This window comes from Nonomuraea sp. NPDC049378 (assembly GCF_055586745.1).
In genome coordinates this window covers 1-55278 of sequence record NZ_JBVJHP010000031.1, presented here as the reverse complement: position 1 = coordinate 55278, position 55278 = coordinate 1, and the positions used below count along the sequence as shown (strand labels likewise).

At 68.6% G+C, this 55278-nt stretch carries 56 protein-coding genes and 1 pseudogene (1 of these 57 only partly in view); 29 read left to right on the top strand and 28 right to left on the bottom strand.

Going from position 1 to position 55278, the window contains the following annotated elements:
- The 3 genes and pseudogenes from ACZ6SA_RS43995 to ACZ6SA_RS43985 all read left to right on the top strand — a co-directional run.
- Positions 1–177, top strand: partial view of a polymorphic toxin-type HINT domain-containing protein gene (locus ACZ6SA_RS43995; RefSeq protein WP_465835074.1) — the 3' end only. 6582 nt of this gene lie to the left of the window's left edge; only the last 177 of its 6759 coding nucleotides appear in the window; the start codon falls outside the window, past its left edge; it ends in the stop codon at positions 175–177.
- Positions 178–201: 24 nt separating this feature from the next.
- The gene (locus tag ACZ6SA_RS43990) at positions 202–519 is read left to right on the top strand and encodes a hypothetical protein (RefSeq protein WP_347649998.1); all 318 of its coding nucleotides are present in this window, start codon (positions 202–204) and stop codon (positions 517–519) included.
- Between the two features lie 582 nt (positions 520–1101).
- A pseudogene (locus tag ACZ6SA_RS43985) lies at positions 1102–1312 on the top strand (IS701 family transposase); the annotation flags it as partial.
- Positions 1313–1682: 370 nt separating this feature from the next.
- Here ACZ6SA_RS43985 and ACZ6SA_RS43980 read toward each other — a convergent pair.
- Positions 1683–1964, bottom strand: a complete 282-nt coding sequence (locus ACZ6SA_RS43980; protein WP_347649999.1) for a hypothetical protein — start codon at positions 1962–1964, stop codon at positions 1683–1685.
- Positions 1965–2425: 461 nt separating this feature from the next.
- Here ACZ6SA_RS43980 and ACZ6SA_RS43975 point away from each other — a divergent pair, with 461 nt between their 5' ends.
- The 6 genes from ACZ6SA_RS43975 to ACZ6SA_RS43950 all read left to right on the top strand — a co-directional run bounded on the left by ACZ6SA_RS43975 (position 2426) and on the right by ACZ6SA_RS43950 (position 9046).
- Positions 2426–3025, top strand: a complete 600-nt coding sequence (locus tag ACZ6SA_RS43975) for a TetR/AcrR family transcriptional regulator (RefSeq protein WP_465835056.1) — start codon at positions 2426–2428, stop codon at positions 3023–3025.
- Between the two features lie 1094 nt (positions 3026–4119).
- Positions 4120–5322 (top strand): MFS transporter, encoded by a 1203-nt coding sequence (locus ACZ6SA_RS43970; RefSeq protein ID WP_443156960.1) that lies wholly within the window; start codon positions 4120–4122, stop codon positions 5320–5322.
- Between the two features lie 289 nt (positions 5323–5611).
- Positions 5612–5902 (top strand): TetR/AcrR family transcriptional regulator, encoded by a 291-nt coding sequence (locus ACZ6SA_RS43965; RefSeq protein WP_465835054.1) that lies wholly within the window; start codon positions 5612–5614, stop codon positions 5900–5902.
- 32 nt (positions 5903–5934) lie between these two features.
- Positions 5935–7572 carry an FAD-dependent monooxygenase gene (locus ACZ6SA_RS43960; protein WP_465835052.1) on the top strand — a complete coding sequence of 546 codons (1638 nt, stop codon included), beginning with the start codon at positions 5935–5937 and terminating at the stop codon, positions 7570–7572.
- Positions 7573–7821: 249 nt separating this feature from the next.
- Positions 7822–8295, top strand: a complete 474-nt coding sequence (locus tag ACZ6SA_RS43955; RefSeq protein WP_347650002.1) for a methyltransferase family protein — start codon at positions 7822–7824, stop codon at positions 8293–8295.
- Between the two features lie 289 nt (positions 8296–8584).
- Positions 8585–9046 (top strand): ester cyclase, encoded by a 462-nt coding sequence (locus tag ACZ6SA_RS43950; protein ID WP_443156956.1) that lies wholly within the window; start codon positions 8585–8587, stop codon positions 9044–9046.
- Positions 9047–9143: 97 nt separating this feature from the next.
- Here the strand turns inward: ACZ6SA_RS43950 and ACZ6SA_RS43945 are convergent, their stop codons facing one another.
- Positions 9144–9932, bottom strand: a complete 789-nt coding sequence (locus ACZ6SA_RS43945) for an SDR family oxidoreductase (protein ID WP_465835049.1) — start codon at positions 9930–9932, stop codon at positions 9144–9146.
- A 297-nt stretch (positions 9933–10229) separates the two neighbouring features.
- On the opposite strand from ACZ6SA_RS43945, the gene ACZ6SA_RS43940 reads away from it, so the two are divergent.
- Complete coding sequence (locus ACZ6SA_RS43940) at positions 10230–10886, top strand: carboxymuconolactone decarboxylase family protein (protein WP_347650005.1); 657 nt, start codon at positions 10230–10232, stop codon at positions 10884–10886.
- On the opposite strand, the gene ACZ6SA_RS43935 is transcribed toward ACZ6SA_RS43940, so the two are convergent.
- Positions 10828–11325, bottom strand: a complete 498-nt coding sequence (locus ACZ6SA_RS43935) for a hypothetical protein (protein WP_347650006.1) — start codon at positions 11323–11325, stop codon at positions 10828–10830. The genes ACZ6SA_RS43940 and ACZ6SA_RS43935 overlap by 59 nt on opposite strands.
- Positions 11326–11430: 105 nt before the next feature.
- Between ACZ6SA_RS43935 and ACZ6SA_RS43930 the strand changes: the two genes are divergently transcribed.
- A complete protein-coding gene (locus ACZ6SA_RS43930) occupies positions 11431–12024 on the top strand; it encodes a TetR/AcrR family transcriptional regulator (RefSeq protein WP_465835047.1) in 594 nt (197 codons plus the stop codon).
- 398 nt (positions 12025–12422) lie between these two features.
- Here ACZ6SA_RS43930 and ACZ6SA_RS43925 read toward each other — a convergent pair whose 3' ends face one another.
- From ACZ6SA_RS43925 to ACZ6SA_RS43905, 5 genes are read right to left on the bottom strand one after another with little or no spacing between them, the layout of a single operon-like run.
- Positions 12423–13007 (bottom strand): TetR/AcrR family transcriptional regulator, encoded by a 585-nt coding sequence (locus ACZ6SA_RS43925; protein WP_347650008.1) that lies wholly within the window; start codon positions 13005–13007, stop codon positions 12423–12425.
- Entirely contained in the window at positions 12991–14376 is a 1386-nt protein-coding gene (locus ACZ6SA_RS43920) for a phenylacetate--CoA ligase family protein (RefSeq protein WP_347650009.1), read from the bottom strand. The genes ACZ6SA_RS43925 and ACZ6SA_RS43920 overlap by 17 nt, the downstream gene beginning before the upstream one ends.
- 7 nt (positions 14377–14383) lie before the next feature.
- Entirely contained in the window at positions 14384–14596 is a 213-nt protein-coding gene (locus ACZ6SA_RS43915) for a carboxymuconolactone decarboxylase family protein (protein ID WP_465835044.1), read from the bottom strand.
- On the bottom strand, positions 14593–14748 hold the full coding sequence (locus tag ACZ6SA_RS43910; RefSeq protein ID WP_465835042.1) for a hypothetical protein: 156 nt from the start codon (positions 14746–14748) through the stop codon (positions 14593–14595). The genes ACZ6SA_RS43915 and ACZ6SA_RS43910 overlap by 4 nt, the downstream gene beginning before the upstream one ends.
- Positions 14745–15587 carry an NAD(P)H-binding protein gene (locus tag ACZ6SA_RS43905; RefSeq protein ID WP_347650011.1) on the bottom strand — a complete coding sequence of 281 codons (843 nt, stop codon included), beginning with the start codon at positions 15585–15587 and terminating at the stop codon, positions 14745–14747. The genes ACZ6SA_RS43910 and ACZ6SA_RS43905 overlap by 4 nt, the downstream gene beginning before the upstream one ends.
- A gap of 358 nt (positions 15588–15945) precedes the next feature.
- On the opposite strand from ACZ6SA_RS43905, the gene ACZ6SA_RS43900 reads away from it, so the two are divergent.
- The gene (locus ACZ6SA_RS43900; protein WP_347650012.1) at positions 15946–16089 is read left to right on the top strand and encodes a hypothetical protein; all 144 of its coding nucleotides are present in this window, start codon (positions 15946–15948) and stop codon (positions 16087–16089) included.
- A 108-nt stretch (positions 16090–16197) separates the two neighbouring features.
- Here ACZ6SA_RS43900 and ACZ6SA_RS43895 read toward each other — a convergent pair whose 3' ends face one another.
- From ACZ6SA_RS43895 to ACZ6SA_RS43885, 3 genes are read right to left on the bottom strand one after another with little or no spacing between them, the layout of a single operon-like run.
- The gene (locus tag ACZ6SA_RS43895) at positions 16198–16353 is read right to left on the bottom strand and encodes a hypothetical protein (protein WP_347650013.1); all 156 of its coding nucleotides are present in this window, start codon (positions 16351–16353) and stop codon (positions 16198–16200) included.
- Positions 16354–16391: 38 nt separating this feature from the next.
- A complete protein-coding gene (locus ACZ6SA_RS43890; protein WP_347650014.1) occupies positions 16392–17063 on the bottom strand; it encodes a winged helix-turn-helix transcriptional regulator in 672 nt (223 codons plus the stop codon).
- A 16-nt stretch (positions 17064–17079) separates the two neighbouring features.
- The gene (locus ACZ6SA_RS43885; protein ID WP_347650015.1) at positions 17080–17769 is read right to left on the bottom strand and encodes an alpha/beta hydrolase; all 690 of its coding nucleotides are present in this window, start codon (positions 17767–17769) and stop codon (positions 17080–17082) included.
- Between the two features lie 172 nt (positions 17770–17941).
- On the opposite strand from ACZ6SA_RS43885, the gene ACZ6SA_RS43880 reads away from it, so the two are divergent.
- Positions 17942–18406, top strand: coding sequence for an ester cyclase (locus ACZ6SA_RS43880; RefSeq protein ID WP_347650016.1), 465 nt, complete (start codon positions 17942–17944; stop codon positions 18404–18406).
- Here ACZ6SA_RS43880 and ACZ6SA_RS43875 read toward each other — a convergent pair.
- Entirely contained in the window at positions 18380–21121 is a 2742-nt protein-coding gene (locus ACZ6SA_RS43875; protein ID WP_465835038.1) for an AAA family ATPase, read from the bottom strand. The two genes, ACZ6SA_RS43880 and ACZ6SA_RS43875, sit on opposite strands and share 27 nt — an antisense overlap.
- A 669-nt stretch (positions 21122–21790) precedes the next feature.
- Between ACZ6SA_RS43875 and ACZ6SA_RS43870 the strand changes: the two genes are divergently transcribed.
- Both ACZ6SA_RS43870 and ACZ6SA_RS43865 read left to right on the top strand, forming a co-directional pair.
- Complete coding sequence (locus ACZ6SA_RS43870) at positions 21791–22960, top strand: FAD-dependent oxidoreductase (protein WP_347650018.1); 1170 nt, start codon at positions 21791–21793, stop codon at positions 22958–22960.
- A 527-nt stretch (positions 22961–23487) separates the two neighbouring features.
- Positions 23488–25593, top strand: coding sequence for a molybdopterin-dependent oxidoreductase (locus ACZ6SA_RS43865; RefSeq protein ID WP_347650019.1), 2106 nt, complete (start codon positions 23488–23490; stop codon positions 25591–25593).
- Positions 25594–25751: 158 nt separating this feature from the next.
- On the opposite strand, the gene ACZ6SA_RS43860 is transcribed toward ACZ6SA_RS43865, so the two are convergent.
- Positions 25752–26348, bottom strand: a complete 597-nt coding sequence (locus ACZ6SA_RS43860) for a hypothetical protein (protein ID WP_347650020.1) — start codon at positions 26346–26348, stop codon at positions 25752–25754.
- A 1722-nt stretch (positions 26349–28070) separates the two neighbouring features.
- Between ACZ6SA_RS43860 and ACZ6SA_RS43855 the strand changes: the two genes are divergently transcribed.
- The 3 genes from ACZ6SA_RS43855 (at position 28071) to ACZ6SA_RS43845 (ending at position 30825) form a co-directional block, all read left to right on the top strand.
- The gene (locus tag ACZ6SA_RS43855) at positions 28071–29603 is read left to right on the top strand and encodes an MFS transporter (RefSeq protein WP_347650022.1); all 1533 of its coding nucleotides are present in this window, start codon (positions 28071–28073) and stop codon (positions 29601–29603) included.
- A 28-nt stretch (positions 29604–29631) separates the two neighbouring features.
- Positions 29632–30213: a TetR/AcrR family transcriptional regulator gene (locus ACZ6SA_RS43850; RefSeq protein WP_347650023.1), complete on the top strand. Its 582-nt coding sequence runs from the start codon at positions 29632–29634 to the stop codon at positions 30211–30213.
- Positions 30214–30366: 153 nt separating this feature from the next.
- A complete protein-coding gene (locus tag ACZ6SA_RS43845; protein WP_347650024.1) occupies positions 30367–30825 on the top strand; it encodes a MarR family winged helix-turn-helix transcriptional regulator in 459 nt (152 codons plus the stop codon).
- 86 nt (positions 30826–30911) lie between these two features.
- Here the strand turns inward: ACZ6SA_RS43845 and ACZ6SA_RS43840 are convergent, their stop codons facing one another.
- The 7 genes from ACZ6SA_RS43840 to ACZ6SA_RS43810 form a co-directional block, all read right to left on the bottom strand.
- Positions 30912–31427 carry an NUDIX hydrolase gene (locus ACZ6SA_RS43840; RefSeq protein ID WP_347650025.1) on the bottom strand — a complete coding sequence of 172 codons (516 nt, stop codon included), beginning with the start codon at positions 31425–31427 and terminating at the stop codon, positions 30912–30914.
- Complete coding sequence (locus ACZ6SA_RS43835) at positions 31427–31933, bottom strand: RidA family protein (protein ID WP_347650026.1); 507 nt, start codon at positions 31931–31933, stop codon at positions 31427–31429. The genes ACZ6SA_RS43840 and ACZ6SA_RS43835 overlap by 1 nt, the downstream gene beginning before the upstream one ends.
- A complete protein-coding gene (locus ACZ6SA_RS43830) occupies positions 31927–33069 on the bottom strand; it encodes a trans-sulfuration enzyme family protein (protein WP_465835033.1) in 1143 nt (380 codons plus the stop codon). Before ACZ6SA_RS43830 ends, ACZ6SA_RS43835 begins: the two co-directional genes overlap by 7 nt.
- Positions 33070–33351: 282 nt before the next feature.
- Entirely contained in the window at positions 33352–34182 is an 831-nt protein-coding gene (locus ACZ6SA_RS43825; protein ID WP_347650028.1) for a sensor histidine kinase, read from the bottom strand.
- Positions 34183–34219: 37 nt separating this feature from the next.
- Complete coding sequence (locus ACZ6SA_RS43820; RefSeq protein WP_347650029.1) at positions 34220–34645, bottom strand: ATP-binding protein; 426 nt, start codon at positions 34643–34645, stop codon at positions 34220–34222.
- Positions 34646–35017: 372 nt separating this feature from the next.
- Entirely contained in the window at positions 35018–35563 is a 546-nt protein-coding gene (locus ACZ6SA_RS43815) for an Lrp/AsnC family transcriptional regulator (RefSeq protein ID WP_347650030.1), read from the bottom strand.
- Positions 35564–35654: 91 nt separating this feature from the next.
- Entirely contained in the window at positions 35655–36236 is a 582-nt protein-coding gene (locus ACZ6SA_RS43810) for a helix-turn-helix domain-containing protein (protein ID WP_347650054.1), read from the bottom strand.
- Between the two features lie 73 nt (positions 36237–36309).
- Here ACZ6SA_RS43810 and ACZ6SA_RS43805 point away from each other — a divergent pair, with 73 nt between their 5' ends.
- The 5 genes from ACZ6SA_RS43805 (at position 36310) to ACZ6SA_RS43785 (ending at position 41122) form a co-directional block, all read left to right on the top strand.
- On the top strand, positions 36310–37524 hold the full coding sequence (locus ACZ6SA_RS43805; RefSeq protein ID WP_347650031.1) for a trans-sulfuration enzyme family protein: 1215 nt from the start codon (positions 36310–36312) through the stop codon (positions 37522–37524).
- 217 nt (positions 37525–37741) lie between these two features.
- The gene (locus ACZ6SA_RS43800; protein WP_347650032.1) at positions 37742–38926 is read left to right on the top strand and encodes an MFS transporter; all 1185 of its coding nucleotides are present in this window, start codon (positions 37742–37744) and stop codon (positions 38924–38926) included.
- A 3-nt stretch (positions 38927–38929) separates the two neighbouring features.
- Entirely contained in the window at positions 38930–39334 is a 405-nt protein-coding gene (locus ACZ6SA_RS43795; RefSeq protein ID WP_347650033.1) for a RidA family protein, read from the top strand.
- Positions 39335–39479: 145 nt separating this feature from the next.
- Positions 39480–39959, top strand: a complete 480-nt coding sequence (locus ACZ6SA_RS43790; protein ID WP_347650055.1) for an RrF2 family transcriptional regulator — start codon at positions 39480–39482, stop codon at positions 39957–39959.
- Between the two features lie 209 nt (positions 39960–40168).
- Positions 40169–41122 carry a GlxA family transcriptional regulator gene (locus ACZ6SA_RS43785; protein ID WP_465835029.1) on the top strand — a complete coding sequence of 318 codons (954 nt, stop codon included), beginning with the start codon at positions 40169–40171 and terminating at the stop codon, positions 41120–41122.
- 155 nt (positions 41123–41277) lie between these two features.
- On the opposite strand, the gene ACZ6SA_RS43780 is transcribed toward ACZ6SA_RS43785, so the two are convergent.
- Positions 41278–41895, bottom strand: coding sequence for a hypothetical protein (locus tag ACZ6SA_RS43780; RefSeq protein ID WP_465835027.1), 618 nt, complete (start codon positions 41893–41895; stop codon positions 41278–41280).
- Here ACZ6SA_RS43780 and ACZ6SA_RS43775 point away from each other — a divergent pair.
- Positions 41878–42306 carry a hypothetical protein gene (locus tag ACZ6SA_RS43775; RefSeq protein WP_465835025.1) on the top strand — a complete coding sequence of 143 codons (429 nt, stop codon included), beginning with the start codon at positions 41878–41880 and terminating at the stop codon, positions 42304–42306. The genes ACZ6SA_RS43780 and ACZ6SA_RS43775 overlap by 18 nt on opposite strands.
- Positions 42307–42423: 117 nt before the next feature.
- On the opposite strand, the gene ACZ6SA_RS43770 is transcribed toward ACZ6SA_RS43775, so the two are convergent.
- The 4 genes from ACZ6SA_RS43770 to ACZ6SA_RS43755 form a co-directional block, all read right to left on the bottom strand.
- Entirely contained in the window at positions 42424–45264 is a 2841-nt protein-coding gene (locus tag ACZ6SA_RS43770) for an AfsR/SARP family transcriptional regulator (protein WP_465835023.1), read from the bottom strand.
- 95 nt (positions 45265–45359) lie between these two features.
- Complete coding sequence (locus ACZ6SA_RS43765) at positions 45360–45875, bottom strand: GNAT family N-acetyltransferase (RefSeq protein ID WP_465835021.1); 516 nt, start codon at positions 45873–45875, stop codon at positions 45360–45362.
- 497 nt (positions 45876–46372) lie between these two features.
- Entirely contained in the window at positions 46373–47821 is a 1449-nt protein-coding gene (locus ACZ6SA_RS43760) for a DHA2 family efflux MFS transporter permease subunit (protein WP_347650039.1), read from the bottom strand.
- Entirely contained in the window at positions 47818–48399 is a 582-nt protein-coding gene (locus ACZ6SA_RS43755) for an NADPH-dependent FMN reductase (protein WP_347650040.1), read from the bottom strand. Before ACZ6SA_RS43755 ends, ACZ6SA_RS43760 begins: the two co-directional genes overlap by 4 nt.
- A 68-nt stretch (positions 48400–48467) precedes the next feature.
- Between ACZ6SA_RS43755 and ACZ6SA_RS43750 the strand changes: the two genes are divergently transcribed.
- Positions 48468–49073 carry a TetR/AcrR family transcriptional regulator gene (locus ACZ6SA_RS43750; protein WP_347650041.1) on the top strand — a complete coding sequence of 202 codons (606 nt, stop codon included), beginning with the start codon at positions 48468–48470 and terminating at the stop codon, positions 49071–49073.
- A 260-nt stretch (positions 49074–49333) separates the two neighbouring features.
- Here ACZ6SA_RS43750 and ACZ6SA_RS43745 read toward each other — a convergent pair whose 3' ends face one another.
- The 3 genes from ACZ6SA_RS43745 to ACZ6SA_RS43735 all read right to left on the bottom strand — a co-directional run bounded on the left by ACZ6SA_RS43745 (position 49334) and on the right by ACZ6SA_RS43735 (position 51337).
- Positions 49334–50122: an NAD(P)H-binding protein gene (locus tag ACZ6SA_RS43745; protein WP_347650042.1), complete on the bottom strand. Its 789-nt coding sequence runs from the start codon at positions 50120–50122 to the stop codon at positions 49334–49336.
- Between the two features lie 66 nt (positions 50123–50188).
- On the bottom strand, positions 50189–50560 hold the full coding sequence (locus ACZ6SA_RS43740) for a hypothetical protein (RefSeq protein ID WP_347650043.1): 372 nt from the start codon (positions 50558–50560) through the stop codon (positions 50189–50191).
- 9 nt (positions 50561–50569) lie between these two features.
- Entirely contained in the window at positions 50570–51337 is a 768-nt protein-coding gene (locus ACZ6SA_RS43735) for an SDR family oxidoreductase (RefSeq protein WP_347650044.1), read from the bottom strand.
- Positions 51338–51438: 101 nt separating this feature from the next.
- Between ACZ6SA_RS43735 and ACZ6SA_RS43730 the strand changes: the two genes are divergently transcribed.
- The 4 genes from ACZ6SA_RS43730 to ACZ6SA_RS43715 all read left to right on the top strand — a co-directional run bounded on the left by ACZ6SA_RS43730 (position 51439) and on the right by ACZ6SA_RS43715 (position 54876).
- The gene (locus ACZ6SA_RS43730) at positions 51439–52275 is read left to right on the top strand and encodes a helix-turn-helix transcriptional regulator (protein ID WP_465835017.1); all 837 of its coding nucleotides are present in this window, start codon (positions 51439–51441) and stop codon (positions 52273–52275) included.
- Positions 52276–52481: 206 nt separating this feature from the next.
- A complete protein-coding gene (locus ACZ6SA_RS43725) occupies positions 52482–52607 on the top strand; it encodes a hypothetical protein (protein ID WP_347650046.1) in 126 nt (41 codons plus the stop codon).
- Between the two features lie 250 nt (positions 52608–52857).
- The gene (locus ACZ6SA_RS43720) at positions 52858–53199 is read left to right on the top strand and encodes a hypothetical protein (RefSeq protein ID WP_465835015.1); all 342 of its coding nucleotides are present in this window, start codon (positions 52858–52860) and stop codon (positions 53197–53199) included.
- A gap of 402 nt (positions 53200–53601) precedes the next feature.
- On the top strand, positions 53602–54876 hold the full coding sequence (locus tag ACZ6SA_RS43715) for an MFS transporter (RefSeq protein WP_465835013.1): 1275 nt from the start codon (positions 53602–53604) through the stop codon (positions 54874–54876).
- The last annotated feature ends 402 nt before the right edge of the window (positions 54877–55278 follow it).

The window sequence follows — 55278 nt, the reverse complement described above, 5'->3', positions numbered from 1 at the left end:
CATGCCGATGCCAAGGCATGGCTTGAATCAAATCCCGCCAGAGCGAGAATGAATTCGCGACTGGTAGAGCTGGCCGATGGAACGAGGGCGGCCAAGTATACGAGCCCGAACGGAGGTCCAGGAGGAATCGTCCAGAATGGCAAGCTGGTCAGCTTCTGGTATGATGCTAATCATTAGGAAGGGTTCGGGAAGATGGACTTCATGGATTCCTACAGCCTGTGGAAACAGCTCATGCGCCCCCCAAAGGGAGTGGATGAAGAAACCATAGACCTTAGAACCGACCTGCTGGTATCAGATGAGTATCTGTTGTCGGTGGCAAATCTGGTGGACCACGGAACCTTTGCTCCCCCAATGGTCGACGTATTGTCCTATCTGGACAAGATCATGCTCCATGCAGAGAGAATGATCGCGACGGGTGGTCGCGAGGTTCGGGAATCCGCACGCAACTTGCATGCATATGCAGCGCTTTCCCGACAGTTGTACCAGCAATATCTTGAAGTCGGCTCTCAGGAGAAATGACGATCCCTTGTAGTGGTATTCAGTCACTGCTGAGGACTGAGGCGGCCCCACGGACTTTCCCGTGGGGCCGCCTGCACGTACGGACCCTCGGTGTCGTACTCTGCCATGTTGTCGACGCCGAATCTCGGGTCCGCCTGACAGATTCGGCGGCGGATGAGGTGGTTTATCTTGGGTCCATTCGAGATTGGTCATCTTCGTCAGTCGCAGACGATTCTGGCCGCTCGCCGAGCAGGACCACTCCTGGTGAGACAGCGGCCCATACCGGCGATGGCGGCCCAGCGGATGATCGCTTCGGCGACCTTTGGGTCCTGTTCGCAGTCGCGGGCCGGACGGCGACAAGCGGTCAGCCAGACAAGTGTCTCTTCCACCGCCCAACGTCGCGCGATGACGCTGAACCCTCGCTGATCAGCGGGCTTACGGACGAACTCCCACGTGGTGCGCAGGGTGTCGCGGACTCAGTTCACCAGCCGACCGGGGAGCCTCTGATCGGCAAACACGTGCCGGATTGGAGTGGTCGGGTACGCCGACAGCAGCGCGGTCTTGGCACCGTCGCGGCCCTGCCAGTTCGCAGCGGAGGACTGCCAGCCGGGCGTACCGTGGGTCACGGCCGATGAGGCATACGGCATGGAGTTCACGTTCCGGCACTTCCTAGAAGCGCCACCTCAGCTATGTGGTCGCGGTGCCCAAGCACCAGTGGATCGGAAAGGGGTGGGGCGGGCAGATCCATGCCAGCACCGCGACCGCCCAGGCCCCGCCTGAGGCATGGAAGCGCCGCTCGGCCGGTAACGGCGCCGCCCACGCGGTCTTTGAGGGCCAGGCCGCCGAGCTTGGCCAGGTGTCGGCGGAGCGAGTCGGCGAATCGCTTTGGGTGTAGCTCTTCCTCAGTGGTGCGACACGAAGTCGCGCATATCGAGTGAACTCGCAGATTGGAGGCCGGATATGCCGGGTGCGTAGTCCCTGATCAGTGTTCGAGATCGGTCCCCGCCCCGACGTGCGTCCACGGGTCCTGCTCGCTGGGGGTGCGAAGCTCGGGGGAGACGCCCAAGGGCCCCTGGAAGAGGCGGCAAGCGGCGTAGTCGTGGCGGTCCGGGCACAGTGGTTTGAACCCGTCCGGGTTTGATGGACAGCAGGAGCCCCCATCAATGCCGGACGGGTTCACATCTCTACACGCGGGCGACCTTGGCGATCGCCACCTCCCCGGTCACGGTGCCCAGCTCCTCGACCTGAAAGTCGGCCAGCGCCTGGCGGATGCGCTCCGCGCCCGCACCGGCACGGCGAGCGTGCTCCTCGGTCTCGAACAGCGTGACGGTGACCACCGTCCCATCGTCGGCGGCGATGGCGTAGTAGGCGGCGATGCCCTCGGGCACCCTCACTTCCGCCGAACCGTCCTCGCCCGAAAGCTGGCTGGCGAACTGGGTCTCGACCCGGTGCATCAGGTCCTCCATGGTGCCGGCACCCCTGCTGTACCTGCGAATCAAGGCATTCACGAAATAAGTCCCCATCTATTGACCTACAAGTCCTCGTACGAGGATATACCAACCGCGGCTGGAAAGTCATCAACAGGAGACATGCGCGCGACGGCCAGGTGCCACGGGCACGATGTTCCGATGACGTACCCACGAAGTCCGAGGACCGGTTGCCCGATAGATGTGCGCTTCGCACGACAATGCAGGGAGCGCGACGTCTGTCAATGGCCAGGTGTGTGTCGCCGATGCGCCCAGGCCGTCTGGGGCACCTCGGAAGACGAGGTTGGGGACGGGCGAGGCCGATAGCGTTGTCCAGACGCGCCGCCGAGCCGTACGGCGATCAGCTCGGCTGCCAGCTCCCGTCATTCGCGATGAAGTCCTTATTGGGGGACTTTTTGGTCACAGCGAGGGGATATACGATAGATCTCGAGGAGGAGACCATGCGTAAGACGGGACGCCGCCCCGGGACATCGACCACCAGGCAGGAGATCGTGGCCGCCGCTGCCGGCTCGTTCAGCTCCAGCGGCTACGACGGCACAAGCGTACGGCAGGTCGCCGCCGACGCCGGCGTCGACCCCGCACTGGTACGCAGGTTCTTCGGCGGCAAGGACCAGCTGTTCAGCGCGGTCGTCGCGGAGGTGTTCCAGCCGGACCGCACGATCGTCATGCTGCTTGACGGTCCGCGCTCCAGCCTGGGGCGCCGGCTGCTCGGCTACGCCTTCGACCTGCTGGGGGACGTCGACTCCCCCGGCCCGCTGCTCGGCGTCATCCGCTCGGCCGCCACCAACGAGCACGCCGCCTCCCAGGTCAGGGACTTCCTGGCCGCCGACCTGCTCGTCAAGCTCATCCGGGCCCTGGGCATGGACCACCCCGACCTGCGCGCGACGCTCACGGCCAGCCAGCTCGTCGGGCTGGCGATCACCCGGTACGCCGTACGAGCCGAGGCACTGGTCACCGCTGATCCCGACGAGCTCGCCGATTGGGTCGCGCCGACGTTGCAGCGCTATCTCACCGGGCGAGCGCCCAGGCCCTCAGCCTGAAGCTACTGGCACCGCGCCATGAGTACCCGGGGCAGCGTCCCAGCCAGCGCGACACTTCGGCGAAACTGAAAGAACATGCCGGTTAGCCACGTGCCGGGGTTCGCTTCCTGCGCATCTGGCCTGGTCATGCCGGCCGCCACGACGGTGCGGAGGCGCGGGCCAGCCGACGGCACATCACGTCGGTCATCGCCCAGTGCACCCGTGATTCGGGAGCTGGGCGGCACAGCCGCGCCAGCCCTGGGCCATGGCGGTCGCGGAGCGCTGCCGTGCCCTGCTCGCCAAAGGACGGCGACGCCGAGGCGCACTACGCGCGTGCGGTAACACTGCACCGGCACGGTGGCCGCCCCTTCGAGCGAGCCAGGACCCCTAACCGCGCGTGCACCAGTCGCGGAGGCGCGCGGTAACGGCGTCGGCGGGGAGCCGGAGCGCCCTTGGTGGGGCGCCAGCGGCGCTTCCACGGTCGCCGTGAGCATCCCGACACGCGCCGGATCCATCATGTGACGGATCATGTTTGCAGAAACGACGCCGCGATCCCACGCGTTCAAGAGGAGGCGCCTTCCGCCGTGTCAGCATTCCTCCTCACATCAGATACTGAACTCCCAGCCATGACCGGTCAGCCGGCAGATGTGGCATGTCAGACCGGCCGACCAACCCTGGCCATGTCAAGGTGCTTCCGCCTGCCGCGCGGGCACGGCAGATCGTGACGCGTTCGTCGTTTCTCCATGGCCCCGAACCTTTGTCACCGCACGTGATCAGCCGCGGAGCGGAGCGACCCCCTGGTGCCGCCGCTGGGCCACTCACTCATCGAGGTTGACGCCGCACGACCTCATGCTCACCCGGCTGGCGCTCGTCGCCCATCTGGTGCCGCACGCAGGTCATGCGACAGATTCGCCGCACAAGCACCTCCCATAACTTCCTGCGAGGCAGTCAACATGGAAGGAGGTGCCCCATGGGTAAGGCCAACGGTTGGGACTGACCATCGTCTGATGCACTCACCTGACCAGGGGACTGAAAATCGACCTGGTGAGCACGGCGACCCTGGCGACCCGTTGTCAGGCGCGCTCACCAGGTTTCCTCATCTCCGGGGCACTCTCTTGGTCACATATCGAGACCTGTTCCGGGTGCGGGAGTTCTGCTTCCTGTACACCGGGCTGGTCCTTTCCTATATTGGCGACAAATTCGCTGCCATCGCGGTCGCCGTACTCGTCTTCGACCGTACGGGGTCCGCATTCATGTCAGGGCTCGCGCACGCGTCGGCCTTCCTGCCCGCGCTGGTGGCGGGTCCCCTGCTCGGCCCGCTGGCCGACCGTCTGCCCCGGCGCACGCTGCTCATCGCCTGCGACGTGCTACGGACCGCGACGACCGCGGGACTACTCCTCCCCGGTTTGCCGGTAGGGGCGCTGATCGTGCTGCTCTACGCGGGCAACATTCTCACCGCGCCGTTCACCGCCGCCAGGTCGGCGTTGTTTCCCGAAGTGCTCGACGGGGAGGCGTCGATCACCGCGAACGGACTTAACCGGGTCACCTACCAGCTCTGCGAGATGGCCGCGTTCGCCGCGGGCGGGCTCGCCGTACTCGCCATCCGGCCGGAGGGCGCGCTGGCCGTGAACGCGGCCACCTTCGCGGCGTGCGCCTGCCTCACCGCGATCGGCGTACGGAGGCGACCGCGGGCACTCCCGCCCCGATCCAACGCCGGGATCATGACGGGTGTGCGGTTCCTCCTCACGGACCCGTGGCTGCGCAACTGCCTGCTGCTGGTGTGGCTGGTGTCGATGTGCGCGCACGCGCCGGAGGCGATCATCTACCCTTATGCTGCTTCTCTCGGTGGTGGACCGTCCCTGGCGGGCCTGATCCTCGCCACCATGGCCGCAGGTTTCACACTGGGGACTGTAATGCTCACCCGGTGGCTGTCCCCGGCAGCCCGGGACCGGCTCATAGTGCCGTTCGCTGTGGTGGCGGGGGCGGCCCTGATGCCACTCGCGGCCGAGCCCTCGCTGCCGCTGGTGCTTGGACTGTTGTTCGTCGCAGGGCTCGGCTGCGGGTATTCGGCCCCACTCAACGCGCTGTTCGTGCAGCGGGTTCCGGCCGAGCTGCGCGGCCGGACCATGAGCGTGGCGATCGCCGGGATCACCGGCGGTCAGGGAGCCGGTTTCCTACTGGTCGGCCTCGCCGCCGGCGCCGGGTTGGACCCGGGGATCACCTTCGCTCTCTGCGGGCTCCTGGCCGCGCTGGCCGCGCTGGCCGCCGGCCTGCCATGGCGACGTTCGCACGCCCGCGGTACCGCCCCCGCCCAGTGACTCGCCGCACCGGATCGCCCCATCGCCCGGCGTAACGTCAGGGATGATGACGGGGACCGCCGTGGAGCCGGAGGACCGTGGCGAGGTCGTCGAAGAGGCCGTGTCGAGCACGAGGCGGAGGGTCGCAACAGCGGCAACAGCAGTAACAGCCGTGTGAGGTGCTGGCCGGTCACTTCCTGTCACGATGGGAGGGACGAGGCGATCATGCTGCTGCTCCGTTCGGCCGCCACGAACCCGGCAGCCACCGCGCATATAAGGGCCATCTTCGAGTCGCAGATCGCCGCTCTCGTTGCGCGAGCCCTCCCTTTGTGACCTCGCCGAGGCGTCCTGGCGTGCCGGTCTGGTGCGCACACAACTGCTCGGCGTGGCCTTCGTCCGCTACGTCGTGGAGCTCGCCCCCGTCGTCTGCGTGGCCGCCGGTTGCCTGATCCGCGACATCACCCGGTCCTGCGGTACTACCTCACCGGCGAGCTCGGCGTCGAGGCCTGAGTTCCCGCCCCCTCCCGCACGCAGCGCTGTCGTAACCAGTCATGTGAACAACTGTAGGCCAACACTTGTTGGCCTACAGTTGTTGGCATAAAGTCCGTAGCAGACAGAGCGAAGGAGCGCACGGTGACCAACGTCGAAGAGGGGATGTGCGAGGTTCTCGTCGTCGGTGCCGGACCGGTCGGTCTCATGGCAGCCGGAGAGCTGGCGCACCGTGGCGTCGCCGTAAGGGTGATCGACCGCGAACGTACGCGGGACTCGTTGTCCAAAGCCCTCGTGGTGCACGCCAGAACGCTGGAGATCATGGATCTCGCCGGGCTCGCCGACGAGTTCGTCAAACGCGGCTATCCGGCGCCCGGACTGGATGTGAGCCTGCAGCGCACCGGCAAACCCGTGTCCGTGAACATGCGTCACCTGGACACGCGGTTCCCCTACATGCTGGTGCTCCCGCAACGCCAGACCGAGGAGATCCTCGCCGGGCGCCTGGAGGATCTCGACGTCCCGATCGAGCGTGGCGTGGAACTCGTCGACCTCTCCCCAGGGCAGGACCACGTGGTGGCGACGCTGCGCGGCGAGGACGGGCGCGAGGAACCGGTGCGGGCCCGGTATCTGGTCGGCGCCGACGGCTCGCACAGCAGCGTTCGTCGGCTGGTCAACCTGCCCTTCGACGGTCGACAGCTTGACAGCCTGGTCCTCATCGGCGACGTCAAGGCCGACGTGGACCTCGTACGGTCGCGGATCACGAACCTGACCTCCTCTCGGGGGTTCGTCTCGCTCCTGCCCTTCCTGGGGGAGTATGTCCGCGTTTTCGCCGTGGATTTCGAGCGCCAGAACCACGCCCGCGACGACGCCCTCACGCTGGAAGAACTGCAGGACACCGTGAACGCCATCGCGGGCAGAACGATCGAGCTGCGCGACCCCATGTGGCTCACCCGATACGTGGCGCCCAGCCGGCAGGTGCGGACGATCCGCGCCGGCCGGGTGTTCCTCGCAGGAGACGCCACGCACGCGCACAGCCCGGCTGCGGGCCAAGGCATGAACATGGGCCTCCAGGACGCCGCCAACCTGGGCTGGAAACTCGCGATGGTGCTGCGCGGCCAGGCTCCGGCAAGCCTCCTGGACACCTTCGACAGCGAACGCCATCCGGTACACACCAGCGTGCGCCACGGGACCGATCAGATGTTCCGCCTCTTCACGCTCACCAACCCGGTTCTGCGGCTGGCGCGGAGCATCGTCACCCGGACAGTGGTCAGGCGAGCGCCGGTGCAACGTCGCCTGGCGGGCCGCCTGTCCGGGCTTGCCATGGACTACCGTCATGCCCACAAAGGTGCGGGTGAGGGCAGGATGCGCTCCGGGGACCGCATCCCCGACGTCGACCTGTGGACCGCGCACCGCCCCTCGACCCGGCTGTACGAGGTGCTGCGCGACCCGGGCTACGGGTTGTTCGTCTACGCAGAAGCAGATCATCTCGTCGCGGACCGCGGGCGGATCACGGCTCTCTTCGCCGCCGTGGCCGGTACCTACGGCGTCGCCGTGCGGCCGCACCTCGTGATCGACGAAGGGGTGGTCGATCCCGCCGAGATGGGCGCCCCCGTCTTCGTGGACGTCGCAGGCCAGTTCGCCCGCAAGCTCGGCGCCCGGCACGGCAGCGTCCTGCTCATACGGCCCGACGGCTACCTCGCCGCCCACGACAGAAGCTTCGACATCCGAGCGGTCGCAGCATGGTGCCGGAGCCGGCTGGTCGCCGCCGGTCAGGAGGCGTAACCGAGGAAGTGGTCGTGGAGCATGCGGCCGACCTGCGGGTCGCCTCTCTCGAAGGCGTCGACGATCGGCTCGTGGTCGGCCGCGTTCTCGTGCAAGCGCATCCCGAAAAGCCGGGCGCCGTCGGCAAGCGGAGCACTTCTCCGAACGGTCCCGTCGTTGACCAGCGGCGTTCCCGGGAATAATCTCATCATATGGTGAATTAATGGGGAGGCGGTCATGCGCAGATCGACAGCGGCCACGGTGAGCGCGGTGTTCTTCGCGGTGGGCCCCGGCCTGTTTGTTGTGCTGATCCCCTGGTGGATATCGCGCTGGCAGCTGCGCGAGCCCTTCCCGGCATGGGCGATGGTGCCGCTCAGGGGCGTGGGAGTGGTGCTCCTGAGTGCCGGGCTCGTCATCCTTGCTCAGGCATTCGTCCGGTTCGTGGTCGAGGGATTCGGTACGCCGATCCCCGCAGCGCCTCCGGATCGGCTCGTCGTCGGCGGCCTGTACAGGTATGTGCGCAACCCGATGTACGTGGGGCTCTTCGCGGCCGTTGTCGGTCAGGCCATGGCGTTCGGGAACGGTTGGCTCCTGGTGTACGCGGCCGGTATGGCGATCCCGGTGGTGCTCTTCGTCCGTTTCTACGAGGAGCGAAAACTCCGCCGACGTTTCGGCGCTGACTACGAGAAGTACTGCGCGACCGTGCCCGGGTGGTGGCCGCGGCTCCGCCCATACCGCCCCTGACTCCGAGTGCGCCGCCAGCGTTCCGCGCACCCGACATCGGCACCGTTACTTCGACGAGATGATCAAGCAGGTGGATCGTGAGTTCGCGGACCGCATTCCGGAGGAAGCGGCAGCGTGCTGTATGCCGTGGCCAACGCGGGAGAGGGGACTGCATGACGGTCACCCTCTTCCCTGACGCCGAGGCGGCGGCCAGGGCCGAGGTGACCGGTCGAGTGGCAGATGCGTCGCCTGCCCCGGCTTCCTACGGTTTATTCGTCGACGTACAACGAGAAGCGAAAAGGGGGCGGCCATGACGCCGAAAGAGGTGGTGCGGGCGCATTCCACCGCGAAGACCAGCGGTGACGTGCCCGGTTGCCTGGAGTGGTGCCACGAGGACGTCGTGTTCGAGACCGTCGCCTTCCAGTCGGCCTCGCACGGCAAGCGGGAGGCCCAGCAGCAGTTCACCGCGTTCCTGGGGGCGTTTCCCGACTACGCGGTGCAGATGGACGAGTTCGTGGAGATCGACGACCTGGTGATGGCGGTGGGCACGATCACCGGGACGATGCGCGGCCCGCTGGCTGGCATCGAGCCCACCGGCGCCGCGTTCGAGCTGCCGTATGTGTGCCTTTGGTACGTCCGCGACGAGCTGATCGCCACAGAACGCTTCTTCTACGACTTCAACCAGATGTGGGAACAGCTCGGCGTGCCCACGGACGACGCCGCGGCCCGATTCGCCGCCTGGCGCGATCGAGCGAACGCCACGGTGAGCTGACTCTGGTCTCCGCGGCCCGTACATCCGACGCGGACGCTGGCTGTACCCGGTTTTGAGGGATTCGCCGGGTGCAGCCGGGTTTTCGTTGGAGGTCGCGTTACTGGCCGAACATCTGGCCCGGACCAAACATAAGGCCCCGGTCGAACATTGAGTTCAGCGTGCCGAACATCCCTTCCGGGTCGGCCTTAAGCTGCTGGGAGAGACCCACGAGGATCTCTTCGGCGCCCGCTTCGAGGCCGGCGATGGTCTCGGCCACGAATTCGGCGACCCGCATGCCGCCGTGCGTGGCGGTGAGGTCGTCCCGCAGGTCGCTGCCGAGTTCGGTGTCCACCGCTGGTGGTGCGACCTCTACTACCCGGATTCCGAGTGTCTTCAGCTGCTCGCGCATAGAGATCGTCAGGGAGTGTATGGCGGCCTTGGTGGCGCTGTAGAAGGCGACCGTGACCAGCGGTGCAAACGCCAGTGCCGACGTGATGTTGACGACGGTGGCACCCGGCTTCCCGGCCAGCTGCCCGGCGAGCAGTGAAGTGAGGTGGGTGGGTGCGATCACGTTGACGTCGGTCTCCGCCCGCAGCCGCGCTGGGTCGATCGGCCGGGAAACGTCGGACCCCAGCTGGATCCCGGCGTTGTTGACCACCATGTCAAGGCTCGGGAACTCCTTTGCCAGCTGGTCGGCCAACTGCTGCCGCTGGCCGTCGAGGGCCAGATCACACTGATGTACGGCTATGCCCGGATGCCGCTCGCGCAGCTCCGTCAGCCGATCCGTGCGCCGGCCGCAGACGACCACGGTGTTGCCGCGCCGGTCGAGTTCCTCGGCCAGTGCCCGCCCGATGCCGCTGGTGCCGCCGGTGATCAGAACCGTTCTTCCCCGCAATTCCGTCCTCATGATGCTCAACGAAACGCCGCCGGCTCAGTGTGGCGCATCTGTCATCCGACGGGAGCCGCCCAGGCTCTGGTGATGATGGGGGCGCTGATCGTCTGCACAGCGCTGTGGGCGCTGGCGCAAGCCTCGTCGGCGGTCAGCCATCGGCGAGTCCGAACGTAGGTGGGGCGACCGCGGCTGAATCGGTCGGTTGACCGGTCCGTCGAATGGCGTTTATATCCTCATGCAATGACTTGAAAGTCGCTAGACGGGGACATAGCATCGCCGGGCAAGTAATGCCGAGACGGAAAGGACGATGACATGGCAAAGCTGCCCAGTGGTCCGCTGGCCGACGTGGACGCCGAGTTCGAGCGGATGGCTTTGGAGACGGGCGGTGCCACGTTCGGCCTGTCGGGCACGAGCGCGCGGGAGAAGCTGCTCCAGGTCACCGCGCACGACATCTGCCTGGCCAACGTCGGGCTCGCGTTCAAGATGCACATCCAGGCGATGAACATGCACGGCGTCTCCTATGGCGACATGCTCGCGCTGATCCGCTTCGTGGCCCCGTACGCCGGCTATCCGGCTGCGGCCAGCTCGCTGGAGGCATTGCGGCGATACGGCGCCGAGCTGGGGCTCAAGGTCGCCGCCGACGTCGACCCGGAACGGAGCGGCGAGGAGCGGGCCGAAGCCGTGGTGCCGGTGGCCGACCAGTGGCTGGGGGAGTTTCTCGCCTCTCGCCTCGGCCGGGCCTGGACCGAGGATCGGCTGTCCGCGCGCGAGCGCGCGTTCGTCGCGCTGACCGCGCATGTCACGCTTGGCGAGCTGGGCCCGTCGTTCCGCCGGCACGTCAAGCTGGCGCTGGCCGCCGCGAGCGTGGACGAGGTCCGCGACGCGGTGCGCTTCACCGGTGAGATGGGCGTCACCAGGGCAGTCGCCGCGCTGGAGGCTCTGGAAGCCGTCCTCGCCGCTCAGGGCTGACGGCCGGGCGCTGGGTCGCTCCGGGGTGATGGCCCGGGCGCCGGGCGGGAGCCTCGGTTCCCGCCCGAGCCGACGCCGGCCTAGCGGCTCGGTGGCTGCCGGCTTGGGCCCGACCGGTGAGATAGCGCTGCAGGGTCGGGGCGACCCAGCCGGCGAGCTGGTCGGGGCCGGCGGCGACGAGGAGCTCGGCGCGTACGGCGTAGCCGAGCAGGCTGGTGACGTAGGTGAGCAGTCGTCGGCCGAGGGTGCCGCGCGGGCCGTCCAGCAGGGTGACGACCGCGCGGTCCGTTGGGAACACCTCGGCGACGACCGCGCTGAACAGCTGCTCCATGCCGCCGAAGAACCGGCGCACCAGCGCCGGGTTCGCACCCCCGTCCGCGGCGGCCACGATCTCCTGCCTGGTAGTGGATGACCCCTGTCCACGTCCAGTCTTACGCATTGCCTGCCTCCTCGGTCGCCATGATGTCCCGTTCCTGAGACTTAAGAGTCATCAGTAAGAGACTTAATCGAGTGACGAGGAGACCCGATAGAGGGCCTCTATTCCATGACTGACGACTTTCGCCGAAAGCCGCGCCGCCGAGGCGAGGAACTTCACATCTCCATTATCCAGGCGGTGCTCGCCGAACTGGCCGAACACGGGTACGCGCGACTCACCGTCGAAGGTGTCGCGGTGCGCGCGCGGACCGGGAAGGCGTCGATCTACCGGCGCTGGCCTGCGCGCGCGGACCTGGTGCGCGAGGCGATCGCGTTCGTGCTGGACTCCGCCATCGAGCCGCCGGACACCGGCGGCTTCCGCGATGACGTGCTGCGGCTCTGCCTCGACGTGGCCGAACTGCTGGCCGGCGTGACGGGTGAGGTGATGCGTGGCCTGGTTGGCGACGGGCGCCGTGATCTCGACCGCACGGACGAGGTGCGCCGGCTCGTCCTGGGCCTGGGCATGAACGCGATGCGCGACGTCACCGGCCGGGCCGTCGCGCGCGGCGAGATCGGCAGCGAGTCGATCACGCCGAACCGGCTCAGCGCCGGACCGACACTGATCTACGCCCACTTCCTGTTCGGCGCCAAAGCCCCGGCCGAGGAACTGGTCACCCAGCTCGTGGACGAGGTCATAATCCCGCTCTTCCGAGCGGGGTCGTGAGCGCGCCGGTCAGGACTCGCCCGCCGGGTCGAGCGTCACCGGCACGCCGTTGAGCACGGGGGTGCCGCCGAGCCTGTCGATGATCATCGGGTCGGTCAGATCATTGGCGCACGCGCCGCCGCGTCCGCGCCGTGCTCGTCCCTGATCTCGGCGGGTCGGTCCGCGACCAGATCCAGCGCCTCATCCTAGGAGATCTCCGCCCAGCCGGAGGACGTGCGCCGCACCGGGCTCCTGAGCCGGTCCCGATCGTTGCGGACATCCTGCCCGGCTGACTGTGTCCGGCGCGTTGTCGTTTGCGCCGTCGACCTCTCCGGGGCTTTCCAAGGGCATGGTGGAAACGCGACATGCCCGCAGGCTCGCAGGAGGGCCCGGAGCGTCTAACCCGCCACACGACCGGTTCACGCTCGCAACTGGGCGAGCGCGGCGTCCAGTACGGCCGGGGCGTCCAGCTCCGGATCGTCCGCCCAGTCGAGCCAGACGGACAGCAGGATGCCGAACACCGCGCCCGCGGCGGCTCTGACCCGGGCGTCGTCCGGCGGACGGGCGAGCCGGGAGGCGACGAGATCGGTGAGGGTCTGCTTGGTCCTGGTGACGTTGGCGAGGCTGGCCGCCCACAGCGCGGGGACGCTGAGCACCAGGGCCTGCCGTTCCCGCTTGGCGGTCACGTCGGCGTCGGTCAGGTCGGTGAACATCGCGCGAAAGGCGTTGCGCAGCGCCTGAACCGGCCCGAGCTCCGCCGGTTGCGCCGCCATGGCCGTGGTGAGGAGGGCGTCGTAGTCGTCGAGGATGACCAGGGATTCCTTGGTCGGGAAGTAGCGGAACACGGTCCGGTGCGAGACGTCGGCCGCCTCGGCGATCTGCTCGACGCTGGTCGCGTCGTAGCCCTGCTCACTGAACAGGCGCAGCGCGTGCCGCTGGATGGACGCCCGGGTGTCCGCCTTCTTGCGCTCGCGTAGTCCGGGGCGATCAGGGTCTGGCGTCATGGGGATCCTTCAGCGGGACGACCGTGCGGTATTTGCCGCCGTGGGACTGCTCCGGCGGTTCCGCGGTACGTTCCAGGATGACATGATCGAGGCCGTGCTCGGCGAGCAGGCCGGCGATCCCGTCGCGCACCTCGCGCCACACCGTGCCGGGGTCCGCTCCCGGCGTGACGCGCAGCCGTACACGCAGGGTCGTGGGCTTTGTCTGGACGATCTGATAGAGCTGGACCCCCGGCGTGCGGTCGACCAGCGTGTTGAGCATCAGCGGCGCGATCACCGCGGAGCCGCCGCCGGCCCCGCTCCCGAAAGTGAGCACGTTGGCCACGCGTCCTCGCACGCGCAGGGCGGGCAGCGGGTTGCCGCACGGGCACGGGTCCGGCCGCTGCAGCACGCTGTCGCCGAGGTCGTAGCGCAGGATCGGCTGCACCCGGTTGGCCAGGTTGGTCACCAGGACGGTGTGCGACTGCTCGCCGGGAGGGGTTGGTGAGTAGTCGGCTTCGACCGGTTCGGCCAGGACCCAGTTTCCGTTGACGTGATACCAGCCGTGCGCGCAGCCCTCGGTGAGGAAGGGGCACTCGCTGGCACCGTAAGTGTCGCGCACCTTGGCGCCGAACGCGCGGCCCAGCAGCGCGTAGTCGTCCTCGGTCAGGGTTTCGCCGGCCGGCTCCACCAGGACCGGCGCGACGCGCAGCCGGCCAGCCTCCTGCTCCGCGGCGAGCATACGCAGCACGCTGCCGTATCCCAGCAGCAGGGCAGGACGGAACGCGTTGAGCTCGGCGACCAGCTCGGCCAGCGGGGCGTGCACGGAGAACAGCCGGATCGCCTTGCGCTGCAGCCGGTGCGCGCGCATGCGGGCGGCGCCGGCGGAGACCATGAAATGCCCGTTCCGCGCGGCCACGATGGCCATCCGCCCGCCGCCGGCCAGGATGCGGGTGATGTCGCGGGCGTTGAGCCAGGAGCCCATCATCCGGGCGCTCATGGCGTAGTTGACCGCGATGTCTCTCTCGTCCTTGACGAAGATCGCCGGATTTCCGGTAGTCCCCGACGTGGTCACCACCAGGTAGCGGCCGAGGAAGCGGGCGCCGATCAGCTCGGGATCCGCCACGAAGGCGCGAGCGCGCTCCAGTGTCACCTCTCGGTCACTGGCCCACCGGTCGTAGTCGGCCATCAGCGCCTTCTTGTCGGTGACCGGCAGTGCAGCCGGGTCGTCGACTCCGTCCGGCAGCCCTCGGTAGAGGTCGCGGTAGTAGGGCGAGTGGGCGCGGGCGTGGGCGACGCTCTCGCGCAGCCGCCGCCGCTGGACCGCGACCCACGCGCGATTCCTTCTGGTACGGCCGGCGTCGAGCAGCAGCCGTGGCATGGTCTCCATCATACCGCTATTATGTCACATCGATGTCAAATGTCATTTGAATGACTGTTTTTGCTCTCGCCCGAGTTGCGACTGGAGGAGCGAGGCGACCCACTCGCCGCCAGCCTGGTGACTGGCCACATCGAGCCTGCTCCAGGCGTTCCCCGGCCGCCCGCAGGGCGCGCGTGTGCATGTCAACGCCCAGACCGCAGCCGTTGATCTGGCTGGCGCGTACGTTGATCATCTCCAGCGTGGTTCGAGGCACCCCCGGCGGGCCTGGTCGAGCAGCGGTTCGAGGGCGCCCCCGCCGACGAGGATGTGGTCGCGGGTCGGCAGCAGATTGCCGACATGGAGGCGGGTGCTGTGTCTACCACTGGCCTCGGGGAGCTCGGTCATGAGGTCACTGTGGGAGCGAATGCCGCCCGATGCCGGGAGACCCATTCGGCATAGGTGGACGCACGCCGTCCGGTGACCTCCTCGACCGTGGGCAGTGTCGCAGCGGGCTCGCCGACTCTTGCCGCGAGCCCGTCGAGGAGTTCGTCGGCGGCCGGCGCCGGCATGCCGTGCTGGACCATCTGCTGCCTGACCGTGTCCCGGGGCAGTTCCTCGAACCGGATCAGCCGGCCGATCGTTTCCCCGATGATCCGCACCCGGTCGAGGTGGGTGAGCGACTGCGGTCCCGTGACGGTGTACGTATCGCCGACGCGCTCCTTGAGAAAGGCGTGGACGGCGACCGCGGCGATGTCGCCCGGGTCGACAGGGGCCAGCGCGGCCTCGCCGTACGCGCCGCGAACGACTCCGCCGACGGCGATCTGGGGCGCCCAGGCGAGATCGTTGGTCATGAACGCGTCCGGCCGCACGAAGGTCCAGGGCAGCCCGGAGGAGGCCACGGCCTGCTCGGCGCGCAGGTGCTGTTCGCCGATCCAGCCGCGCGAGGGAAAGCCGGCAGCGGCGGAGGACAGCAGGACGACGTGCCGCAGCCCTGCCTGCCGCCCCGCGCGGAGAAAGCCGGCGATCGCGTCGAAGACGGGGAACAGGAATACCCGCTCGATCCCGGCCAGCGCGGCGGGCAGGGTTTCCGGCTGGCTCAGGTCGCCCCGCACGATCTCGGCCTCGCCAGGAAGCGAGTGCTCGCCCGGGGCGCGGGTGAGGACGCGGACCTGCTCGCCCGCGTCAAGCAACTGGCGGACGATATTGGCGCCGACATTGCCGGTGCCGCCGGTGACAAGGATCATGGGTCGGGTCTCCTTCGCGTTCGTCGGTCATCCTGCCTCCGGACGCTACGAGCGCGCGGCCCGCACACGAATCCGTCACACGACCGGCTCACGCCATGGGGCGGTTACAGCAAACAGTCATTTGCATACGTTCGTTTACATCCAGGATTACCTGTGCTACTCGGCGTCTCACGGCGGAGAACAGGACGAGATGTCCGACCTGATGAGACACCTTCTCAATCGCGAGATCAGGGAACGACCGGCTGGATACTTCGGCCCGAACCGCGGCCCCGCCGGTCCTGAGCTTCCGCTATCTCGCCAACACGGCCTACCACGGCGACCACACGTTCGGGAACATCTCCTTCCCTGACGACGTAGCGTGATCACGTCACGGAGCGCCCGCGACAAGATGGACGATCTCGCGTACGGAAAGGAAATGCGCTCGAACAACATGTACGGCGCCGAGGCCGAGTGCGACTCCTTCGCAACCTGGAGGCTCCCGGACATCGTCTTCGAGTCCTAGGCCGAGATCGACCTCGGCGGCCAGATCGTCGAGTTGTACCGTTCATCGCCTCGTTCTCGCCGCGGTTCCATGGCTCCAGCGCGGCCGACCTCCTGACGCGGACGCGCGTCAGGTCCAGGGACGGATCGTCCGCCGCGTCGGCGCCGACCGCTCCTCGAAGCGCACCACCGGCGCCGCCGACCGGATCATCGACGGCACCGGCCTGCTCGCCGTGCCCGGCCTGATCAACGCCCACCAGCACCTGTTCCAGGCGTCGCTGCGCACCCTTGAACAATCCGCATGCAGGACCACAGGGCAGGCGGTCAACCGTTGCGTGGCACAGGTGAGGGCTGGCGGAACAGGCGGGGGAGCTTGCGCAGCAGCCAGGGGGCGCCGACGGTCGTGGCGGTGCCGGCGCTCAGGGCGTCGGCGAGCGTGGTGTGGCCTTCGGCGATCGAGAGGAAGGTGGCGCCGTCGATGGTGACGGTGGCGTCCGGGGCCTGTGCGGGCGTGTGGACCATGTCGACGGTGCCGTCGTGGACGCGGGCGTGAAAGGTCTCCTCGTCGATGCGGAACTCGATGACGGCGCGCAGGCCGGCGGCGGCGTCCGGGCTGAAGCAGGCTTGCAGTCCGAGCATCGCCCATCCGGAGCGGAAGGTCTCCGCCGGCCGCCGGTTGTCCATTGCCCACTTCATCCCCCAGCGGGCCATGGCGAGGACCGTGGGGCCGAGTTCCCGCCCGGCCTCGGTGAGGTCGTAGGCGGGCGTGCGAGCGGGCGGCGGGAGCGTGGTCCTACGGATGAGGCCCTCGCCTTCGAGGTGCTTCAGCCGGGCGGCCAGCAGGCCCGTGCCGAGCCCGGGCAGGTTGGCCAGCAGATCCCTGAAGCGTTTGGGGCCGGTGAGCAGCTCGCGCACCAGGAGGAGGGTCCAACGCTCGCCGATCAGGTCAAGGGTGCGCGCGGTCGCGCAGTACTGGTTGTAGGTCCGCTGCTCCACTTCGTCATTCTAGTCTTCACGCTTCCGTTTCTTGAAGCGTCACCGCGTCGAGCAGCAGCCGGGCCAGTGGTTCGGGGTGGGTGACCATGATGTCGTGCGGGCCGTCGCAGGCGACCGTGCGATATCCGATCGCCCTGGCCAGGGCTTCGAACGCCTGGGACGGCGGGCGGCAGCAGACGGCCGTGCCGCTGATCGTGTCGACCGCGCCGGTGAGCCGGCTGGGTTCGCTGAAGGACCGCAGCGCCTGGGGCCGCAGGCGCGTGGACAGCCAGCGGGCGTCCTCCTCGCCGGTGACGCCGTAGCGGGCCGGCGCGGGGGCGGGGATCACGGGTCCGCCCTCGTGCGGCCGGGCCGCGCCACGCAGCGCGGCGACGAACGGCTCGGGTGCCAGGTCGAACAGACTGGCGCCGTCCGGGCCCGCCCAGCCGTCCACCAGGATGATGTGCCGCACGCGCCGCGGCCGCTGGTCGGCGGCCTGCCGTACCACGAGGCCCGCGTAGCTGTGCCCGACGAGGACCAGGTCCGACGCCGCCCGAGCGGCCTGGTCGAGCACGGCGACGATCTGCTCGGCGTGCTCTGCCAGTCCGGCGTCGGGGTCGAGGTCCGGCGTGATCGTGTGGTGGCCCGCTTCGTGCAGGTACGGGACGAGCCGGTCCCAGGCCGAGGGGTCGTGCCAGGAACCGTGTACGAGAACGAAGGTGGTCATTCGCGCGTCCTTTTGGTGAGGAGTTTAACTAAGCGCTTCCTGTTATTGAAGCATGAGAATTCACTTCTGAAAGCCTCTTGTGGAGGGTCAGGTCATGTGACGGATGCAGGGGAAGTACGAGTCGCCTTAAGTTCTCCGCAGAACCCACGACAACTCGACGAACGAGGTTGCCATGCGAAGAGGGTCGCAGCCGGATGAGGTGGTCCGCGGCTACGCCGCCGCGCAGAGCGCGGGCGACCTGGTCGCCGTGGTGAACGCCTGCCATCCGGACGTGGTCCGGGAGTCGATCCCGTTCGGGCTGCTGTCGCGCGGTCGGCACCGGGTGCGGGAAGCGGTCGCCGCGCTGCTCCGCACCTTTCCCGACTACGACCTGCGGCTCGGCGAGTTGCGCCTGAAGGAGAAGCTGGTCGTGGGGATGGGGCTGATCAGCGCGACCATGGAGGCGCCGCTGGCGGGCCTGCCGGCCACCGGCCGCCGGTTCACGCTGTCGTTCGCGAGTCTCTGGAAGGTGCACGACGGGTTGATCCATCGCGAACTGCTCTTCTTCGACCTGAATCACATGTGCGAGCAGCTCGGCCTGAGCACCTGCGAGCTGGCCGCGCATCTTCGCTCATGGCGTCTCGGCCTCCGGGGATAGCGAGAGCTGCGCCAGCTCGCCCCGGCTCGCAACCTGGAGCTTGGGAAAGGCCTTGTGCAGGTGGTAGCCGATGGTCCGCGGGCTCAGGAACAGCTGGGCCGCGATCTCCCTGTTGCTCATGCCCGAGGCCGCCAGCCGGACGATCTGCAGCTCCTGGGCGGTGAGCTGGTCGATCAGGCCGGTGGGCGCGTTCGCTGCCAGGTGCCGCTTGCCGGCGGCGCGCAGCTCGCCCTGCGTCCGATCGGCCCAGGGGCGCGCCTCGAGCCGCTGGAAGATCTCCAGGGCCGACTCGAGCGGTTGCCGGGACTCGAGCTTGCGGCGGTTCCTGCGCAGCCATTCGCCGTACAGCAGTTCGGTGCGCGCCCGTTCAAGCGGCCGGCCGCTCTGCTGGTGGAGCCGCACCGCCTGCTCGAAGTGGTCGCCCGCCTCCTCCGCCGGAGCCAGCAGCGCTCGACATCGAAGGGCCACGGCCCAGGCCCAGGGCTGCCCGGTCGCCGTCGCGGACGCCTGCACGCGCGCCGCGGCGGCACGAGCGAGGTCGGTTCGGTCCAGCCGGACCGCGGCCTCCACCACGTCCTGGGTGCGGTGCAGGACCATCATCGTGCGCGCCGCGGGGGAGTGCCGGTCGAACTCCAGTGCCCGGCGGATGATCGCCTCGTGTCTGCCGCCCGCGAGATCGAGCAGGTTGAGCGCGGCGCAACGCATGCCGCTGGTCGCCCCGTCGGTCACGTCCGCGATCTCGGCGGCGTGGGCCTGGCAGCGCTCCTCGTCACCCTGGGCCGCCGCCACGTAGGTCATGATGCCGGTCAGCAGGGCCTGGTGATGGTGCTGGCCGATGTCCCTGGCGATGCGGTAGCCCTCCTGCGCGCTGGACAGAGAGTCGCGATACCGGCCCATGAACATCTGCGCGCGGGCCAGCAGGACGAGCGCCATCGGCAACACGCCAACCGCACCTGACGTGCGTGACTCGCGTTCAATGGCCACGGCCCGGTGGTAGGCGGCGGTGTCGTCGCCGATGAGGAGGTCCCAGAGGGCCAGGGCAGCGCGGCGGTGGAGATCGGCCGGCCGGTCCGACCGGGCCAGCCCTTCGATCACCTCGCGCATGGACGACAGCGCGACGGGCGGCTCCTCGGCGGCCATCCGGCCGAGTCCGGAGGCAGCCCGCAGCAGCGGGTGCGCCCGCCGGATTCCGGTGGCACGGGTAGCAGTGCGGGTGACCGCGGCGAAGTCGCAGGCCAGCCAGGCGGCGGTGATCGCGTCGAAGTACATCTCGGCGGCCAGGTCGTCCACACCCTGCTCGCGGACCGCGTCCGCGGCGCCGGCGAGAGTGGTGTGCGCGGTGTCGAGGTCGCCTTGGGCGGTGGCTACGGCGGCGCGGACCTGCGCCAGCCGGGCTGACTCGAGTGGCTCGCTCAGGTCGGGCGCCGCCCGGTCGGCGAGCGCTCCGGCGCGGTGATACTGGCCCAGCTCGGCGGCGGAGCGCGCGGCGGCGGCCAGACGCCGGCCGCGCTCGGCCGGGTCGGGCGTGAGCTGGGCGGCCCGCTCGTAGGCGGCGGAAGCGCCGGCGTGGCCGCCCTTGCCCTCGGCCTGTTCCGCGCCGCGTTCCAGCGCTGCGGCCACGGCCTCGTCTGACCCGGTGGTGGCCAGGGCCAGATGCCAGGCCATCCGGCCGATTGCGTCGGGATGGCCGTCCAGCGACTTGGCCAGCGCGCGGTGTGCCGCCTGCCGGGCCGCGGCTGGCGCGTGCTGGTAGGCCGCGGTTCTGACCAGCGGGTGGCGGAAGACGATCCGGCCGTCGGCGATCCGGACGAGCCCGGCGGCCTCGGCGGGCTCGGCGTCGTACAGGCTGCCGCCGAGGTGCTTGATCGCGTCGAGCACCAGGTCGAGGGTGCCGTCGTCGCAGGCCGCGACCAGCAGCAGCGTTCTGGCATCGGCAGGCAGTGCGGCGATGCGCTCGTGGAAGCCGCGCAGGATCCGGCTGGGCACCGGGCTCATGCCGACGGCGTGCAGTGGCACCTCGCCGGACCGCTGTGCGCCGGTCAGCGTGGCGGGCAGCTCGATCAGCGCCAGCGGGTTGCCCTGGGCCTCCGTGAGCAGGCCGCGGCGCACCTCCGGTGCGAGATCCGGGGCGTGTGAGTCGAGCAACTGTTCCGCCGCGGTGGCTTCGAGCGCGCGGAGCCGGAGCTCGCGCACCCCGGGAGCATCGAACAGCCCCTCGTCGTCGCGCGCGGCGAAGACCAGCACCACGCCCTCGGCGTCCAGCCGGCGCGCGGCGAACAGCAGCGCCTCCGCGGACGCCTGGTCGAGCCAGTGAGCGTCGTCGATCAGGCAGACCAGCGGGCGCTCGTCCGCGGTGTTGGCGAGGAGGGTCAGCACCGCCAATCCGACCAGGAACCGGTCGCTGGCGGCGAATCGCTCCAGACCGAGAGCACCGCGCAGCGCGCGTGCCTGCTCCGTCGGTAGCGCGTCGATCCCGTCGAGCACCGAGTGCAGCAGCAGGTGCAATCCGGCGAAGGGCAGCTCCATCTCCGGCTGGATGCCGGCCCCGCGCAGCACCAGCATCCGATCGCCGGCCAGCACCGCCGCCTGGTCGAGCAGGGCGGACTTGCCCACCCCTGTCGCACCCCGCACGATGAGCGCACCGCTCAGGCCGTTGCCCGCGTCGCCGAGCAGTCGCGTGATCACGGTCTGCTCCTCACCTCGTCCGTAGAGCATCGCCGTCCGCCTCCGTCGGTTCGTCCTCAAGTCTTCGCATGGAGACTCGAAAGTCTCCTCCATGAGACATAATGCGCGAGCCACGACTCGGGAGGAACGGCGGGGTGCCGTATGGAGGGATCGCGCCGTACACCCGGTCATCTGCCGGATTCGGCCAGGCGCCCCGGGGTCCCAGCGTGCTCATCACACCTGCACCAGAAGGACCCGCCCGAGCCGCATGGAGACCCGCTGACGATCGCAAGAGACCGGCGCCGGGGCCCGTCGACGACGCGGGCGAGGATCGTTGACGCGGCTTGACGCACGGCTACGACCTGGTGCCTATGCGTTCGATCGCCCGTGCGGCGGGGGTCGACAGCCGGATGATGAGCTACCACTTCCGAGGTGGCCGGCGGACCGGTTCCTGCGCCTCCTCGACGATCCGGCCACGGCCGAACTGCTTGCCGTACTGGCGCGCAGCCCTGCCACCCCCGTGGCGGTCGGTCTTGGTGGGGGAGTGGCACCTGCTGCCGGCCGGGCAACTGGCCGCCGGGGACCGCGGCGAGGTGGTCGACCAGGTCGGCCCGGCGCTCCAGCGCTACCTGTGTCCTTGGCCAGCTCGGCGGTCGGCGACTCGTCGCCTGGTCAAATGGCGGATTCGCGCTCCGGGGCCGCGGCATAACGTGAGACGGCGTGACGAAGAAGATTACCGTAATCGGTGGCGGCCTGGCTGGCTTGACCGCGGCCATCACCTGCGCGGAGGCGGGCGCCGACGTGACTCTGCACGAGGCGCACCGCACGTTGGGCGGACGAGGCCGCGCCACGCCCGCGCCATACGTCGCCCACGAGGGCGCACACGTCTTCTACGCCGACGGCCCGCACTGGAACTGGATGGTCGAGCGTGGACTGACCGGCCCGCTCGGCCGGCCACCCGTGCGCGACGCCGCCAAGATCTCGTTCCTGGTGGACGGTCGGCTGCGCCGGCTGCCGCCCGCGGGCTTCGTCCGGATGATGTTCCTGGACCGGAGCCGGGTGGCGCCCGTCGACGTGGACTTCTTCACCTGGGCTTCCAGCCGGTACGGCGAGCGGATCGCGCGCGTCGCGGCCAACGCCATCAGCGTGGTCACCTTCGACGCCGACACCGGACGGCTGTCGGCGGCCTTCGTGTGGAACCTGCTCCGCCGCGTCTTCGCACCCGGGCCACCCGCGGTCCGCTGGGCGATCGGCGGTTGGCAGGCGGTCATCGACCGGATGGCCGCCCGCGCACACGAGCTGGGCGTGCGCATCGAACTCGGCTCCCGGGTCACCGAACTGCCCGGCGAGCTGACGATCGTCGCGACCGAGCTGGCGTCGGCCCGGCAGTTGCTCGGCGACGACACGCTGCACTGGGAGTGCGGCGAGTGCGTGATGTTCGACCTGGCGGTACGCAGCAGCCGGCGCGACCGGTTCATCTGCTGGGACCTCGACGCCGGCGGCTTCCACGAGAGCTACTCCATGCAGGACCCCACGATCGCGCCCGCGAGCGAATCGCTCTTTCAAATCGACCTGCCGGTTCGCGTTGGGGAGGGCAAGGCGGCCGCGCGGGAGCGGGTGCAGGCGTTCGCCGACCAAACCGTGCCCGGCTGGCGCGATCGGGTGACCTGGCAGCGCGTCGGCACGGCCAAAGGGCGGACGGGCGCGCTGGACCTGCCCGGGCGCACCTGGCGCGACCGCCCCGCGATCGATCGGGGCGACGGCGTGTTCCTGGCCGGCGACATGGTCGCGGCCCCCGGGATGCGCGGTGAGATCTCCGTCAACAGCGCGATCCGCGCCTCCGAGTCTGCTTTGACCGCGCTGCACCTGGATCTACCGCGCACGGCCTGATCTGCCGTACACGAGGATTCAGCGGGCATTGCGCGAGTTGATGTCCCTTTTGCTCTCCCCGCCGCCCCGCGCCCGGCGGCCACCTGTGAAAGACGCGTGGATGACGAGCCGCATGGCAGATTCCGCGCCCGCCACCGCCCGGTTAGCGTTTCGCCCCGGATGTGGATGACCTGAGGAGTGGGAATGCGCGCGATCCGGCAGCGGGACCGGAGCGGGACCGAGCCGTTCGAGCTGGTCGATCTGCCGGTGCCGAAGCCGGCGCCGACCGAGGTGATGTTCAGACCCGATCACCAGAGGAAGCATGAGAGAACAGTTCGTCTTCGCCCTGCCGGCCGCTGCGGACATCTCTGTCGTGGAGGCCGGAGGGGGCGCGGCACAGGCGGGCCCGTCTTCGCCGAAGACGCAATGCGGCTCTCCGCGGTTGGGCCCGCCGTCGATCCTGTCGCCTTTCGGCCTTCCGCTTACGGTGGGCAGGCGGCTGGGCAGCACAGCGTCTCCACCGACGTGGCAGCGGTAGGTTCCAGGACATGGCGGCAAGGATGACGGCAAGCGAGCGGCACAGCGTGTGCAACCTGTGCGAAGCGGTCTGTGGCCTGCGGGTACGGGTCCAGGGCGAGCACGTGGTGTCGATCAAAGGGCTGGAGGAGGACCCACTCTCCCATGGGCACATCTGCCCCAAGGGCGTAGCACTGGCCGACCTGCACCATGATCCCGATCGCCTGCGGCGTCCGGTCCGCAGGGTCGGCGACGAATGGCACGAGGTCGGCTGGGACGAGGCGTTCGATTTGGTCGCCGGCGAGCTGTCGCGTATCAGAGCCGAACATGGGCCCGACGCCGTGGGCGCGTACCTGGGCAATCCGGTCACTCACAGCCTCGGCGCGATGACCCATGCACCGGCGTTCGTCGACCTGCTGCGTACCAGCAACAAATACTCTGCCGGCTCGGCGGACACCTGGCCGGCCCAGTTGGTAGCGCTGCTGATGTACGGTCACCAGTGGTTGCTCCCGATTCCCGACGTGGACCGCACCCACTACCTGCTCGTGTTCGGCGCCAACCCGATCGCCTCCAACGGAAGCCTCATGACCGCGCCTGGCTTCCCGCGCAGGCTGCGTGAGATGCGCGGACGCGGCGGCAAGCTCGTGGTGTTCGATCCGCGCAGGACCGAGACCGCCAAGGTCGCCGACGAGCACCACTTCATCAGGCCAAGCGCTGACGCGGCTGTCCTGCTGGCGATGGTCAACGTGGTTCTGGAGGAGGGCCTGGCCACCCTGCCGGCTTACGCAGACGGTCTCGACGAGGTACGGCGGGGCATCGCCGACCTCACCCCGGCCCTGGCGGCGCGATGGTCAGGGGTCGACGAAGCCGTGATCAGGCGGGTGGCCCGAGAGTTCGCCATGGCGAAGTCTGCCACGTGCTACTCGAGAACGGGTCTAAGCACCCAGCGGTACGGCGCGCTCGCCCACTGGGCGGTTCAGCTGCTCAATATCGTCACCGGCAACCTGGACCGGCCAGGCGGCCTGATGTTCACCAGGCCGGCGGTGGACGGTATCGACAGCGGCACGCTCGCACCCGGACATGTCGGCTCGCACCGATCGCGTGTGCGTGGGCTGCCTGACTTCAGCGGCGAGTTCACCGTCGCCACGCTGGCCGACGAGATCGAGACGCCCGGCCCCGGCCAGATCCGGGCCTTGCTGACCGTGGCGGGCAACCCGGTGTTGTCCTCACCTGGCGGTCATCGGCTGAACCACGCGCTGGCGGGGCTGGAGTTCATGGCGGCGATCGACTTCTACGTCAACGAGACCACCAGGCATGCCCACGTCATCCTCCCACCGACCGGGCATTTTGAGCGCGACCACTATGACGTGCTCTTCAACGCGCTGGCTGTGCGCAATACCGCGCGCTTCAGCCCTGCGCTGTTCCCCCGCTCCGCTGACGCAAGGCACGAGTGGGAGATCTTCCAGGAACTGGCCAGGCGATATCGACCGCGCGGCACGATGAAGGAGCGGCTGATGCTTTCGCTCAGCCCCAACCGCATGATCGACCTCGGACTGCGGCTCGGGCCGTACCGGCTTTCACTGCGCAAGCTGCGCCGCAACCCGGCAGGGATCGATCTCGGTTCGCTACGTCCCGCGCTGCCCGAACGGCTACACACCCCGGACAAGCGCATCGACCTGGCGCCACGCGAGCTGCTCGACGACCTGCCGCGACTGCGCGACTCCGCGCCAGAGGACGGCGAGTTGCTGCTCATCGGCCGGCGCCACCTGCGGGACAACAACTCTTGGATGCACAACAGCGGGCGCCTGATCAAGGGAGCACCTCGGCATCATCTGCTGGTCAACCCCGCAGATCTGGCCGTGTTCGGGTTGAACGACGGCGACACGGCATACGTACGGTCGCGCTCCGGTCGGGTGATGGTCGAGGTCAAGGCCACTGATGAGGTGATGCGCGGCGTGGTCAGTCTGCCGCACGGCTACGGTCACCAGCGTCCGGGCACCCGGATGGCCATCGCCTCCGCAGTACCCGGCGCCAGCGCCAACGACGTCACCGACCCCGGGGTGCTCGACGACGCCAGCGCTACAGCGGTGCTCAACGGTGTCCCGGTTCGGATCGAACCCGTGCGAACCACGGCGTGAGCGACGCGATGTCGAACTTCATGCGGGCCAACGCCGGGCATTGCTGATATTGAGGGCGGTCACCACAGTGAAACCGCGCGGCGAAGACCTGGCGTGCCGTGCACAGACGTTCTGGCTTGCGGTGGTCGGCGTCCTGCACCCTTCGCTGGACGGCCGCTTCACAGGGTGACCCGGGATACTCCGCGACGCCGGTAGAGCCACCAGGCCACTGGCAACCACAGCACTCCCGCCACACAGCACGCGACTGCCATGAGTGGTCCTTGGACGGTGAGCCATCGCAAGACGTACTCGATCACCTGGGGTTGGGGCCCGCTCTGATCCCATGCCTGCGCTACCAGGCCGAACGGTATTCCCGCGGCCATGGCGAGCAGCAGCAGACTGACGACACCAGGTTGCCAGTACGGGCGGCCCACCACGTACGCGCAGGCCAGTGAGACGCCAAGCGACATGCCGAACCCAGTGGCGAGCGTCAGCAGCAAGATCACGCCGGCAGGCAGCAGATCGTCAGTGAGCGGCAGAGCCAGGCTCGCCCCGGCGGACAGAACAGGTAGGGCGCAGCCGAGCAGTACGGCGGCCGGCGTCCCTCGGGCGATGGCAGGGAAGTAGACGAACTCCCAGCCGAACCTTCCGTTGGCGTCTGCACGGGTCGCCGCGGCGTTGGCGCCGAGCGGATACAGCTTCGTGGATCTGCGACGCCAGTCGCGCGGGCCGCGCAGCAGGTCCGTCAGCCCGCCCCGGTCCTTGGCGACGCTCACCAGCGCTCGCCCGGGGTGAGGCGGAAAGAGCGGGAGGCCGCGTCAGGACCTGCTGCACGCCTGCACGGGGACGTGCGGGAGAGTGCCAGACCGAGATTCTGCAGCTCCTTCTGCGCCGCCACGTGCTGCCTGAAGGACCCGCCAAGCCCCTTGCCGACGCTCTGGCCACCCGGGCCGGTTCGGGAGCCGTGTGCAGCCCGAACTCCTGTGCCAGCTCGGCCAGGCGGGCGAGGACGCCTGGCCGATGGACAGCGGAGTACGGCGCGATGAACCGGATCAGCGCAAGCATGTTGGCGTAGGGAACGCCTTGCATGTCCAGGGCGATGCGGTGCACCTTGAACGGCAGGCTGAAACTCGCGCGGCTGATGCCGTGCGCAGCGGCTTGTATGGGCTCCTCCCGTACGCTGGTGCCAGGCAACTCGAAGGTGTGCCCTGCGCACATGGTCGGGCTGGCCATCGCCCGTCACGCAGTTCGGGTTCGAGCGCTCGTGACTGCCGAACCGGGCGAGGTGCATCGCCTAGATCACCCCCACCTTCCAGCGCTACCTCACCGGCTGCTGAGGCCATACGCTGCCAATCGCCTGCCCAGTGTGCCCCGAGGAGCGTTCAGCATCATGGCAACGGCATGCTCCGGCCGAGACACGGAGTACACGACGACGCTGAACAGCTGTGGTTTGCCCCCTGGCATCTTTGCTCCTCAATGATCACGCTATATCCTCACTCAAGGACTTTCAAGTCTTCGCATGTGGCTTATTGTCGAATGTCGCCGCATACACGAATGCGCTACCAGGAGCCGCGCTTCGCTGACCATCTCGTCGTGCCTGTGCATCGTCACTACAGACCCGTGGCACTTCAGACGGACTCCCGGCAGGGTCTGTACGGTCACTGGCTCTGGCCCGCTTTCGGTGGTGACGGAACGTGATAGTCCGTGTCGGTAAACGATCCGCTCGCCGTGCTGTGCCACCGTGACGCCGGTGTGACGACAGCCGTGTGCGAGCGGCAGACGTTCCGGGAGCCGTTGCCGGCGAACCGGCGACGACGAGCAGTGGCTGCAAGCTGGGTGATCAAGGTGCCCAGGAGAACTTTTGTCAGCTTCTCGGCCGTGAACAGTGAACGCCCGGGGTTCCACACCAGATCACACTGAAATACGGATCGAAGATCGGCGCCAGGACCTGAGCAATCGCCTGCTGGATCAACCTGTCCAGCACAGAGGGCACCCCCAACGCCGCGTTCCCCGCCCCCGGGTCTGGGTATCACCGCCCGGCGGACCGGCAACGGCCGATACGTGCCCGCGTCCAACGCCTCCCGGACACCCGCCCAGTGCTCACGGATCCACGGCCGTAACTCCCGCGTGGTCATCCCGTCCACACCCGGCGCGCCCCGGTTGGCCTGCGCGATGTGCCGGCCGGCGACGTTGGATGAGCCGAAGAAGAGCGCTTCTCGCTGGGTTTTCCGGATCTCCATCGCCACTGTACGGCTCACGCCTCGACCCCCGAGTCAAGTTCGTGTGACGAACCATATTAGTTCGGTACACGAACTTCAAGTACGTGCGTCGGGAAGATGTTCGTGAATCTGCCCACACATGAGCACCATAAGGTTCGTCACGCGAACTTTCTGGCGTGGCCGGCCCGCCGCGGGTGCCGGACACCCTGCTCCGCGGCCGGGGCGCGGCGAGCTCGTCCACATTTTGAACGAACGTACTACTTGTACTATGGTTCAAGTATGTCGATGGAGAAGGACGTCGTGACGCATGCGGGGACGCCACGTGCCGGAGTGCGGGAGTGGTGCGGGCTGGGGCTGCTGGCGCTGCCGACCGTGCTGTTGGGGCTGGACGTCACGGTTCTCTACCTGGTGTCGCCGAGCATAGCCGCGGAGCTGGATCCCACCGCCGCACAGACGTTGTGGATCATGGACGCCTACGGCTTCTTCATCGCCGGCTTTCTCATCACGATGGGAACGCTGGGAGATCGGATCGGCAGGCGGCGCCTGCTGATGATCGGCGTGGCAGTGTTCGCAGCCGTTTCGGTCGTCGCCGCGTTCGCCCCGAACGCCGGCCTGCTGATCCTGGCGCGAGCGCTGCTCGGCATCGCCGGCGCCACGCTCATGCCCTCAACGCTGTCGCTGATCAGCAACATGTTCACCGACGTCCGCCAGCGGGCCGTGGCCATCGGCGTGTGGGCCACCATGTTCGCCCTCGGCATGGCCGCCGGTCCGATCGTGGGCGGCGTCCTGGTCGACCGATTCTGGTGGGGGGCGGCCTTCCTGCTCGCGGTGCCGGTGGCGATGATCGTTCTGGCCGGTGCGCGTACGCTCCTGCCCGAGTACGCGGCGCCCGGCAAGGGACGGCTCGACCTCATCAGCGTCACCCTGTCGTTGGTCGCCATCCTGCCGGTGGTCTACGCCGTGAAGCACTTCGCCACGCACGGGGTCGACGTGCTGACGCTGCTGCTCGTACTGATCGGCGCGGCGGCCGGGTTCGCCTTCGTCCGCAGGCAACTCCGGCTCGCCTCCCCGCTGCTGGACGTGACGTTGTTCGCCGACCGTGCCTTCTCCGCCGCCTTGGCGGTTCTGCTGATCGGGCTCGTCAGCGTGGGCGGCACGATGTACCTGGTCACCCAATTCCTGCAGTTGGTCGAAGGGCTCTCCCCGGCTGTGGCCGGCCTGTGGATGGGCCCGCCGGCGCTGGCGATGTTCGCCGCCGCCATCGGCGCCCCCATCGTGGCCAGGAGCATCCGGCCGGGGACGGTCATGGCGGCGACCCAAGGGCTCTCCCTGATCGGATACGCACTCTTCGCGACGGCGAACACCGACAGCGCGGTGAGCATCGTGGTCGGATTCGCGTTCGTCTATTTCGGCTTGGGGGCCATCGCCGCGCTGGGCACCGACATCGTCGTCGGGGCCGCTCCGGCCGCGAAGTCAGGGTCGGCGGCGGCGATGTCCGAAACCGTGCAGGAACTCGGGCTCGCCGTCGGGGTCGCCCTGCTGGGCAGCCTCACCACGGCGGTCTACCGTTCCCAGGCCCAGCCGCCGTCGCAGGTGGCGCCCGAGATCGCCGCCCGCGCCACCGCCAGCCTGGACGGCGCCGTGGCGGTCTCCGACAGGCTCCCGCCAGACACCGTCCAAGGCGCGCAGGAAGCGTTCACCACCGGGCTGAACATCGCCTCCCTCACAGCAGGAGCCGCGATTGTGGTCGTGACCGCGCTGTGCCTGCTCATGCTCAGGCACATCCGCCCCATCGGGGAAACCCAGCCGTGATCGTCTAATCTGATGCTCAGGAGGGGGCATGGGCGACGACGACAGATCCACGGATGCACGCAGAGCCAGAGGGCAGAAGCGCCGAGCTGAGATCATCGAGGCCACCCTGGCCGTCGTCCAGCGTGACGGCGCGGCCGGTGTCACCCACCGCACCGTCGCCAAGGAAGCCGGCATACCCGTCAGCCTGAGCACCTATTACTTCGCCACCATCGACGACCTGCTGATCGCTGCCCTGACCAGCATCGTCGAGGCCTACACCGCGCGCATCCGCCACATCATCGACAACCGCGACGACAAGATTCGCGGCCTCGCCGAGCTCATCGCCGAATCCGCAGGCCCCGGACGGGACCGCGCCCTGGCCGAACGCGAACTGTCGACGCTCGCCGCCCGAAGACCCGCCCTACGCCCCATCGCCCGCCGCTGGCGCGAGAGCGTCGCCGAACTCGCCCAGCACTGCACCAACGCCCCCGATGCCGTAACTGCACTCGTCGCGACCTCTGACGGCCTCTGTGCCGCCATCCTGATCGACAACGCACCCGCCGACACCGACTACGTGCATGCCGTTCTGCGGCAAGCGCTCGGCTCCCAGCCCGAGACCACCAAGCAGTGACCGAACCTCAACCCGAAGTCATGGGTTCGCGGCCCGACCTCCCGAGACGGCTTCCAGCAACAGCTCCCTGAAGCCGCCCCGGCCCAGGGACCCTCGGCGCGGGCAGGCCGTGCGGGGACGTAGTTCGTCCCGCGAATTTGTTACCCTTGGGTAGTGAGCAAGCAGGTTGACGGTCCGCTCGGAGTGGTGGCCGCATTGGTGCGGTCCACATTTCTGGTGAACGCCGTGTACACGGAATGCGCCCGCGAGTACGGACTCACCCAGCAGCAGGGCCAGCTGTTGTGTGTCCTGATGGCGCAGCCGTACGGCATGAGCGAACTGGGCGCGATGCTGGGGCTGGCCAAGTCGAGCCTGACCGGCCTGGTGGACCGGAGCGAGCGCAATGGCCTGGTCCAGCGTGGATCTGATCCGCGCGACCTCCGTGCGGTGCGGGTGGCCCTCACCAGGCGGGGGGCCAAGCTCGCCGACGAGTTCTACGCCGAGGCCTGCCGTCGCATCGAGGAACTTGCTGCCGGGTTCGCTCCCGTCGAGCGCGACACGCTCGGTGTCCTGCTCGGCCGCATCGTGGAGGACAACAAGGTGCCCACCGTCTTCATGGAACCGAACCATTGACGCCGGCGGAGGGTAGGCCGCCGTACGAACCAATCGAGTTCGTCGTCTGAACGGCAATCCTGTTGTCGTTGGGGTGTTGATCTCCGTCACGACCAGAACTCGAAGTCCTCGTCGATCTCCTCGCCCGCCAGGAACGGTGCCAGCAGTCTGGGCAGGAGGCGTGGGTAGAACCGTTCTTCACTGGCCACGGCCTCGGCGACGGGCCACCAGCGGAAGTTGAAGTAGTCCTCCTTCTCGTCCTCGTGCCGGCCGGACTCGTCCACCGCTGGACCGCAAGCCTCCAGCCGGACCTCGACGACGACCTCGTTCTGCAGAAAACGCACGTTTCTGTGGCGGAAGCAGGCCTGGCGCCGCCACGTGGGTAGTCCCACCTGCTCCGGCCTCACGACAAAGCCGGTCTCTTCGCGGAGCTCCCTGATGGCGGTGTCCAGGTAGGTCTCACCCTCGCCGATGCCTCCGCCGGGGAGTTCCCACCAGATGCCCAGTTCGGGCGCGGAGGACTCGCGGGTGTGGAAGAGCAGTATCCGGCCGTCAACGTCGCGCACCACGAGCCGGACGACATCACGTTCGACGATGGGAAGGTCTCGGGGAAGATCGAGCATCAGGGTCTGGCGCCCTCTTGACTGCGGCGGTCGCGCTCACGAGCCACGACGATCAGCTCGCATTCGACGGAGACGCCCTCGGGGAGCGCGGTGACGCCGATCGTGGTGCGGGCATGGCGTCCCGCGTCTCCGAACATGTCGATGAGCATGCGTGAGGCGCCGTCGGTCACGCTGGGCAACTCGTGGAAATCGGCTACGCACCGTACGTATGCGTTCATCTTCACGATGCGCTCGACAAGGTCGAGGTCACCCAGCGCGGCCTCCAGGGATGCCAGGCAGCCGAGCACCGCGAGCCGAGCCGCTCGCCTGCCGTCCTCGAGGGAGAGTTCCGCGCCCACCCGTCCCTTGTGACGGAAGCCGCCGTCTCTGTAGGGGGCGTGTCCGGAAACGAAGATCATGTCCGCGTGCCGGATCGCGGGGACGAATTCGTGTGTCGGAGCCAGGTCCGGCCATCGCAGTCCGAGCGTCCGCAACGTGTCCTGGATCCGTGGTGCCCGTCTCAGCATGAGTTCAGGGCCTGGTCGAGATCGTCGATCAGATCCTCTGCGTGCTCGAGCCCGACGGACAGACGCAGGAGGTCATCGGGGAGCGAAGTGCCGGCGCCGTGCGTCGGGGAGGATGCCTGGTGCTGGATGAGGCTGTCCACCGCTCCGAGACTGGTCGCACGCCGGAAGAGCGTCACAGCTCCCGCGACCTGCAGAGCCCTCCGCTGCCCGCCCGCCACCCGGAAGGAGACGACGCCTCCGTAGCCGCTGAGAAGAGACGCGGCATCTGTACGGCTCGGCGATCCCGCCAGGCCGGGATGGTGCACCTCGATCACATGCGGGTGGGTGGCGAGGAATTCGGCGATTCGTACGGCATTGGCGGCATGCGCACGCATACGGCATGGCAGGGTCTTCAGCCCGCGGTGGGTGAGCCAGCAGTCGAAAGGCGAAGGGACGGCGCCGTCGATCCATTGGAGCTCGCGCAGTCGTTCGGCAAGCGGGGCCGAATCGCTGAATATCACGCTGCCGCCCACCACGTCACCGTGGCCTGACAGGTATTTGGTGGAGGAGTGCACCACGTAATTCGCCCCGAAAGCCAAGGGCTGGTGAAACATCGGGGTAGCGAAGGTGTTGTCGACCACGTGGACCGCGTCCCGCTGGTGGGCCAGCGACGCGATCGCGCCGATGTCTGCCACTTTCAACAGCGGGTTCGACAGCGTCTCGGTCCACACCAGGGCGGTGTTCGGCTTGAAGGCGCGCCCGAGCGTCTCCATGCTGGTCATGTCGACCGCATCATGCTCGACTCCCCATTCGGAGAGGCGTTTGAGCAGGCGGGCGGTGCCCTGGAACACGTCTTCGGGCAGGAGCACGTGAGCGCCAGGGGAAAGAACCGCGCGCAGGACGGCGCTGATCGCGGCGGAGCCGCTGGAGAAAGCCAGTGCCTCGCCTCCACCCTCGAGGGCGGCCAGTGCACGCTCCAGAGCGGAGCGATTGGGGTTTCCCGCCGCCCCATAGTGATAGCCGCGAGAATGGCTGCCGTCGGCGTCCCGCTCAAAAGAGACCGACATGGTGATCGGCTCTGTGATCGCTCCGGTGCCGGGATCCACATCATGCCCGGCGCGAACGGCGACCGTGTCGATTCTGGTCGATGCCCTCATCGTCCTCGTTCCCTCCGTTCGCTCGGGACGCGGCGAACTTGGCCCGAACACCGCCGGACGCGATCGCCGACGGTCAGCGCCCATGGTCCGCACGCAGCGCTCTGCAATCCAGCTCAACCTTCAGCATCGGCTGAATCGGGGGAAGCTGCTTTCGCCACGCCCGTTCGTGGCGGCGATGACCTCGCGAGCGGAAAGTCAGTCAGTCGCCGGTGCCGAGAGCAGGCGGCGCAGCAAACGTCTGGTGATCTGGAGGAGCGGACGCGGCGCCGAGATGGAGGTCGATCAATGCGTGGCGATGTTGCGGGGCAGCCGGAGCACGAATCGGGTGCCGCCCAGGGGTGAGTCCTCCGCGTGAAGGCTTCCCCGATGTGCTCGCGCTATGACGCGGGCGATCGGCAGGCCCAGGCCGCTTCCGCCCTGGTCACGGCTCCGCGCGGCATCCAGCCGGGCGAACTGGCCGAAGACGGTTTCGCGGTCGGCCTCCGGGATCCCCGGCCCGTCATCGGCCACGGCCAGTTCGACGGTGTCGCCATCTCGGCGAATTTCGATCAGTATCGAATGCCGCGCGTGCCGCTGGGCGTTGTCGAGCAGGTTGCCCAGCAACCGGTTGATGTCGGTGCGGACGGCCTGGATCGTTGCCTCACCGTCGTAGCGCAGGTCGATGTCAACGGTGTCCGGCCTCCAGGAGAGCTCGGCCCGCACAAGTTCGGCCAGATCCACCGTTTCCCGCTCGACGGATGTGTTCGCTTGCACGCGTGCCAGCAGGAGCAGGTCGCTGACGACGGCCTCAAGCCTGCCCAGGTCCCGCAGAGAGTGCGCGACGAGCACGGCGAGATCGGTCTGGTCGGGATGTAGCCGGGCCTCCTCCAGCTGCACACGCAGGCCGGCCAGCGGGGTCAGCATCTCGTGTGCGGCGTCCGCGGCGAACTGCCGCGTCAGCTCCGTTCCGTCAAGCGCGGGCTCCGCGATCGGCCACAGCGTGTGACCGCGGGCCGGATGTCCTGCCATGAGTGAGCCGCCGCTCGCAGGCGAAAGCGCCTGGCCGGACACGCAGACCTTCGTGGAAGGGCGGGAAACGCCGCCCCTTGCCGGGCTTGCTTGGTGCTTGGCCATGTCGTAGCCCTCCCTCTGGAGCAGAACGGCGGCATCGTCAGGCGGCGACGCGCTCCCGGATGGCGGGCGAATGGATGCAGTCGATCTCGCACCACACGCTGATCTGTGCCGGGCTCTGAACGACACCCCAGCGGCGGGAGAGACTGTCGACGATGAACAATCCACGCCCGGCTGTGGCGTCCGGGTCATTGCGGCCGAGTTCCGGCCGGTCTTCCCCGCCGGCGTTGGTGACCTCGATGCGTACAGCACCGTGGACGTGCGCCACCCGGAGCATGAAGTCGGCGCCGCCGGAGGCGGAGTGCTGGACGGCGTTCGCGGCGAGCTCGGAGACTGCCGTGACCACGTCGTCCACGGACGGATGGCCGGCCATGAGGTCGCCGACGAAGTGCCTCACGCGCCGGACTTCGGACGGTCGTGCACCGAACCGGTGGAGCTGGACCGCCTCTGCCTCGCACACATTCATGATCGATTTCCTTCCGCGGCCAGCGGGCTGCCGTGCTGTCCTTGCGTCCCTGGCCTGATCTTCCGTGGGCCGCTCGGGAAGCCTCCCGGTTCGGCCCTCGGAAGCCACACTGCCAAAGCGCGACGTCGATGCGTTGTCGGTCTCGAGCGTGCCGCTGTCGGTTCGCTGTCGAGACGGCGATGGCGCCCGCGCGCAGAAGGCCGGCTATCCCACTGATTCGACCATTCCCGATGGCGAGGAGCCGGTCTCCCCGGGCCGTCGCCGTCGGACGAACAGCATCTCAGGGGCTCGGTCCGGTGAGGATCGGCCTGCACCGGCTGCGCAGGTGCTTGTCGAAGAACGCGGGAACGCGCCAGGAACCCCGCGGTCCTGTCACGGCTCAGGCGTGACGGACGGCTTTCCGCGGACGAGTGGCTGGAGGCCCTGGTCGGGCACGATCGTGGACAGGATGATCGATGTGGTGATCCGCCCCAGCCGGGTGAACCGGTCGATGACCCGTTCGAGGTGCGCGACGTCCGTCACCGCGACCTTCATGATGAAGCACTCGTGTCCGGTGCCGCGATGGCATTCGATGACCTCGGGCGTCTGGTTCACGAGGGCGGCGACTTCGTCCCTGATCGCTCCCACCGCGCCGATGCGAAGGTAGGCCGCCAGCGGGCGCCCGACGGCGGACGGGTCGACACGTGCCCCGTAGCCGGTGATGACGCCGGAGCGCTCCATCCGCCGGACGCGCTCGGTCACGGCGGGACCTGACATGTGCACGCGCCGGGCCAGCTCCGCCATGGACAACCGGGCGTCGGCCTGCAGTTCGGTGAGAATGGCCCAGTCCACCTGGTCCAGGGGCGACGCCGCCTGATGTGCCTGCTTCTGCGGATCGCCGCGGTAGCCGCCGTTGGTAGTCGTTGTGACCCTGCTCACCACATCACCTGTTCATGTGCCTCGGCAGGCAGGCTATGCCCATATCGGCCGTTCCCCCAAGCCCTCGCCTCTCACGTGTAGTCTCGCTCGATCAGTCGAGGCCCACCCCTGGCTGCTGGATCGCCAGAGTGAAGCGGGCCTTCGCGGTCGTGGCGGGATTGCGGTAATGGTGGTCACGGTCACCGCGGAAGACCGCGGAGTCCCCCGCGGACAGCAGCGCCACCTCCTCCGCGACCTTCACCTCCACCTGGCCCTCCATGACCAGCAGGAGCTCGCTGGTCCCGGCAGCGTGTGCGTCGCTGCCGTACGATTCGCCGGGCTGCAGAGTCCATTCCCACAGCTCGACGACGTTCGGCGGTTTCGTGCCGGCCACCAGCTTGGCCTCACCGCCGACGGGTCCCCGCCACAGGACGGCGGCATCCTCCGCCCTGGTCACCGTCAGCGCGGGGGTGTGGTCGACCGCGACGAGCGCGGGCAGCCCGATCCCGAGGGTGTCGGACAGGCGGAGCAGGGTCGCGATGCTCGGATTGGTCCGGCCCTGTTCGATGCTGACGAGCATGCGCCGGCTCATGCTCGATCGGCTGGCGAGTTCGTCCAGCGTCCAGCCGCGTTCCAGCCGGCTCGCGCGCACCCGGCCCGCGATGGCGGCGGCGACCTCGCCCAGCTCCCGCATGTACACGTCCCATCATCTGGTGCACTATTGAATGCATTATAGTGCACTCAATGATGGAAAGGGGAGGGTTGTGGTGGACAGGAATGATGGGCCGGACGACGATCTGCAACGGTTGCGGCTCCAGACGGTGTCGGTGGCGGCCGGCCGGCCGCCACGCCGGCCGGGCGAGCCGCTGAACGTGCCGCTGGTGATGGCGTCGAACTTTCACGCGGCCGGACCGGGGCAGGCGGCGGCAGAGTATTCGCGCGATGACGGCACCCCGACCTGGGCGGCGCTCGAGACGGCTGTCGGAGCGCTGGAAGGCGGGGGCGCCGTCGCGTTCGCCTCGGGCATGGCGGCCGTGTCGGCGATCGTCGAGCTTCTCCCGGTCGGAGCCCGGGCCGTCGTGGCGAGCGACAGCTATTCGGCCGTGCGCACGCTGCTCGCGGCCGGTTCCCCTCCTGGTCGCTGGGAGCTCGACCACGTCGACGTCACCGACACCGGCGCGGTGCTGGCCGCCGCGAGGGGTGCGGACCTGCTGTGGCTGGAGTCTCCCACCAACCCGCTGATGGACGTGGCCGACCTGCCGGAGTTGTGCGCGGGGGCGCGTGCCGCGGGCGCGCTCGTCGCGGTCGACAACACGTTCGCCACGCCGATCCTCCAGCGTCCGCTGGCGATGGGCGCCGACATCGTGATGCACAGCGGGACGAAGTTCATCGGTGGTCACTCCGACCTGCTGATCGGTCTCGCCGTGACGGCCGACCAGGATCTGTACGAACGGTTGCGTGCCCGACGGGAACTGGCCGGCGCCACGCCGGGAGGATTGGAGGCCTTCCTCGCCCTGCGCGGGCTGCGGACCATGGCCGTACGTGTCGCGGCGGGGCAGCGGGCCGCCGGTGAACTCGCCGAACGCCTGCACGCCCATCCCGCGATCGACCGGGTGCGCTATCCGGGATTGGCCGGCGATCCCGGCCACGCGCGGGCGGCCGCGCAGATGGACGGGTTCGGAGCGGTCCTGTCTTTCGAGGTGCGTGGGGGAGCGCGGGCCGCCGATGCGGTGTGCGCGGCCGTCCGCCTGATCCACTCCGCCACCAGCCTCGGCGGGGTGGAGAGCACGATCGAACGCCGGGCGAAACTGCCGGGGCAGGAACACGTGCCCTCCGGCCTGCTGCGCCTGAGCGTCGGCTGCGAGCACGTCGAGGATCTCTGGGACGACCTGGATCAGGCGCTGGTCAGCGCTGCCGAAGCTGGACGGCAGCACCCTCTCGGGCTCCGTCATCGAGGCTCCTCCACCGGGCGGTTGCGGTGATAAATCTGGATATGTAATATCCAGATTCAGGCGGCGATGGAGTGGTCACCGCGTACCGCACACATGAGCGCGGCCCTCAGCCGGGAACGGGTAGGGCCTCCCGGTCGGGTTCAGAGCACTCCGGCGGTTTCGGGCCAGGGCCGCCGGAGGTGCCTGTGAGGGCTGTGGAGCTCGAACGTCCCCTCTTCACGGCTGCATCCTTGGGAGAAAATTCTAGATGTTTCCTATCCAGATAAAAGCAAAGTCGGGAGGGTGGCTCGCGGTTCTCGCGGTGACCTTGGGGATCTTCTCCTTGATGACGTCGGAGTTACTGCCCGTCGGCCTGCTCACCCCGGTCGGCGACGAGCTGGGAGTCTCCGCCGGCATGGCCGGCCTGATGGTCACCGTGCCAGGGCTCGTAGCCGGGCTGGCCGCTCCCCTCCTCACTGTGCGGGCCGGAGCGATCGACCGGAAACTGATGCTGGCCGGGCTGGTCGGGCTGATGGCCGTGGCCAACCTGGCCTGCGCGCTGGCTCCGCACTTCGCCGTCGTGCTGGTGGCGCGCTTCGCCGTCGGAGTGAGCGTCGGAGGCTTCTGGGCGATCGCCGGCGGGCTCGCCGCCCGGTTGGTGCCACCCTCCCAAACCGGCACCGCGACCGCCGTCATCTTCGCCGGCGTCTCCACGGCCTCCGTGCTCGGCGTCCCTGCTGGGACCTTGATCGGAGACATCGCGGGATGGCGGGGTGGATTCGCCGCCGTCGGCGGCCTGGGGCTGGTCGCGCTGGTCTGCCTGCTCCTCCTCATGCCCAGCCTGCCGTCACAGCGCGCGATCGGCTTCGCCGACCTGCTCGCCCTGCTCCGGAAGAACTCCGGCGTGCGGATCGGTCTGGCCGTCGCCGTCCTCCTCATCGTCGGGCACTTCGCCGGCTACACCTTCGTTCGTCCCCTTCTTCAGGGCCTCGCCGACATCGACGACAGCATGATCAGCACGCTGCTCATGGTGTACGGCGTGGCCGGCATCGCCGGCAACTTCGCCGCCGGCCACTGGGTGTCCAAGCACCTGCGCGGAACGCTCGTACTGATCGCCTTCGCCCTGGCGGTGGTCACGGCGCTGTTCGCCGTGACCGCTGCGGGCCCGCTCACGGCGACCATCCTGTTGATCATGTGGGGCCTGGCCTACGGCGGCGTCTCCGTGACGCTGCAAACCTGGATGCTCAAGGCCGCACCCGAATTGACCGAGTCCGCGTCGTCGCTCTTCGTCGCCGCGTTCAACCTGTCCATAGCCTTCGGCGCCCTGCTCGGCGGGCTCGCCGCCGACGGGATCGCCACCGTCGCCGTGCTGTGGGTGGCTTCGGGGCTGACTCTGGCCTCCGCTTTGACCATCGTCTCCAGAAACACGAACACCAGCTCGAAAGGCATCTAGACCATGACACACGCCATCATCAACCCCGAGTCCCTGCACAATCCGGTCGGCTTCGGCTACAGCCACATCGCGCGGGCGTCCGGTGACCTCGTCTTCATCGCCGGCCAGTACGCCTCCGACGGCGACGGCCACGTCACCAGCGGGGACTTCGCCGAACAGGTCAGGCAGTCTTTCGCGAACCTGGGGGCGGCACTCGCCGCGGCCGGTCTCGACTATGGGGACGTCGTGCAGATCCGTACCCACATCGTCGACCACGACATCGCCAAGCTGGGGATCATCGCTCAGGCTGTGCAGGACATCTGGCACGATGTGCCGCCCACGCAGACGCTGACCGGGGTGGCCGCGCTCGCTCTGCCGGACATGCTGTTCGAGGTCGACGCTGTCGCCGTGGCGGGCAGCGCCGGCTGAGCCCGCCATCGGAGGGTGCGGGCCCGGGGCGCCGGCGGGAGCCGGTTGGAGCAGGTGTGACCCTGCCGGCGGCCGACCCCTGCTCACCACGGGTGCCCACGTTTGTGGCCCAACTATTTAGATATGTATTATCCAGATTGTGAGGATGAGTGAAGGCGTGGAGTGGGCGCTGCACACCTGCCTGAACCTGGCATGGGTCGAGGACGGCCAATGTGTGCCGACCGCCGTTCTCGCCGACTACTTCCAGTTGCCTCCCGCCTATCTCAACAAGCAGATGCAGGCTCTGGCGCGATCGGGGATCGTGTCGTCGGTCACGGGCCCGCGAGGCGGATTCCAGCTCGCTCGCCGGCTGCAGGACATCACGGTGCTGGACGTGGTGGTGGCGATCGAAGGCACCGAAGAGGCGTTCCAGTGCACCGAGATCCTCAGTCACGCCCCGGAAGCGCAGCAGGAAGCCGACTATCGCACGACCTGCGTGATCTCGCAGGTCATGCGCAAGGCAGAGCTGTCCTGGCGCAGAGAACTGGCCGGACAGACGCTGGCCGACGTGAAGGCCACGGTGGAGGCCAGATTTCCCGTGGTGCCGGCGCAGACTCGTCGCGGGCTCCAGAGGCGGCGATCCTGATCCACGCTCGGGCGAGCCGGCAGCGACGAAAGTAGGGGGTCGCGGTCGACGATCGTCAGGTCCCGCTTCACGGGGACCATGGCCACGATGGGCGCACCCGGCCGGCCAGGTCCGGCGACAGTTGCTGAACGGCAAGGTAGAGGTCCTGTCATATGCCACCCCCTGATCACGGCGAGCCGATCAAGACGCCTCCTGAGCACCAGGTGCTCATGGCGGTCTATGACGGGGTTCAGCTGTTGGACACGGCAGGGCCGTTGGAGGTGTTCTCCGGGGCCACGCATCTCATGGGGCATGGTTATCGCGTACGCCTGGCCTCGGTCGGCGGGTGCGACGTGGTCACGCAGTGGGGCGTCCGGCTCGGCGTCGACCTGGACCTCGCGCGCGTGAGCGGCTTCGGGGGAACACTGCTCGTGCCCGGCGGGCTTGGTTTCCAGGACGCGCTGCGGGACGCGGGGCTCCTCTCCGAGGTCGGCAGGCTGGCCCCGTTCGCCCGGCGCGTCGCATCCGTGTGCACGGGCGCGTTCATCCTGGCCGAGGCCGGGCTCCTCGACGGCCGGCGGGCCACCACGCACTGGGGTTACTGCTCGGACCTGGCTGAGGCCTACCCCTCGGTAGCGGTGGAGCCCGATGCGATTTTCGTGCGCGACTCGCCGATCATCACCTCCGCGGGTGTTACGGCGGGTGTGGATATGGCGCTCTCTCTGGTAGAGGAAGACTACGGCGTGGCAATGGCCCGCAGGCTGGCCAAGTGGCTGGTGGTGTTCATGCAGCGGCCGGGAGGTCAGTCGCAGTTCAGCATCTGGCAGCGGAGCCGCCCCGTGCGCAACGAGGCGCTGCGCCATCTGCTGAGTGACATCGTGGCCGCGCCGGAATCGGACTTCTCCATTCCCGCCATGGCGGAGCAGCTGTCGATGAGCGTCCGTCACTTCGGCCGGCTGTTCACCCGCGAGGTAGGCATCAGTCCCGGCCAGTACGTGGAACGAGTGCGTGTCGAAGCCGCCCGGACGTTGCTGGAGACGACAGAGGAAGGGCTGGACACAGTGGGACGCCGATGTGGGTTCCGCAGCGCGGAGATCATGCGGCGCGCCTTCATCCGGCAGCTGGGCATCTCCCCCAGAGCGTGCAGGGAACGTTTCCGCAGCACTGGCGTGATCAAGGTGTGAGTCTCAGCCTCGCGATCGTTCTTTCATGAAACAGGCGCCCGATCGGCAGTGCGGAAGTACGCCGTTGTGCCGGCGCGTCGCCGTTCCGCCGGAGTGCGGGCGCATGTCTCCTGGTGCGGCCGGCGAGTCGCTGGCCGCGGTCTGCCGTGCAGGTGTCATCGAATGAATGTGACGTCCGGGTGTCGTCGTGACGGTCCGTTGAGGATCGCTCTGGGCAGATCGCGCAGGTGCCTGTCGAAGAACGCCGGGACGTAGGCGCGCTGGGAGGAGATGATCCGTTTCGGATCGACCGTACCGATGTTGGCGGTGCGGAACTGCGGCGAGATATCCAGCTCGTCGTCGAGAGACGGTAGGAACGCCTGCACGTCGGTGAACGTGTAGTGGCGCCCCTTGGGGACGTTCAGGTCCCGCTTCCAGCCGGTGGACTTCTCCCAGAAAGACTTCCACGAAGGAGTCGTCACGTGTGTCTGGGTGTTGGCACCCATGAGCATGAAGGGCCGCTTCAGCCCTTCCAGCGCGACGGGCATCAGGTCATCGGTGGCGTACTGGCCGCCGACGCTCACAAGGGCGCTGAGCTCGGGGACCTCGCCGCCATCCTCCTCGGCAACCTCTTGCTCCAGACCGCTGACCAGGTCGCAGCTCTCGAACCGCTGACGTACGCACGAGAGATGTGCGACGGCCCGCTCGCCGGCTACGCGGCTTACCTCGAAAGTCACGTACTGATCGGGCAGGATGAGAAGGACAGGGCGGGGAGCGTGCTCCAGTACGCTCACCGGGAGTCCCACCCCGCCAAGGGCGGGAGTGAAGGGCTGCATCCCTGGGTCGCCCTCCGGTACGGGGAACTCCTGGCAGGCGACCCGTACCTCGACGTCGTCCACGACCAGATGGAGAACAGCGCCGTCAGTGAGGGCGAAGTGGTGCGGGAGCCCTTCGAGTCCGCCCGCCACCACGGACAGGTCAGCCGTCCCGCGCTCGTCGATGTCGGCTTCTATCTCTTCCCCGCGGACTTCGGGCCGGTGCACGCAGGGCTGGAGCGTCTGAAGACCTGGAGCGACGAACGGTACGAACGCGGCCGCAGGCTGGTGCTCGCGCTCTACACCCACGTCGAGGACGGCCGCGACGAACCACGTACACAAGGGTTGGCGCAGCTGTGGGACAGGCTCGACCTTCCCCGCCCTCGCTGAGGAGACCACGGGCGAGATGCGAGAGGCCGGCGGTCCCAGCCGGTGACGGTCCACGGTAGAGAGCCCTACGGGAACCCCATCGGTTGTCCTGGAACTGCCGGCGACGTTCGTGGCTGCCTACTCGACCGCCTTCCCCAGCGCGAGTTCGATCAATGGATCCATGCGCAGTTCAACCCCACAGCGCATCGCGGCTTCGAAGCGTGTGTCGCCCAGGTGGGCACGCGTGATCTCCTCGCACTGCCGGTGATATCCGGTCAGGTATCCGGAGAGAGAGCCGCCCAGCGATTGCCAGAGCTCGCCTGCGGCGCCGAGCAGCATGGCGGCGCGTTCACCGTCACGCTCGTGCGCGGCGATCCAGGCCAGCACGTCCACGCACATCGCCAGCCCCAGGCGGTCACGGAACGGCCGCTTCAGCCGGATGGCCTCGCGCACCAGCTCGCGCGCGCCTGCCATGTCCCCTGTCCGCCAAGCGCTTATGCCCGACATGCAGAGGGCGTACGACCTCAACCACACTTCGTCGTGCGCCTCGCATGTTGACACAGCGTCCGAGAACAGCGAGGAGGCCTCTTCATGATGGTCGAGATGGGCATGGGCGGTGGCGAGATACATCTGCGACAGCGCGGCGTGGATCGGGTCGTCCATGTCGAGATACCGCTGTCGAGCCCGACCGAACAGCACCACGGCTCCTGGCAGATCCTGACGAGACAACGCGCGGAGGCCGCTCACGTGTGTGAACATGGCGAGACTTTGCCCTTCCCCAAGACGCCGGGCCAGCGACTGACCTTCGTGCAGCATCGGTTCCGCGGCGGCGAAGTCGTTCTGCAGGCTGGCCAGTCGTGCGTTCACGCTCATGGCTCTCGCGCGTGCCACGGTCGGCGTGTCGTCCAGGGCGAGGGCTAGTTCGAGCCAGCGCCGGCCTTCACGCAGGGCGCCCGCGGCAATCCAATAGCAGCAGAGATCGGCGGCCATCGCCAGGCCGACCTGGGCACCGCCGGGCTCTGTGACGCAGTGGTCGAGGGCGGCGCGGATGTTGCCCTGTTCGCCGCGCAGCCGGGCGAACAACTCGGCCTGGCCAGGCCCGAGCCATTGGCGTTCACCTCGACGGACCAGGCTTCGGTACCAGTCGCGGTGCCGGGAACGGAATCGAGTGTGCGTGCCGGATTCCAGCAGCCGGTCACGCCCGTACTCGCGCAAGGTCTCCAGCAGCCGGTAGCGTGCCTCCTCGGTGCGCTCTTCCCTGATCAGAATGGATTTGTCGACCAGGCCGGTCACCAGATCGATGACCTCCGCAGGCTCGATGCCGTCTCCCGAGCAGACCGACTCCGCCGCCTTCAGATCCATGCCGTCGACGAACACCGAGGCGCGTGCCCACAACAACCGCTCCAGTTCGGTGCAGAGGCCATAGCTCCAGTCGATCATGGACCGCAGCGTCTGCTGCCGAGACGGCGCCATCCGCATCCCGTTGCTCAGCAGCCGGAACCGATCATCCAACCGCTCCAGCAACTGCTCCGCGGACAGCACCTTGATGCGCGCCGCCGCCAGCTCTATCGCCAAAGGTATGCCGTCCAACCGCCGGCAGATCCGTTCCAGCATGGGACGGCTCGCGTCGCTCACCGCGTATCCCGGCGACGTCGCCGACGCACGTTCGGCGAACAACTGCACCGCCTCGCTCTGCCCGATCTCGCCGTCGCCCTCTTCCCCGACCGTGAGGGCGGGCACGGCCAGGACCTGCTCGCCTTCGATACGCAACGCCTGCCTGCTGGTGGCGAGAACGACCAGGTCAGGCAGGCAACGTACGAGCGACTCGGTCAGCCGGGCGCACTCGTTGATCAGGTGCTCGCAGTTGTCCAGCAGCAACAGCAGGTGCTTGCCGTGCAAGAAGTCGACCAGTACCTCCACAGGAGGGCGGGACGAGCGGTCCTGAATGTCGAGCGCTTCGCTGACCTTGTGCACCAACAGTTCGGGGTTCTCCACCGCGGCCAGCTCGACCAGCCACGCACCGGCCGGAAAATCATTGCGCACCTCGGCCGCCACTCGCAGCGCCAGCCGCGTCTTGCCGACCCCGCCTGTACCGGTCAGCGTCACGATCCGGGCGTTGGACAGCTGGCGCTTGACCCGGGCTATCTCGCCTCCGCGCCCGACAAAGCTGGTCACCTCCGCGGGCAGGCGGCCGACGGGATGCTCGCAGGAGACGTTCGTAGCCGTGCCGGCCAGCAAAGCCGGGTCCTGCTCAAGGATCGCCTGGTGGAGAGCGATCAGTTCTGGGTCGGGGTCCAGGCCCAGGTCCTCGGCCAGACGGTTGCGTAGGTCCTCGTAGCTGGCCAGTGCGTCGGCTTGTCGCCCGGCCCGATACAGGGCGCGTATGTGGACCGCCCGCAGCCGCCCCCGCAGCGGATGCTGTTCCACGAGGTCGATCAGGTCACCGGTGAGCAGGGCGTGCTCGCCGGTCTCCAGCCGGGCCTCGGCCTGCACCTCCAACGCGGCCAGCCGCTGCTCCTCCAGCCGATGGGCTGCGGTCCGGGCGAAGCCGCTGTCGGCGAAATCGGCGAACGCCGGCCCTCGCCACAACGCCAGCGCCTCGTTGAGCAGCGTCACCCGGGTCCGGGGATCCGTCGCGTCCTGAGCCCGCAGCGACAGCTCGGCGAACCGTCCGGCGTCCGTCGCGTTGGGACCGACGTCGAGCACGTATCCGGGCGGCTGGGAAGCCACCAGTCGACCGCCACCCGGCTCCTGATCGAGCGCGTGCCGCAGCCTGGAGATCTTCAGTTGCAGTGCGCCGGGGGGATTGGCCGGCAGATCGTCCTCCCATAGATCTTCGATAAGCCGGTCCGTCCCCACAACCTGGCCCTGATGGGCGAGCAGGTCGGCCAGGAGGGCACGCACTTTGGTCTCGGGCACCGGCACCGGCTCACCTTCAGCCGTCCACACCTGCACCCGCCCAAGCACCCCGAAGCGCATAATCCCAGGTTAACGCCACATATAAGCCCATCCTGCCCGTGAAAGGGCTGGTGGTAGCGAAGGGGCTCCCCATCGCGCATCGCCGGTGACGTGGCTCATGGGATCGAGTGCTTCTCCGCAGCTGCGGGCTCAACCGGCCGTCGCACCATGTAGACGTCGATCGGGTCCTGGGCCTCCACGGTGAACCCGTGACGCTCGTACAGTCGCTGGGCGGCGCTGCCCTGCAGAACGTTCAGACGAACGAGGGCGCCGTCGGCATCGATCCTCTTGAGCAGGGTCCGTAGGACGGCCGATCCGAGCCCTCTGCCTTGGAACTCCGGGGCGAGATAGAAGTGCTCCAGCCATCGCCCCTCATCGGCCGGGCGCACGGCGACGGAGCCCGCGAAGGCGCCGGCGGCCACGATGACCGAGGTGTGCTCCGGCGAGAAGGAGTCCCGCAGCCGCTGCCGGACCCGATGTTCGTCGAACCGTCCCAGTCGCTCGAGGTCCGGCCGCATCACTGTCGCCCGCAACTCCACGATCGCCTCGAGATCGGTGGGATCCGCGGAACGCAGCACCCATTCCAGCAGATGGTCCGGCGGGGTTCGGACCGTCTTCGTCTTCTTATTCATGGTCGGGGTATCCCAAGTGTGTGCGGCTGTGTATGCGGCTGTGTATGCGGCGATGTCCACCGGCGCATATCCGTGGCGAGGGAGGTGCTGAAAATGCCATCCGCCCGGCGACGGACGAATCGTACAACAGCCTGGACAGCCGTCCTGCACGGCCTTTCCAGGTGCTGCGAGTAGGTGGCGGAAAGAGAGGGAAGTTCGTCCTTGCCTTCGGATGGGACAAGGCTAAGACTTGATCGTGTCGTGTATTCATATGTGCGTTGCTGCAGCTCTGTTCAACCGAGGCTGGTGGGCTGGACGAAAACGCTCCCGCACTTCTTGCAGTTATTGATCCATTTTCGTTTCCCCCTCGGTGCCCCTGACCCTCGTCCAACGCGAACGCGGCGCGAGACGACCCCGCCCGCGACGACCGACCCCAGGCAAGCCCAACAAGACGAAACCCCCGAACCCGTAGGTTCGAGGGTTTCCGATGTCCTGAGACATCACAAGAACCGACGAGCTCACGATTCGGACCTGCGGGCGCCCGCCGTCGCCTCCTCGGAACGGCGGGGCAGGAAGAGGGCGGGCACGAGCGACAGCAGCATGATGGCGCAGCCCCAGAGGTAGCTGTCCTGGAAGGCCGCGGCCAGGGCGGGGGCGGCCGAGGTCGGCAGGCCGAACGCCTGGTCGAGGCCGTCGGTGCCCGGCAGCCGGGTGGCGAGGGAGTGGCCGAGCGCGGCGGTGACGATCGCGGTGCCGGTGGCCGAGCCGACCTGCTGGATGATCACCAGACCGGTGCTGGCCGCCGGGGCCTCCGCATGGGACAGGCCGCGGGTGCCCGCCGCGGTGGCGGGCATCATGGTCATGCCCACTCCCGTGCCGGTCACCACCGTGGCGGCGATGATCATCCAGTACGGCGTGTCTGCGGCCAGCTGCCAGGCGAGTAGGAAGAAGCCCGACGGCGCCAGCACCGTGCCGAGGACGACGATCCGGCCGGGCGGGATCCGATCCACGAGGCGGGTGGCGACCTGCATGGTGACGCCCGTGGCCAGCACCTGCGGGATGCCGAGCAGGCCGGCCACGGCCGGGTCCTGGCCGCGTACGAGCTGGTAGTAGAGCGGGAGCAGCAACATCGAGCCGAAGTAGGCCCCGGCGAACAACACCAGCGTCCCCGCGGACGCCGCGAGCCGCCGCCTGGCGAACAGGCGGAGCTGAAGCAGCGGCTCGGCCGCCGTCAGCGCGCGCAACACGAATCCGGCGATCAGCAGGGCCCCGAGCGCCATGCCCAGGAGGTGCTCGGCGGTCAGACCGTACACGAGCAGGACCAGGCCGGGGGACAGGAGCGCAAGCCCGGGCCAGTCGAGCCGGCGGGCGGCGCGTTCCTGGTCGGCGGGCAGCGACCGGGCGGCGAACAGCAGCCCGGCCAGCCCGAGCGGCAGGTTGACGAGAAAGATCCACCGCCACGACAGCTCCGCCACGAGTAGCCCGCCGAGCACCGGTCCGACGATCGGGCCGATGAGCGGCGGGATGCCGAGCATGCTCATCAGCCGGCCGTTCGCGCCGCCGCCCGCCGAACGCAGCACGATCGTCATGCCCACCGGCATCAGCAGCCCACCGCCGAGCCCCTGCAGCACCCGGAACCCTGCCAGCGACCAGGTGTCCCAGGCCAGGCTGCACAGGAGGGAGCCGATGGTGAACACCGCGATCGCGGCCAGGTAGACCCGTTTGGCGCCGAGCTTGCCGATGGACCAGGCGGTGATCGGGATGACCGTGGCCAGCGCGAGCACGTAGCCCGTCACCACCCACTGGATCGTGCCGACGGAGGCGCGGAAGTCGCGGGCGAGCGCGCCCAGCGCGATGTTGACGACGGTCGTGTCGAGCACGACCAGCAGGGACACGAGAACGACCACCCAGGCGACCGTCATCGCGCGGAGCGGGACGGGGGAGCCCCGCTCCAGCTGGGCCGTCATGTCGGGACCCGTAGTGAGCGCAGGGCTCCCGACCACGCGACAACCTCGTCCAGCATGCGGGTCAGCGCCTCCTGCTGGTGCGGTGACGGGCTGACCGATCCTGGTGCGGGCGAGTCCTCGCCGGCGAAGTCGGTGACGACGGACAGGGCGGTCTGGCTGCGCACGGTGGCGACCTTCACCTCGGCCAGCACGAGCCGCAGCTGCTCGGCGGCGCGGACACCCTGCTGGAGGCCGTAGCTGACGATGGCGGCGGCCTTGTCGTTCCATTCGCGGAACAGGAAGTCGATCGCGTTCTTCAGCGCGGCAGGGAAGGAGTGGTTGTACTCGGGCGTGACGAAGACGAACCCGTCGTGGGAGTCGATCGCGGTGGCCCAGCGCACGGTGTGCGGATGCTCGTACGACCCGAAGATCGCGGCGTTGGTCTCGTCCAGCAGGGGCAGGCCGAAGTCGGCCACGTCGAGGATGTCGAAGGTGGCCCCGGCGTCGTGCCGCTGGGCGCTTTCGTGCACCCACTGGGCGACGGCCATGGCCCGGCGGCCTGGACGGGTGCTTCCGACGATGATGGCGATGCGCGTCATGAGCGATAAAGTACATCGAGCAATGTAATTAATGCAATGATCATTGTAATTTCTCTGGAGGAGCGCAGGTGGCAGGCAGACCACGGGGCGGGACCGCGGAGAAGCGGCAGGCGATCCTGAACGGCGCGAGCACGGTGTTCGCCAGGGACGGCTACGTCCGCGCCGGCATCGAGTCCATAGCCAAAGAGGCCGGCGTCTCGACACGTACGATCTACAACCACTTCACCGACAAGGCTTCCCTGTTCCAGGCGGTCATCCAGGAGAGCGCCGCCCGGGTTCAGGCCCGGCACAGCGAGCTGATCGACCGTCACCTGCGCAAGGTCACCGACATCGAGGCCGATCTGGTGGACTTCGCCCTGGCCTTCGTCGCCGGGAACGACCAGGACGCGGGACACTTCGCCCTGATCCGCCAGATCCGCGCCGAGACCGAGCACATCCCGCGCCCCGCCGTCGAGGCGTGGCTGCGGGCAGGGCCGCTGCGCGTCCGCAGCGAGCTGGCCGCCCGGCTCGCCTCCCTGCCAGGGCTGCGCCTGGACGACGCCGAGGTGGCCGCGCTGCACCTCATGGCCCTGATCGCCGAGGACCCCGTGGTCCTTGACCCGCCGTCTCCCGAGCAGGCCCGCGCGCACGCCGTGGCGGCTGTACGCGCCTTCCTGCGCGGCTACGCCGCCTGAGAATCCGTACGCGCGGCACTGGCTGGACACCCCCTTTCAGCCCGGAACTCGGCTGCCGCCCACCGCGACGGCGGCGGTTCCGTGATGGGCACCGGCATCGGCGCCAGGCGTACCCAGCGGTCGCGCGCCGTGTCGTAATCGCTGGCCGTACGGCCAACTCGCGTGGAGACACGGCGTACGGCGACGGGCTCGTCCGGAGGCACGCGAGGTCGAGCCCGCGACGGCAGCACCGGCGACAACTGGGCAGTCGCGGACGGCTGTCAGGTGAGGTCGGGGACGGACCGGGAGCCCTTGACGGCCTGGACGATCTGGTCTTGGACGGGGCGGGGCTTGGTCGGCAGGAGGTCGGTCAGATCGGTGTCGTGGGCATGCAGGTATCCGGCGCTCAGGTTGGAGAACAGCGAGAGGGTGTGAGTGATCTGGTAGGGCTCCTGTCCACTGCCGGCCAGTGCCTCGCGCATGGCTGACAGGGAGATCGGCTGGTAGCCGACCGGGCGGTCCAGCGCATCGCTCAGCGCCTCGGCGATGTCCCTGCCGCCGATCGCCTCGACGCCTTCCAGTTCGTAGGTCTTGCCCGCGTGGTGGCTGCGGCGGCCTGCGACGAGGCCGTGCTGGATCTCCGCCGCGACCCGGACCGCCACGTCGGCCAGGTCCGCCTTCGCCACGACGGACGCCCTTCCCGCGCCGAGCGCGGCCGCGAAGACGCCGGTCTCGACGGCCGACGCTGCGGCGGCCACGGCCACCCCCACCGGGATCTCGGCATAGAGCCCGTTGCGCAGAATCGTCATCTCGAACGAGGCCTCGGCGAGGCACGCTTCGGTCCAGCGGTGCGGCAGCGCGATCGTCATCAGATCGCCCGAACCCGCCAGGCTGGTGCAGACGACATGACGGACGCCCGCGGTCTCGGCCGCGTCCACCACGGCGCCATGGCGGGCGAGCACCACGTCGTCCTCGGCGTATCCGGCCGAGACGAACACCAGAACGTCCACGCCTCGCAAGCCGCCGGCAAGCGATGCCGGGTCGTCGAAGTCGATCCGGCGTGCGCTCACCCCATCCCCCGAGCGGGTGCCGCCGACCAGGTCGAGGCCGTCCTCTCCAGACAGAGTGCGGGCAGGCTACGTCCAGCGGCGGATCGCGTCGAGCGTGGTCTCCGGCGAGGTGTTGAAGCAGAACCGGATGCCGGGTGCCGCCGCCACCAGTACGTTGATCAGCCGCTCGAAGAGCACGGTGTGCTCCGGCAGCACACGCACCCCGGCCCCGATCATGGCCAGGCCGAAGGGACCGTCGGCGGACAGCCGCTCGCGTACGGTCTCCTCGGCCGCGTCCGGATCGGGGCCGATGAGGCACGCTACGGTGTCCAGCCCTGCCGCATGCGGCGCTGCCTCACCCTGTTCGATACGGGCAGCCAGAGTCGCCTCGTCCATGCCGGGATGATCGGAGAAGTCGATCGCGCTCGGATGCAGGCCGATCGTCAAGATCTTGGTCATGTGGAGCTCCTACCAGGGGACGGGTCCGTTGCGGTCGAAGAAGCCGCCCGTCGGCCCTTCACGGTCCAGCGTGGCCAGCCGGATCACCGACTCGGCGGCCTCCGCGACGGTGTGCATGCCCGTGTGCTGGTTCATGTCGGTCGCAGGGTTGCCCGGATCGGCGGCGTTGACCTTGAAACCGGGCAGCGCACGGGCGTACTGGGAGACGATCATGTTGAGTGCGGCCTTGGAGGAGGCGTAGTCCAGGCTCAGGAAGCCGGACTCGGGACGTGCGGGGTCGCCGGCGTAGGTCAGTGACGCAAGTGCGCTGGAGACCATGACGATCCTGGGATGCTCCGACTTGCGCAGGAGCGGCAGGAACGCGTGGGTGACCCGTACCGGGCCGAACACGTTGGCTTCGTACATGACCTGCAGCAGGTCCGCGCCCATGTCGGCGGGATCCATCCGTGGGCCGCCGATTCCGGCGTTGTTGACCAGCACGTCAAGACGGCCGGCCCTCATGGCCACCGTCTCGGCCGCCGCGGCGACGGAGTCGTCCGAGGTCACGTCGAGCTGGACGAACTCGACGCCGAGCGCGTCCGCCGCCTGCGTACCACGTTCGCGATCACGGGCGGTCAGGAACACCCGCCAGTCCCGCTCCGACAGGCGGCGTACCGTCTCCCTGCCCAGCCCCTTGTTCGCTCCGGTGACCAGCGCCACCGTCTTCGTGTCCGCTGCCGTGAGCTGTGCCGGTGCATCGGCCGGCCCTGGCTCGTCGCCTTTGGTATGGGTTGTCATGGATTGATGGTCCGAGTACGGGCCAGCTGTCACCAGGACCGCTTCGGCCTGGTACTGGCCGTACCACCCGGCGTGGGCCATGGGTGCGGCAGGATCGAAGGGTGAACCGCGCCGAGCTCGCCGCAGTACTCCGCCAGGCCCGCTCACGCCTGCGACCGCAGGACGTCGGCCTGCCGTCGGGCACCCGCCGCCAGGTGCCCGGCCTGCGCCGCGAGGAGGTGGCCATGCTCGCGGGGCTGAGCGTCGAGTACGTCGTCCGGCTGGAGCAGGGGCGAGGCGCGCGGCCGTCCGCCCAGGTCGTCGCGTCACTGGCGCAGGCCTTGCGGCTCGACGACGACGACCGCGAGCTGGTGTTCCGCCTGGCCGGTCACGAGCCGCCACAGCCAGGACGTGTCGAAATGGTCGTACGGCCGAGCGTGTTGCGGCTGCTGGACCGCATGGCGGATCTGCCGGTGCTGGTGCTGTCGGCCAAGGGCGACGTGCTGGCCTGGAACCCGCTGGCGGCGGCGCTGCAGGGCGACATGTCCGCCTGGCCCCGGCACCGGCGCAACCTCATCTGGCAGCGCTTCCTCGGCAGTAGCCGCTGCCAGGTCGCCGCGGACCCGGGCGAGGACGAGGCCACCACCCGCGCCGCCGTCGGCACGCTCCGCGCCGCCCAAGCCCGTTACCCCCGTGACGCCGACCTCGCCCGCATGATCAGCGAGCTGCGCCGTGGCAGTCCCCGGTTCGAGGAGCTCTGGCAGGAGGGACGTTCCGCGGCCTGGCGTGCGGCGACCAAGAGCATTCGCCATCCCCAGCTCGGCACGATCACGCTCGACTGCGACACCCTCGTGCTCCCCGACACCGACCAGACCGTACTCGTCTACTCCGCCGAACCGGGAAGCCCCGAAGCCACGGCGCTCGACATGCTCAGGGTGACCGGGCTGCAGCAGCTGTGAGGTCTCCTGCCTGAGGAGGCGGCCGCTCGTTCGCGCGCGGTGCGCCACCTGGCAAGGAAGGCGGCCATGCCCGGTTCGCTGACCTGGGCGGCGACCGACCGGCGCAGGGCTTGAACGCGCGCTTCCTGCTCGACCTGCGTGACGTGGCAGCGGCACACCCGTGCCGTGGCGTGCGAACGCCGACCGTCGCCGTGAAGCCTCGGACTGTGATCATGCGGGCGACGCCCCAGATCGGCGCCGCCATCGTCACACCGCTGCCGGCCACCGGCATGCTCGCGCCGGCCGCCCTGGTCATGACCTCATCGCGGCCGGGCCCGCCGTCGCCCTGCTGAGCATGACCGACTGAGATGTACGCGCCGCGTCACACAGGCGCCCTCACCTGCGTGGCCGCTGGAAGCTTTCGCCGACTGGGGGGTGCGCGCGAAGGCCGCACCCCGTCTACTACACTCACCTCTATGCGTTCCGTCATCCAGAACTGGCATTCCATCCGCCTCCGGTCGGCGTTCTGACCGCGGTGCCGGCCGTCGCCGGCACTGGGTCCTCCGTTCACCGTTCGCCTTTTGGATGACGAGGATTCTTCTCATGCGCGCAACCTCGCGCCCCACTTTCGTGTTCGTTCACGGCGGCTCCAGCAACTCCCGGGCCTGGGGACCTCTGCAGAACGAACTGGCCCTGCTCGGGCATCGTCCGCACGCCGTCGACCGGCCTGGCCCCGGTGCGGCCCGACTGAACTGGCGCAGTGCCCACGCCGATGCGGAACTGTTCACCGACCGCATCACCCCGGCCGTCCAGGACTACATGATCCGCCAAGCGGACGCGCTGACCCCGTACAGCCCCTTCCAGGCGCACACGCTGGCGACCTCGCACGTCGGCTGCTTCAGCCGACCGCACGTCTTCGCGGAACTCCTGGCGAACCTCAACTGAGGCGTTCCGGCGCCCTCGCCGCCGGCCTCGGCGGCGAGGGCGCCGGGGTCGGCGGCTGGCGGGGCTGACCCTGGGCGATGTGCACCCACGGCACCAATACCGCCCTCGGGCCGGCGCCGAGCTGATGGAACAGCGGTCAGGACCGGACAACTGCGACAGGCCGATCCGGGTTCCTGACCCTGGCCTTCATGGAGCCGACCCGTGGCCATCTCTGCCGACAGAGGGGGCCACGCCAACGCACAACGCCCGGCTGACCCCCGGACAGCAGGCGCCGTCAAGACATCGCCGATCTCTTCCTGCACGGCGCGGCTCCCGACCTGCCCGCCACCTGACCACGACAACCCCAGTCCCTGCCCACCCCCGCGGGGAGAACCATGCCCATTGCGAGCGGAGAAAGACCAGATGACCACCACCCACTGGCGGCGTAACGTCGCCCTGTTCCTTACCGGCCAGACCATGTCGTTGTTCGGCTCGATGATCGCGCAGTACGCGGTGATGTGGTGGGTGACGCTGCAGACCCGCTCCGGGCTGGCGGTGGCCCTCTACGCGGTGGCCGCGTTCCTGCCCCAGGGCCTGATGTCGATCTTCGGCGGCGTACTCGCCGACAGGATGAACCGCCGGGTCCTGGTGATGATCGCCGACGGCGCCATCGCCGCGGCGACGCTGGCGCTCGCGCTGCTGATGGCCAGCGGCGCGAACGACCTGTGGATCGTCCTGCTGGCCGTGGCCGTCAGGTCGCTGGGCGCGGGGGTACAGACCCCCGCCGTGCAGGCGATGATCCCGCAGATCGTGCCGGGTGAGCACTTGATGCGCGTCAACGGAATCTTCCAGACCATCCAGTCGGCGATGATGCTGATCGCTCCCGCCGCCGCCGGTGCGATCTTCGCCACCTTCGGCCTCGTCCCCGTCTTCTTCCTGGACGCGGTCACGGCGGTGATCGGGATCGGGCTGCTCGCCCTGGTCACCGTCCCGACCCTGGAGCGGGCGGCCGAGGCCAGCGCCTCCTACCGGCAGGACCTGACGGAGGGGATGCGCTACATCCGCACCCAGCCGATCGTGCGCTGGCTGCTCGTCGTGTACGCGGTCATCTTCCTGCTCACCGTGGCGCCCTCGTTCGTCACGCCGCTGATGGTCGCGCGCACGTTCGGCAGCGAGGAGTGGATGCTGGCGGTGCTGGAGATCGCCTTCGGCCTGGGCATGCTGCTCGGCGGCGTCCTGGTGTCCACGGTGCTGGCCAAGCGCAGCCGGATCGGGCTGATCCTCGTCGCCGTCTACGGCTTCGGGCTGGTGACCGTGGCGCTCGGGCTGAGCGGCAACCTGTGGGTCTTCTACGGCTTCATGTTCATGTTCGGACTGCTGGTGCCGCTGTTCTCGACGCCGTTCATGACGCTGATCCAGGAGACCGTCGAACCTGCCATGCACGGGCGCGTGTTCAGTTACGTCGGCATCGTCATGGCGCTGGCCACCCCGATCGGCATGGTCGTGTTCGGGCCACTGGCCGACGTGGTCAGCGTGCAGGTCCTGCTCATGGGTGCCGGGCTGGCCGCCATCATCGTGATCGCGATTGCGGCCCGCGTGCCCTCCGGCCGGGCCACCATCGCCGCCGCCCGTGCCCACAGCACGCCCCGCCCCGATGCCGACACTCTCCCTGGGGATGAGACCGTCAGCCGCCGGTGAACACCGATCGAGCCGGCCCGCGCGGTGCCGCCGCGAGGGCCGGCCATCGGGCTTGGCGGTCGAGGCGCAGCGTTCCCACGCATAGCCAAAAACCGCCAGGCAATATTTTCCGACGGGCCAGGCATGACTGGCCTGTCGGGACTGGTCGGGAAAGAAGGCAGGATCGGTCAGCGTGTAGGCGACGGCAGACGGCCGTATGCCGCTCGTCGCGGTGCGGTTTGGCTGCGGTAGTCACGCAGGGAACGCAGAAGGCCGGCTCCGAAGATCGGAACCGGCCTCTAAGCTGGTACTACTCTGTCGGGGTGGCGGTGTGCTGGTTCAGGACATAGGAAACCCATGTCGCAGGACATAGGAAACCTCGGCCGAACGTGTCTCGGGACATAGGCAACCATCGCGATCATG

Bases quoted from the DNA above. Each gene is read 5' to 3' on its own strand.
- ACZ6SA_RS43910 (WP_465835042.1), bottom strand. From the start codon at position 14,748: ATGACCGAGCTCCCCGAGGCCAGTGGTAGACACAGCACCCGCCTCCAT.
- ACZ6SA_RS43770 (WP_465835023.1), bottom strand. From the start codon at position 45,264: ATGCGCTTCGGGGTGCTTGGGCGGGTGCAGGTGTGGACGGCTGAAGGT.
- ACZ6SA_RS43720 (WP_465835015.1), top strand. From the start codon at position 52,858: ATGCGCGCAACCTCGCGCCCCACTTTCGTGTTCGTTCACGGCGGCTCC.
- ACZ6SA_RS43810 (WP_347650054.1), bottom strand. From the start codon at position 36,236: ATGCGGGAGCTGGGCGAGGTCGCCGCCGCCATCGCGGGCCGGGTGCGC.
- ACZ6SA_RS43915 (WP_465835044.1), bottom strand. From the start codon at position 14,596: ATGATCAACGTACGCGCCAGCCAGATCAACGGCTGCGGTCTGGGCGTT.
- ACZ6SA_RS43735 (WP_347650044.1), bottom strand. From the start codon at position 51,337: ATGACAACCCATACCAAAGGCGACGAGCCAGGGCCGGCCGATGCACCG.
- ACZ6SA_RS43795 (WP_347650033.1), top strand. From the start codon at position 38,930: ATGACACACGCCATCATCAACCCCGAGTCCCTGCACAATCCGGTCGGC.
- ACZ6SA_RS43935 (WP_347650006.1), bottom strand. From the start codon at position 11,325: ATGCGTAAGACTGGACGTGGACAGGGGTCATCCACTACCAGGCAGGAG.
- ACZ6SA_RS43755 (WP_347650040.1), bottom strand. From the start codon at position 48,399: ATGACGCGCATCGCCATCATCGTCGGAAGCACCCGTCCAGGCCGCCGG.
- ACZ6SA_RS43830 (WP_465835033.1), bottom strand. From the start codon at position 33,069: ATGAGGGCATCGACCAGAATCGACACGGTCGCCGTTCGCGCCGGGCAT.
- ACZ6SA_RS43905 (WP_347650011.1), bottom strand. From the start codon at position 15,587: ATGATCCTTGTCACCGGCGGCACCGGCAATGTCGGCGCCAATATCGTC.
- ACZ6SA_RS43765 (WP_465835021.1), bottom strand. From the start codon at position 45,875: ATGAATAAGAAGACGAAGACGGTCCGAACCCCGCCGGACCATCTGCTG.
- ACZ6SA_RS43990 (WP_347649998.1), top strand. From the start codon at position 202: ATGGATTCCTACAGCCTGTGGAAACAGCTCATGCGCCCCCCAAAGGGA.
- ACZ6SA_RS43940 (WP_347650005.1), top strand. From the start codon at position 10,230: ATGGCAAAGCTGCCCAGTGGTCCGCTGGCCGACGTGGACGCCGAGTTC.
- ACZ6SA_RS43800 (WP_347650032.1), top strand. From the start codon at position 37,742: ATGTTTCCTATCCAGATAAAAGCAAAGTCGGGAGGGTGGCTCGCGGTT.
- ACZ6SA_RS43880 (WP_347650016.1), top strand. From the start codon at position 17,942: ATGCGAAGAGGGTCGCAGCCGGATGAGGTGGTCCGCGGCTACGCCGCC.
- ACZ6SA_RS43945 (WP_465835049.1), bottom strand. From the start codon at position 9,932: ATGAGGACGGAATTGCGGGGAAGAACGGTTCTGATCACCGGCGGCACC.
- ACZ6SA_RS43950 (WP_443156956.1), top strand. From the start codon at position 8,585: ATGACGCCGAAAGAGGTGGTGCGGGCGCATTCCACCGCGAAGACCAGC.
- ACZ6SA_RS43835 (WP_347650026.1), bottom strand. From the start codon at position 31,933: ATGCTGAGACGGGCACCACGGATCCAGGACACGTTGCGGACGCTCGGA.
- ACZ6SA_RS43760 (WP_347650039.1), bottom strand. From the start codon at position 47,821: ATGACGGCCCAGCTGGAGCGGGGCTCCCCCGTCCCGCTCCGCGCGATG.
- ACZ6SA_RS43825 (WP_347650028.1), bottom strand. From the start codon at position 34,182: ATGGCCAAGCACCAAGCAAGCCCGGCAAGGGGCGGCGTTTCCCGCCCT.
- ACZ6SA_RS43920 (WP_347650009.1), bottom strand. From the start codon at position 14,376: ATGATGGAGACCATGCCACGGCTGCTGCTCGACGCCGGCCGTACCAGA.
- ACZ6SA_RS43850 (WP_347650023.1), top strand. From the start codon at position 29,632: ATGGGCGACGACGACAGATCCACGGATGCACGCAGAGCCAGAGGGCAG.
- ACZ6SA_RS43820 (WP_347650029.1), bottom strand. From the start codon at position 34,645: ATGAATGTGTGCGAGGCAGAGGCGGTCCAGCTCCACCGGTTCGGTGCA.
- ACZ6SA_RS43875 (WP_465835038.1), bottom strand. From the start codon at position 21,121: ATGCTCTACGGACGAGGTGAGGAGCAGACCGTGATCACGCGACTGCTC.
- ACZ6SA_RS43840 (WP_347650025.1), bottom strand. From the start codon at position 31,427: ATGCTCGATCTTCCCCGAGACCTTCCCATCGTCGAACGTGATGTCGTC.
- ACZ6SA_RS43715 (WP_465835013.1), top strand. From the start codon at position 53,602: ATGACCACCACCCACTGGCGGCGTAACGTCGCCCTGTTCCTTACCGGC.
- ACZ6SA_RS43980 (WP_347649999.1), bottom strand. From the start codon at position 1,964: ATGGAGGACCTGATGCACCGGGTCGAGACCCAGTTCGCCAGCCAGCTT.
- ACZ6SA_RS43865 (WP_347650019.1), top strand. From the start codon at position 23,488: ATGGCGGCAAGGATGACGGCAAGCGAGCGGCACAGCGTGTGCAACCTG.
- ACZ6SA_RS43740 (WP_347650043.1), bottom strand. From the start codon at position 50,560: ATGACCAAGATCTTGACGATCGGCCTGCATCCGAGCGCGATCGACTTC.
- ACZ6SA_RS43785 (WP_465835029.1), top strand. From the start codon at position 40,169: ATGGCGGTCTATGACGGGGTTCAGCTGTTGGACACGGCAGGGCCGTTG.
- ACZ6SA_RS43975 (WP_465835056.1), top strand. From the start codon at position 2,426: ATGCGTAAGACGGGACGCCGCCCCGGGACATCGACCACCAGGCAGGAG.
- ACZ6SA_RS43885 (WP_347650015.1), bottom strand. From the start codon at position 17,769: ATGACCACCTTCGTTCTCGTACACGGTTCCTGGCACGACCCCTCGGCC.
- ACZ6SA_RS43855 (WP_347650022.1), top strand. From the start codon at position 28,071: ATGTCGATGGAGAAGGACGTCGTGACGCATGCGGGGACGCCACGTGCC.
- ACZ6SA_RS43925 (WP_347650008.1), bottom strand. From the start codon at position 13,007: ATGACGCCAGACCCTGATCGCCCCGGACTACGCGAGCGCAAGAAGGCG.
- ACZ6SA_RS43790 (WP_347650055.1), top strand. From the start codon at position 39,480: ATGAGTGAAGGCGTGGAGTGGGCGCTGCACACCTGCCTGAACCTGGCA.
- ACZ6SA_RS43930 (WP_465835047.1), top strand. From the start codon at position 11,431: ATGACTGACGACTTTCGCCGAAAGCCGCGCCGCCGAGGCGAGGAACTT.